The organism is Streptomyces sp. ATexAB-D23 (assembly GCF_000373645.1).
Taxonomy (GTDB): Bacteria; Actinomycetota; Actinomycetes; order Streptomycetales; family Streptomycetaceae; genus Streptomyces; species Streptomyces castrisilvae.
The window spans coordinates 277,937-335,607 of sequence record NZ_KB892046.1; the positions used below are offsets into that span (position 1 = coordinate 277,937).

At 71.2% G+C, this 57,671-nt stretch carries 41 protein-coding genes and 2 pseudogenes (1 of these 43 cut by a window edge); 21 read left to right on the forward strand and 22 right to left on the reverse strand.

The genetic code is table 11. The annotated features are described in order from the left end of the window. Positions 1-1,639, reverse strand: partial view of an ABC transporter transmembrane domain-containing protein gene (locus B082_RS0129215; protein WP_018555346.1) — the 5' portion only. Its footprint begins 197 nt before the window's first position; 1,639 of the gene's 1,836 nt are visible here — the first part of the coding sequence; the start codon lies at positions 1,637-1,639; the stop codon falls past the left edge of the window. A 301-nt stretch (positions 1,640-1,940) separates the two neighbouring features. Here B082_RS0129215 and B082_RS0129220 point away from each other — a divergent pair, with 301 nt between their 5' ends. Beyond that, positions 1,941-2,660 carry a L,D-transpeptidase family protein gene (locus B082_RS0129220; RefSeq protein WP_018555347.1) on the forward strand — a complete coding sequence of 240 codons (720 nt, stop codon included), beginning with the start codon at positions 1,941-1,943 and terminating at the stop codon, positions 2,658-2,660. A 19-nt stretch (positions 2,661-2,679) separates the two neighbouring features. Here B082_RS0129220 and B082_RS0129225 read toward each other — a convergent pair whose 3' ends face one another. Next, positions 2,680-5,679, reverse strand: coding sequence for an FAD-binding and (Fe-S)-binding domain-containing protein (locus B082_RS0129225; RefSeq protein WP_018555348.1), 3,000 nt, complete (start codon positions 5,677-5,679; stop codon positions 2,680-2,682). A gap of 48 nt (positions 5,680-5,727) precedes the next feature. Continuing rightward, complete coding sequence (locus tag B082_RS0129230; protein ID WP_018555349.1) at positions 5,728-6,171, reverse strand: MarR family winged helix-turn-helix transcriptional regulator; 444 nt, start codon at positions 6,169-6,171, stop codon at positions 5,728-5,730. Positions 6,172-6,375: 204 nt separating this feature from the next. Here B082_RS0129230 and B082_RS0129235 point away from each other — a divergent pair, with 204 nt between their 5' ends. After that, the gene (locus tag B082_RS0129235; RefSeq protein WP_018555350.1) at positions 6,376-8,184 is read left to right on the forward strand and encodes an ABC transporter ATP-binding protein; all 1,809 of its coding nucleotides are present in this window, start codon (positions 6,376-6,378) and stop codon (positions 8,182-8,184) included. Between the two features lie 95 nt (positions 8,185-8,279). Beyond that, the gene (gene mltG, locus B082_RS0129240) at positions 8,280-9,128 is read left to right on the forward strand and encodes an endolytic transglycosylase MltG (RefSeq protein ID WP_018555351.1); all 849 of its coding nucleotides are present in this window, start codon (positions 8,280-8,282) and stop codon (positions 9,126-9,128) included. A 16-nt stretch (positions 9,129-9,144) separates the two neighbouring features. Here mltG and B082_RS0129245 read toward each other — a convergent pair whose 3' ends face one another. After that, positions 9,145-10,272 (reverse strand): NAD(P)-binding domain-containing protein, encoded by a 1,128-nt coding sequence (locus tag B082_RS0129245; RefSeq protein ID WP_018555352.1) that lies wholly within the window; start codon positions 10,270-10,272, stop codon positions 9,145-9,147. A 135-nt stretch (positions 10,273-10,407) separates the two neighbouring features. Here B082_RS0129245 and B082_RS0129250 point away from each other — a divergent pair, with 135 nt between their 5' ends. Continuing rightward, positions 10,408-10,830 (forward strand): secondary thiamine-phosphate synthase enzyme YjbQ, encoded by a 423-nt coding sequence (locus B082_RS0129250; protein ID WP_018555353.1) that lies wholly within the window; start codon positions 10,408-10,410, stop codon positions 10,828-10,830. A 250-nt stretch (positions 10,831-11,080) separates the two neighbouring features. On the opposite strand, the gene B082_RS0129255 is transcribed toward B082_RS0129250, so the two are convergent. The 4 genes and pseudogenes from B082_RS0129255 to B082_RS40125 form a co-directional block, all read right to left on the reverse strand. Continuing rightward, on the reverse strand, positions 11,081-11,992 hold the full coding sequence (locus tag B082_RS0129255) for a sterol desaturase family protein (RefSeq protein ID WP_018555354.1): 912 nt from the start codon (positions 11,990-11,992) through the stop codon (positions 11,081-11,083). An 81-nt stretch (positions 11,993-12,073) separates the two neighbouring features. Then, positions 12,074-12,871 (reverse strand): AraC family transcriptional regulator, encoded by a 798-nt coding sequence (locus B082_RS40115; protein WP_234018255.1) that lies wholly within the window; start codon positions 12,869-12,871, stop codon positions 12,074-12,076. Positions 12,872-13,042: 171 nt separating this feature from the next. Further along, a pseudogene (locus B082_RS40120) lies at positions 13,043-13,231 on the reverse strand (ISAzo13 family transposase); the annotation flags it as partial. 117 nt (positions 13,232-13,348) lie between these two features. Next, a pseudogene (locus B082_RS40125) lies at positions 13,349-13,600 on the reverse strand (nitroreductase family protein); the annotation flags it as partial. Between the two features lie 221 nt (positions 13,601-13,821). Between B082_RS40125 and B082_RS0129265 the strand changes: the two are divergent. The 8 genes from B082_RS0129265 (at position 13,822) to B082_RS36940 (ending at position 23,754) form a co-directional block, all read left to right on the forward strand. Continuing rightward, positions 13,822-14,610 carry a class I SAM-dependent methyltransferase gene (locus B082_RS0129265; RefSeq protein WP_018555356.1) on the forward strand — a complete coding sequence of 263 codons (789 nt, stop codon included), beginning with the start codon at positions 13,822-13,824 and terminating at the stop codon, positions 14,608-14,610. A 283-nt stretch (positions 14,611-14,893) separates the two neighbouring features. Continuing rightward, positions 14,894-15,916: a LacI family DNA-binding transcriptional regulator gene (locus B082_RS0129270; protein WP_018555357.1), complete on the forward strand. Its 1,023-nt coding sequence runs from the start codon at positions 14,894-14,896 to the stop codon at positions 15,914-15,916. Positions 15,917-16,150: 234 nt separating this feature from the next. Then, a complete protein-coding gene (locus tag B082_RS0129275) occupies positions 16,151-17,395 on the forward strand; it encodes an extracellular solute-binding protein (protein WP_018555358.1) in 1,245 nt (414 codons plus the stop codon). Between the two features lie 61 nt (positions 17,396-17,456). Beyond that, a complete protein-coding gene (locus tag B082_RS0129280) occupies positions 17,457-18,341 on the forward strand; it encodes a carbohydrate ABC transporter permease (protein ID WP_018555359.1) in 885 nt (294 codons plus the stop codon). Positions 18,342-18,352: 11 nt separating this feature from the next. Beyond that, positions 18,353-19,237 (forward strand): carbohydrate ABC transporter permease, encoded by an 885-nt coding sequence (locus tag B082_RS0129285; protein WP_018555360.1) that lies wholly within the window; start codon positions 18,353-18,355, stop codon positions 19,235-19,237. 89 nt (positions 19,238-19,326) lie between these two features. Then, positions 19,327-21,474, forward strand: a complete 2,148-nt coding sequence (locus B082_RS0129290; RefSeq protein WP_018555361.1) for a right-handed parallel beta-helix repeat-containing protein — start codon at positions 19,327-19,329, stop codon at positions 21,472-21,474. A 137-nt stretch (positions 21,475-21,611) separates the two neighbouring features. Then, positions 21,612-23,225, forward strand: a complete 1,614-nt coding sequence (locus tag B082_RS0129295; protein WP_018555362.1) for a glycoside hydrolase family 13 protein — start codon at positions 21,612-21,614, stop codon at positions 23,223-23,225. A 118-nt stretch (positions 23,226-23,343) separates the two neighbouring features. Next, positions 23,344-23,754 carry an FKBP-type peptidyl-prolyl cis-trans isomerase gene (locus tag B082_RS36940; protein WP_018555363.1) on the forward strand — a complete coding sequence of 137 codons (411 nt, stop codon included), beginning with the start codon at positions 23,344-23,346 and terminating at the stop codon, positions 23,752-23,754. A 130-nt stretch (positions 23,755-23,884) separates the two neighbouring features. On the opposite strand, the gene B082_RS0129305 is transcribed toward B082_RS36940, so the two are convergent. From B082_RS0129305 to B082_RS0129325, 5 genes are all read right to left on the reverse strand, one after another. After that, the gene (locus B082_RS0129305; protein ID WP_018555364.1) at positions 23,885-24,715 is read right to left on the reverse strand and encodes an ABC transporter ATP-binding protein; all 831 of its coding nucleotides are present in this window, start codon (positions 24,713-24,715) and stop codon (positions 23,885-23,887) included. Further along, positions 24,712-25,791, reverse strand: coding sequence for a FecCD family ABC transporter permease (locus B082_RS0129310; protein ID WP_018555365.1), 1,080 nt, complete (start codon positions 25,789-25,791; stop codon positions 24,712-24,714). The genes B082_RS0129305 and B082_RS0129310 overlap by 4 nt, the downstream gene beginning before the upstream one ends. Next, positions 25,788-26,795, reverse strand: a complete 1,008-nt coding sequence (locus B082_RS0129315) for a FecCD family ABC transporter permease (RefSeq protein ID WP_018555366.1) — start codon at positions 26,793-26,795, stop codon at positions 25,788-25,790. Before B082_RS0129315 ends, B082_RS0129310 begins: the two co-directional genes overlap by 4 nt. 55 nt (positions 26,796-26,850) lie before the next feature. Next, positions 26,851-27,894, reverse strand: coding sequence for an ABC transporter substrate-binding protein (locus tag B082_RS0129320; RefSeq protein ID WP_018555367.1), 1,044 nt, complete (start codon positions 27,892-27,894; stop codon positions 26,851-26,853). 186 nt (positions 27,895-28,080) lie between these two features. After that, positions 28,081-29,361 (reverse strand): phthiocerol/phthiodiolone dimycocerosyl transferase family protein, encoded by a 1,281-nt coding sequence (locus B082_RS0129325; protein ID WP_199783866.1) that lies wholly within the window; start codon positions 29,359-29,361, stop codon positions 28,081-28,083. 467 nt (positions 29,362-29,828) lie between these two features. On the opposite strand from B082_RS0129325, the gene B082_RS0129330 reads away from it, so the two are divergent. Continuing rightward, on the forward strand, positions 29,829-30,662 hold the full coding sequence (locus B082_RS0129330) for a PIG-L family deacetylase (RefSeq protein ID WP_018555369.1): 834 nt from the start codon (positions 29,829-29,831) through the stop codon (positions 30,660-30,662). An 86-nt stretch (positions 30,663-30,748) separates the two neighbouring features. Here B082_RS0129330 and B082_RS0129335 read toward each other — a convergent pair whose 3' ends face one another. The 5 genes from B082_RS0129335 to B082_RS0129355 all read right to left on the reverse strand — a co-directional run bounded on the left by B082_RS0129335 (position 30,749) and on the right by B082_RS0129355 (position 37,653). Continuing rightward, the gene (locus tag B082_RS0129335) at positions 30,749-31,864 is read right to left on the reverse strand and encodes a hypothetical protein (protein WP_018555370.1); all 1,116 of its coding nucleotides are present in this window, start codon (positions 31,862-31,864) and stop codon (positions 30,749-30,751) included. 13 nt (positions 31,865-31,877) lie between these two features. Next, the gene (locus tag B082_RS0129340; RefSeq protein WP_018555371.1) at positions 31,878-33,011 is read right to left on the reverse strand and encodes an SPFH domain-containing protein; all 1,134 of its coding nucleotides are present in this window, start codon (positions 33,009-33,011) and stop codon (positions 31,878-31,880) included. Between the two features lie 127 nt (positions 33,012-33,138). Further along, entirely contained in the window at positions 33,139-35,661 is a 2,523-nt protein-coding gene (locus tag B082_RS0129345; protein ID WP_018555372.1) for an ATP-dependent Clp protease ATP-binding subunit, read from the reverse strand. A 269-nt stretch (positions 35,662-35,930) separates the two neighbouring features. Beyond that, entirely contained in the window at positions 35,931-36,590 is a 660-nt protein-coding gene (locus B082_RS0129350; protein WP_018555373.1) for an HAD family hydrolase, read from the reverse strand. A gap of 76 nt (positions 36,591-36,666) precedes the next feature. Beyond that, positions 36,667-37,653 carry a polysaccharide deacetylase family protein gene (locus tag B082_RS0129355; protein WP_018555374.1) on the reverse strand — a complete coding sequence of 329 codons (987 nt, stop codon included), beginning with the start codon at positions 37,651-37,653 and terminating at the stop codon, positions 36,667-36,669. Positions 37,654-38,047: 394 nt separating this feature from the next. Here B082_RS0129355 and B082_RS0129360 point away from each other — a divergent pair, with 394 nt between their 5' ends. The 6 genes from B082_RS0129360 (at position 38,048) to B082_RS0129390 (ending at position 47,251) form a co-directional block, all read left to right on the forward strand. Then, on the forward strand, positions 38,048-39,220 hold the full coding sequence (locus B082_RS0129360) for a cellulose-binding domain-containing protein (protein WP_018555375.1): 1,173 nt from the start codon (positions 38,048-38,050) through the stop codon (positions 39,218-39,220). Positions 39,221-39,586: 366 nt separating this feature from the next. After that, positions 39,587-40,366, forward strand: a complete 780-nt coding sequence (locus tag B082_RS0129370) for an HAD family hydrolase (RefSeq protein ID WP_018555377.1) — start codon at positions 39,587-39,589, stop codon at positions 40,364-40,366. Further along, positions 40,363-42,753 (forward strand): glycoside hydrolase family 65 protein, encoded by a 2,391-nt coding sequence (locus B082_RS0129375; RefSeq protein ID WP_018555378.1) that lies wholly within the window; start codon positions 40,363-40,365, stop codon positions 42,751-42,753. Before B082_RS0129370 ends, B082_RS0129375 begins: the two co-directional genes overlap by 4 nt. A 129-nt stretch (positions 42,754-42,882) precedes the next feature. After that, the gene (locus B082_RS0129380; protein WP_018555379.1) at positions 42,883-44,106 is read left to right on the forward strand and encodes a chitinase; all 1,224 of its coding nucleotides are present in this window, start codon (positions 42,883-42,885) and stop codon (positions 44,104-44,106) included. A gap of 173 nt (positions 44,107-44,279) precedes the next feature. Then, positions 44,280-46,526, forward strand: a complete 2,247-nt coding sequence (locus tag B082_RS0129385) for a serine/threonine-protein kinase (protein WP_026250317.1) — start codon at positions 44,280-44,282, stop codon at positions 46,524-46,526. A gap of 59 nt (positions 46,527-46,585) precedes the next feature. Continuing rightward, positions 46,586-47,251: a response regulator transcription factor gene (locus tag B082_RS0129390; protein ID WP_018555381.1), complete on the forward strand. Its 666-nt coding sequence runs from the start codon at positions 46,586-46,588 to the stop codon at positions 47,249-47,251. Positions 47,252-47,267: 16 nt separating this feature from the next. Here the strand turns inward: B082_RS0129390 and B082_RS0129395 are convergent, their stop codons facing one another. Genes B082_RS0129395 through B082_RS0129405 form a run of 3 tightly spaced genes read right to left on the reverse strand, consistent with a single transcriptional unit; the run spans position 47,268 to position 50,660 of the window. Continuing rightward, a complete protein-coding gene (locus tag B082_RS0129395) occupies positions 47,268-48,491 on the reverse strand; it encodes a sensor histidine kinase (RefSeq protein ID WP_018555382.1) in 1,224 nt (407 codons plus the stop codon). A gap of 41 nt (positions 48,492-48,532) precedes the next feature. Then, positions 48,533-49,900 carry an FtsX-like permease family protein gene (locus B082_RS0129400; protein ID WP_026250318.1) on the reverse strand — a complete coding sequence of 456 codons (1,368 nt, stop codon included), beginning with the start codon at positions 49,898-49,900 and terminating at the stop codon, positions 48,533-48,535. Positions 49,901-49,907: 7 nt separating this feature from the next. Beyond that, positions 49,908-50,660: an ABC transporter ATP-binding protein gene (locus B082_RS0129405; protein WP_018555384.1), complete on the reverse strand. Its 753-nt coding sequence runs from the start codon at positions 50,658-50,660 to the stop codon at positions 49,908-49,910. A 137-nt stretch (positions 50,661-50,797) separates the two neighbouring features. On the opposite strand from B082_RS0129405, the gene B082_RS0129410 reads away from it, so the two are divergent. Both B082_RS0129410 and katG read left to right on the forward strand, forming a co-directional pair. Next, the gene (locus B082_RS0129410) at positions 50,798-51,415 is read left to right on the forward strand and encodes a class I SAM-dependent methyltransferase (RefSeq protein WP_018555385.1); all 618 of its coding nucleotides are present in this window, start codon (positions 50,798-50,800) and stop codon (positions 51,413-51,415) included. Positions 51,416-51,914: 499 nt separating this feature from the next. Next, positions 51,915-54,143 carry a catalase/peroxidase HPI gene (gene katG / locus B082_RS0129420; RefSeq protein ID WP_018555387.1) on the forward strand — a complete coding sequence of 743 codons (2,229 nt, stop codon included), beginning with the start codon at positions 51,915-51,917 and terminating at the stop codon, positions 54,141-54,143. Between the two features lie 59 nt (positions 54,144-54,202). Here katG and B082_RS0129425 read toward each other — a convergent pair whose 3' ends face one another. Beyond that, entirely contained in the window at positions 54,203-57,484 is a 3,282-nt protein-coding gene (locus B082_RS0129425; RefSeq protein WP_018555388.1) for a GH92 family glycosyl hydrolase, read from the reverse strand. Positions 57,485-57,671: the final 187 nt, after the last annotated feature.

Sequence of the window (57,671 nt, forward strand, 5' to 3'; positions counted from 1 at the left end):
GCGGCGACGAGGAGAAGGCGACGGTCGTACGGTCCGTGCGCAGCGCCTTCACGCCCGCGGCGACCCGCGCCTCGGTGTGTGAGTCGACGGCGGACGTGGGCTCGTCGAGGACGAGGGTGTCCGGGTCGGTGATCAACGACCGGGCCAGCGCGAGCCGCTGACGCTGTCCGCCGGAGAGCGACCGGCCGCGTTCGGTGATCCGGGTGTCCAGCGGCTCGCCGTCCGAGCCGGGGGACGCCTGCGCCAGGGCGGCCAGGACGTCGTCGCACTGGGCGGCCGACAGGGCGGCCCGAGCCGCGACCCTGCCGGACGACGGCACGTCCAGCAGCTCACGCAGGGTGCCCGAGAGCAGCACCGGATCCTTGTCCTGGACCAGGACGGCGGCCCGCGCCGCGTCCAGGTCCAGCTCGTCCAGGGGTACGCCGCCCAGCAGGACGGACGGCGGCCCGGAGGCTGCCGTGTCCTCGCCCGACTCTTCCCGCTCCTCGGGCTGGGCGTGCCCGCCGAGCCGCTCCGCCAGCCGGCCCGCCTCGTCGGGATCGCCGCAGACCACGGCGGTGAACAGCCCCTGGGGCGCGAGCAGCCCGGTGACCGGGTCGTACAGGTCGCCCGTCGGGACGGTGGTGGCCGTGGCCGCACGAGCGGTCCGGCTCAGCGACAGCACCCGCACCGCCCGCTGCGCCGAGGGCCGGGAGAAGGAGTACGCCATGGCGATCTCCTCGAAGTGACGCAGCGGGAACAGGGTCAGGGTCGCCGCGCTGTACACCGTGACCAGCTGGCCGACCTCGACCTTGCCGTCCCTCGCCAGCGAGGCCCCGTAGACGACCAGGGCGAGCAGCAGCACGCCCGGCAGCAGGACCTGGACCGCTGAGATGAGCGACCACATCCGGGCGTTGTGCACCGCGGCCTTGCGGACTTCCTGGGAAGCGCGCCGGTAGCGGTCCAGGAACAGGTCCTCGCCGCCGATGCCCCGCAGCACGCGCAGCCCGGCCACGGTGTCCGAGGCCAGCTCGGTGGCCTTGCCCGCCTTTTCGCGCTGGACGTCGGCACGGCGGGTGGCGCGGGGCAGCAACGGCAGCACGGACAGGGCCAGGAAGGGCATGGCGATCGCCACGAGAATGCCCAGGGAGGGCAGGTAGAGGAGGAGTCCGACGCTGACGACGACCAGCACCGTCGCGGCGGCCAGGAAGCGGGAGAGGGACTCGACGAACCACCCGATCTTCTCCACGTCACCGGTGGAGACCGCCACCACCTCGCCCGCGGCGACCCTGCGGGTCAGCGCCGAACCCAGCTCGGCGGTCTTGCGGGACAGCAGCTGCTGGACCCGGGCCGCGGCGGTGATCCAGTTGGTGACGGCGCTGCGGTGGAGCATCGTGTCGCTCACCGAGGTCAGCACGCCGAGAAGCGCGGTCAGGCCGCCCGCCAGCGCGAGCCGTCCGCCCGACCGGTCGATGACCGCCTGGACGGCCAGTCCGACGCTGAGCGGGTAGCCCGCGATGGAGCACTGGTGCAGGAGGCCCCAGAGCAGGGACTTGAGCTGCCCACGGATCTGATTGCGGCCCAGCCAGTACAGAAAGCGAGGGCCCGAGCGGACATCGGGATCGCCGGGATCCAGGTACGGAAGATCGCGAATGTGCATGACGTCCCAAAGGAATCGAAAGAGGCCGGGACCCGCGAGGGGCCCCGGGACGCATCGGGTGAAACACCGGGCCGCCCGCGGGGATTCGCAGGCGGGGAACCAAACCGTGCAAGCCTCGCGTATCACCGGGGGCGCGGCAAACGCTTTTATCGGGTCCCGGCCGGGGACGGGACCGGCTGTGCGGGCCCGGCCGCGGACGGGTAAAGATTCGGCACGCTTTCGCCGGGTCCCCCTCGGGCGGGCGAAGGCGCACGTCACCAGGTGCGAGCATGGGCAGATGCATATAGCCGGTGCGGTACGAGTGGTGGTCTCGGCGGCCGCCTGTGGTGTCCTGCTCACGACCCTGACGTCCTGCGGCGACAGCCAGGACACGAAGAAGAGCGGCGCCGGGCGGTCGGCCGCCGCCGAGAAGGGCAAGCAGAAGGAGCAGACCACCGGCCTGAAGCGCATCCCCGATGTGGGGAGCCGGCTCCAGTCGCAGATCCCGGCCGAGTCCCGCCAGGTCGTCGCCGTCTACGGCGCGGGCAAGGACTCCGCCGACTCCACCGTCATGCTCTACACCAAGTCCGGCTCCACCTGGGACAAGGTCGCCGGCTGGAAGGCGCACAACGGCAAGAAGGGCTGGGCGGCCAACCACCACGAGGACGACAAGCGCAGCCCGGTCGGCGTCTTCACCCTCAGCGACGCGGGCGGTGTGCTGGCCGATCCCGGCGCCCTCCTCCCGTACACGCAGTCGGCGTCCATCCAGGCCCCGCACTACTGGGCGAAGTCCCACTGGCACGACTTCGACTACGTCATCGCCATCGATTACAACCGGGTCAAGGGCACCCCGCCCAACGACCCGACGCGCCCGCAGGGCCAGTCGAAGGGCGGCAGCATCTGGCTGCACATGGACCACGGCAGCGGGACTTCGGCGTGTGTGAGTGTGTCGAAGCCGGCCATGGAGAAGCTGCTGCGCACCTTGGACCCGAAGCAGCACCCGGTCGTGGTGATGGGCGACCGGGCGAGCCTGAGCGCCTGACAGGGCGCCGCCGTACGCTTCAGCCGGAGCCGGAGCCGGAGCCGGAGCCGGAGCCGGAGCCGGAGCCGGAGCCGGAGCCGGAGCCGGAGCCGGAGCCTGGGCGCGTCGCCCATTCGAGCTCCATGAGTGCCGAGTGGTACGAACGGCCCGTCGCCCGGTCCATTCCGATCTCGCACATCCGGTTGGCCGAGAGATACGCGTCGTACTCCCGGGGCCGGACCTCAGCGCTCTCCTTCGCCGTGGCGGACGCCGTCAGCTCCTCGTGCAGCATCCCCCGGTCGCCCGCGAAGCCGCAGCACGCGGCATCGTCGGGGATCACGGCCTCGTGCGCGCAGGCCTCCGCGACCGCGCGCAACCGGTCCACATCGTCCAGGTGCTCCATGGAGCAGGTCGGGTGCAGCACGGCGGAACCGGTCCGGCGCAGCACCGTCAGCTCCGGCAGGAGCTCGTCCGCCGCCCAGACCAGGGAGTCGACCACCGTCAGCTCGCGGTGCAACTTCCGGTTGTCCTCGGTGAGGTACGGGACCACCTCGTGGGCGATGCCCAGCGTGCAGGAGGAGGCGTCGACCACCAGGGGCAGCTTTCCACCCGCCGTCCAGCCCCAGGCGGCCTCCACGATCCGGTTGGCCATGACGGCGTTGCCCGCGTTGTACCCCTTGGAGTGCCAGATGGTCGCGCAGCAGGTCCCATGGACATCGTCCGGGATCCAGACCGGCTTGCCCGCACGGGCCGAAACAGCGACCACGGCCTGCGGCAGCGAAGGGCCCTGATACCCGTCCGGGCTGCCGAAGATACGGTTGACGCAGGCCGGGTAGTAGACCGCGCTCGCCCCCGCCCTGGACGTGCGCGGCAGCTTTCGGGATGCCGCCCCGGGGATTTCCGGCAGCCACTCGGGGACGAGATCCGGGTTTACCGCGCGGCGGGCGAGACGCGTGACGCCCTGAAGCAGCCGGTCGTCGATCCGGCTCGCCGCGGCCACGGCCAGCCGCGCCGCCGTCTCCGCGGCGCGGAAATGCTTCGCGGCGAGGGCGGCGATCCGCTCCTCGCGCCGGGAGTGACGCTGATGACGGAAGTCCTTCATCATGGCGCCGGTGTCGATCCCGACCGGACAGGCGAGCTTGCAGGTCGAGTCACCGGCACAGGTGTCCACGGCGTCGTACCCGTAGGCGTCCACCAGACCCGTCTCCACGGGCGAGCCGCCGGACTGGCGCATCATCTCCCGCCGCAGCACGATGCGTTGACGCGGCGAGGTGGTCAGGTCGTGGCTGGGGCAGGTCGGTTCGCAGAAGCCGCACTCGATGCAGGGGTCGGCGATCGGCTCGACCTTGGGAATCGTCTTCAGACCGCGCAGGTGCGCCTTCGGATCACGGTCGAGGACGATCCGCGGGGCCAGGATGCCGTCCGGGTCGATGACCTGCTTCGTACGCCACATCAGCTCGGTCGCCCGCGGGCCCCACTCCAGTTCGAGGAAGGGGGCGATATTGCGTCCCGTGGCGTGCTCCGCCTTGAGCGATCCGTCGAACTGCTCCACCGTCAGCCGGCAGAAATCGGCCATGAACGCGGCGTAGCGGTCGACGTCCGCCGGCCGCGCCGCGTCGAAGGCGAGCAGGAAATGGAGGTTTCCGTGCGCGGCGTGGCCCGCGACGGCGGCGTCGAAGCCGTGCTCGGCCTGGAGCGCGAGCAGTGCCTCGCAGGCGTCGGCCAGCCGGGAGGGCGGGACGGCGAAGTCCTCCGTGATCAGCGTCGTGCCCGCGGGGCGGGAGCCGCCGACCGCGGTGACGAAGGCCTTGCGGGCCTTCCAGTAGCCGGAGATGGTCCGGGCATCCCGGGTGAACTCATTGGTCACGGAGGTGACCGGACGGACCAGGTCGAGCCGGCGTACGACCTCGGCCGCCGCCCGCTCGTACGCCTCCTGGCCCTCGTCGTCCGGGGCCCGGAACTCCACCAGCAGCGCGGCGGTCTCCTTCGGCAGCCCGGCCCAGTCGGCGGGCACCCCCTGCACGCTGACGGAGGCCCGCAGGGTGTTCCCGTCCATCACCTCGACGGCGATGGCGCCCGCCTCGTTGAACAGCGGGACGGCGGCGGCCGCGGCGGTCAGCGAGGGGAAGAACAGCAGCCCCGTCGAGATCCGGCGGTCCAGCGGCAGCGTGTCGAAGACGACCTCGGAGATGAATCCGAACGTCCCCTCGGACCCGACCATCAGCCCGCGCAGGATCTCCACCGGGGTCGAGCCGTCGAGGAACGCGTCGAGCCGGTAGCCGTTGGTGTTCTTGATCTCGTACTTGGCCCGGATGCGGGCCGTGAGCGCCGCATCGGCCTCGATCTCCGCCTTCAGCGCCAGCAGCCCCTCGCACAGCCGCGGCTCGGCACGGGCCAGATCCTCGTCGGCCGCCGGGTCGCCGGTGTCCACGACCGTCCCGCTGGGCAGCACGCAGGTGAGCGAGGAGACGGTGCGGTACGAATTACGGGTGGTGCCGGCGGTCATCCCGGAGGCGTTGTTGGCGACGACTCCGCCGATCGTGCAGGCGATGGCGCTGGCCGGGTCGGGCCCGAGCAGCCGGCCGTACCGGGCGAGAGCCGCGTTGGCCCGCACCACCGTCGTCCCCGGGCGGATACGGGCACGGGCGCCGTCGTCCAGGACCTCGATGCCCGCCCAGTTCCGCCGGACGTCGACGAGGATGTCCTCACCCTGCGCCTGGCCGTTGAGGCTGGTCCCCGCGGCGCGGAAGACGACGTTGCGGCCCTTGCCGTGGGCGTACGACAGGATCGCGGAGATGTCGTCGATGTCCTCGGGGACGACGACCACCTGCGGCACGAAACGGTACGGGCTGGCGTCGGAGGCGTACTTCACCAGGTCGGAGATCTTCCAGAGCACCTTGTGCGCGCCGAGCAGGGCGGTCAGCTCGCCGCGGAGCGGCTCCGGCGTGCCCTGTGCCTGGCCGTCGGGGACACGGTCGTGGGACGGCGGGCGTGCCGCCGTGGGGCGCAGGGTGCCGGGATTCGGCTCCAGCAGCGGCATGGTGAGGTCTCCTCGGTGGTTCGGTGGTTCGGGGCTGCGTCCCGTGGGTCAGCAGCGGCGCTCCGGCATTCCGTTGACGAGAGCGGTCAGCAGTCCGCCGAGCACCTCGCGCTGATCGGCGGTCAATGGAGCCAGGATCTCTTCTGCGGCTGCCCGGCGCGCGTCGCGCAGCGAACGGAGTGTGGCGATGCCCTCGTCCGTGATCTCGATCCGGACCACTCTGCGACTGTCCGGATCAGGGATACGCCGCACCCGGCCGCCGGCCTCCAGGGCGTCCACCAACGTGGTGACGGCGCGCGGGACGACATCGAGGCGCTGCGCGAGATCCGCCATCCGGGGCGGACCGTCGTAGTGCGCCACAGTGCGCAGCAGCCGGAACTGCGCGGGCGTGATATCGATCGGCTCCAGCTGGCGGCTCTGAATGCGCTGGAGCCTGCGCGTCAGCCGCAGCAGCTGTTCGGCGAGAAGGCCGTCGGGGTCGGAAGAATCCATGGGAGGGAGACTATCAGGACTCTGCTCATTGTGAGTAGAGGTAACAATGGACTATGCTCTCATTCGGCTCGACCGTCGGGGTCGCGATTTCCGCGCCCGGACGGCCCTGCCCCCGCTTTGCCCCCACGCACCGCGGACGCGCGTGACCGTCACGGACGGCCGTGCCCCGCTCTCCCCGTAGCCACACGCCCGACGAAGGAGCCCATGAAACCCGACGAACCCACGTGGACACCCCCGCCCAGGGATGCCGCCCGGCCGCCCGCCGAGCTGCGCCGCATCCTCCGCCTTTTCCGGCCGTACCGCGGCCGCCTCGCCGTGGTCGGACTGCTCGTCGGCGCCTCGTCGCTGGTCTCGGTCGCCTCGCCGTTCCTGCTGCGCGAGATCCTGGACACCGCCATCCCGCAGGGGCGGACCGGGCTGCTCTCGCTGCTCGCCCTCGGCATGATCCTGACCGCCGTGATGAACAGCGTCTTCGGCGTGCTGCAGACCCTCATCTCGACCACGGTCGGCCAGCGCGTGATGCACGACCTGCGCACCGCCGTCTACGCCCAGTTGCAGCGGATGCCGCTCGCCTTCTTCACCAGGACCCGTACGGGTGAGGTCCAGTCCCGGATCGCCAACGACATCGGGGGCATGCAGGCGACCGTCACCTCGACGGCCACCTCACTGGTCTCCAACCTCACCGCTGTCATCGCCACCGTCGTCGCCATGCTGGCGCTCGACTGGCGGCTCACCGTCGTCTCGCTCCTCCTGCTGCCGGTCTTCGTCTGGATCAGCCGCCGGGTGGGCCGCGAGCGCAAGAAGATCACCACCCAGCGCCAGAAGCAGATGGCCACCATGGCGGCCACCGTCACCGAGTCGCTCTCCGTCAGCGGCATCCTGCTCGGCCGCACGATGGGCCGCTCCGACTCACTCACCCGGGACTTCACCGAGGAGTCCGAACGGCTGGTCGCCCTCGAAGTGCGCTCCAGCATGGCCGGACGCTGGCGGATGTCGACGATCGGCATCGTCATGGCAGCCATGCCGGCCGTCATCTACTGGGCCGCGGGCATCGCCCTCCAGTCCGGCGGTCCCGCCGTCTCCATCGGCACGCTCGTCGCCTTCGTCTCGCTCCAGCAGGGCCTGTTCCGTCCGGCCGTGAGCCTGCTCTCCACCGGGGTGCAGATGCAGACGTCGCTCGCGCTCTTCCAGCGGATCTTCGAGTACCTCGACCTCACCGTGGACATCACGGAGCCGGAGAATCCGGTGCGCCTGGAGAAGATCCGGGGCGAGGTCCGCTTCGAGGACGTCGACTTCAGTTACGACGAGACCAGCGGCCCGACCCTCAGCGGCGTCGACATCACGGTGCCCGCGGGTGCCGGCCTCGCCGTCGTCGGCGCCACCGGTTCCGGCAAGTCCACCCTCAGCTACCTCGTGCCCCGGCTCTACGACGTGACCGGAGGCCGGGTGACGCTCGACGGGATCGATGTCCGTGAGCTGGACTTCGACACCCTCGCCCGCGCGGTCGGCGTGGTCTCCCAGGAGACGTATCTCTTCCACGCCTCGGTCGCCGAGAACCTGCGCTTCGCGAAGCCGGACGCGACGGACAAGGAGATCGAGGCGGCGGCCCGCGCGGCCCAGATCCACGACCACATCGCCTCACTGCCCGACGGATACGACACCCTCGTCGGTGAACGCGGCTACCGCTTCTCGGGAGGTGAGAAGCAGCGCCTGGCCATCGCGCGCACGATCCTGCGCGACCCCCCGGTGCTGATCCTCGACGAAGCGACGAGCGCGCTGGACACCCGTACCGAAGGCGCCGTGCAGGAGGCGATCGACGCGCTCTCCGCCGGACGCACCACCATCACCATCGCTCACCGGCTCTCCACCGTCCGCGACGCCGACCAGATCGTCGTCCTGGACGCCGGCCACGCGGCGGAGCGCGGCACCCACGAGGAACTGCTCCAGCAGGACGGGCGGTACGCCGCCCTGGTCCGCAGAGACACGGAGCCGGCCCCGGTGGCAGCGGGCTGACCGGCGGCGGCCGGTCCCGGCCCGTGCTGTGCCGGGGCATGCCGTCGAGAAGCGGGGTCCCCGCTACGGGGACCGGCGGGGGATAGCGTGCCCGCATGGCGCACGAGACCCCGGACAACCGGCCTCACCGCAGACTTCGTCCGACCCGGCGCGGCCGTCTGGTGCTGCTCATCGGCGCCGTGCTCGTGCTCGCGGTGGCCGCCGCCGTGCTCGTCCCCCTGCTGACGAGGGAACCTCGTACCGAACAGCCCCGCACGCTGGTCATCCCCGAGGGACGGCGGGCCACGCAGGTCTACGCGGCCGTCGACAAGGCCCTCGGCCGGCCCGCCGGCACCACCGCGAAGACCGTGGCGACGGCGGACCTCCCGCTCCCCGCCGAAGCGAAGGGCAACCCCGAGGGCTACCTCTTCCCGGCGACATACCCCGTCACCTCCGCGACGACCCCGAAGAGCCTGCTGCGCTACATGGTCGACACGGCGGTCGAGCGCTTCGGCGCGGACCACATCACGGCCGGAGCACGGCGCAACGACGTCACCGTCTACCAGACGGTGACCATCGCCTCCATCGTCCAGGCCGAGGCGGACACCGAGGCGGACATGGGCAAGGTGGCCCGGGTCATCCACAACCGGCTCGACCGTGGAATGCCGCTCCAGATGGACTCCACCCTCAACTACGCGATGAACCGCAGCACGCTGGACACCACCACGGGCGACACCAAGATCGACAGCCCCTACAACAGCTACGATCACAAGGGCCTGCCGCCGACCCCCATCGGCAACCCGGGGGAGCAGGCGATGACATCGGCGATCGGCCCGACCCCCGGCCCCTGGCTGTACTTCGTGACGGTGGCCCCCGGCGACACCCGTTTCACCGACGACTACGCGGAGCAGCAGCGCAACGTGGCGGAGTTCAACCGCAACCGCAGGAGTGAGGGGGAGGGCTGACGGGGAACGCCGGGATTCACGCGGCCGACGCGACCTCGGCCCCGGCCCCGACCCCGTCCGCCGCTCCCGCGCCCTCCTGTTCCCGTTCCCTCTCCCGCCGGAGCAGGTCCCCGATGGCCCGGACGGCGGCTCGTCCGGCGCGGTTGGCGCCGATGGTGCTGGCGGACGGCCCGTACCCGACGAGGTGGACGCGCTCGTCCCGCACGGCTCGCGTGCCCTCGACCCGGATACCGCCCCCGCGCTCCCGCAGCCGCAGCGGGGCGAGATGGTCGACGGCGGCGCGGAAGCCGGTCGCCCAGAGGATGACATCGGCCTCGACAGCGCGGCCACCGTCCCAGGCGACGCCGTCCGGCGTGATCCGGTCGAACATCGGCAGCCGGTCGAGCACTCCGGACTCACGGGCGTGCCGGACGGCGTCGGTGACGGGCAGCCCGGTGACGCTCACCACGCTCTGCGGTGGCAGCCCGCGCCGCACCCGTTCCTCCACCATCGCCACGGCGGCCCGTCCCTGCTCCGCGCCGAACGGCCCGTCCCGGAACACCGGCGGCCGACGCGTCACCCAGTACGTCTGGGCCGCCACCTCGGCGATCTCCATCAGATGCTGCGTACCGGAGGCTCCGCCGCCCACGACGACGACTCGCTGCCCGGCGAACTCGGCGGGCCCCGGGTAGCCGGCCGTATGCAGTTGCCGGCCCCGGAACGTCTCCTGCCCGGGGTAGCGAGGCCAGAACGGACGGTCCCATGTGCCCGTGGCGTTGATCAGGGACCGCGTCGCGTACGTGCCTTCGGAGGTCTCCACGAGCAGCCGCCCGCCCTCCCCCTCACGTACGGCGCTCACCTCGACCGGCCGGTGCACCCGCAGCCCGAACGTGCGCTCGTACCGCGCGAAATACTCGCCGATCACCTCGGACGAGGGCCGCTCGTCGTCCGCGCCGGTCAGCTCCATCCCCGGCAGCGAGTGCATGCCGTGCACCTTGCCGTAGGTGAGCGACGGCCACCGGAACTGCCACGCACCGCCCGGAGCCGGGGCATGGTCGAGGACCACGAAGTCACGGTCCGGCTCCAGTCCGCCGCGTCGCAGGTGATAGGCACCGGACAGCCCCGCCTGCCCGGCGCCGATCACTACGACGTCCACCGAGCGCATCCCGAAATCGTTCACGCTTCTACCAACTCCGGAAGCCCGCCGGAACTTCCCACGACGGGCCGGCCACGGCCGCGAAGCACCGACGCGCACACGCGATCGGCGGCATCGGGCCCGGAGAGCGGCAGGATGGGCGCCATGTCCTCTCCCTTCACCACCACCGTCCTGCACCTCACCACGGGCTCGACGGAGACCGTCACCGACCTGACATCGGACTGCGAGCAGTTCCTCACTCGCGCGGCCGCCGGCCGCGACGGCCTCCTCAACATCTTCGTCCCGCACGCCACCGCCGGAATCGCCATCCTGGAGACCGGAGCGGGCAGCGACGACGACCTCCTGGCGGCCCTGCACACGCTGCTCCCCGCCGACGACCGCTGGCAGCACCGCCACGGCACCCCGGGCCACGGCCGGGACCACGTGGTCCCGGCCCTGATCCCCCCACACGCGACGCTGCCGGTGATCGCGGGACGCCTGGAGCTGGGAACCTGGCAGTCGGTGTGCCTGGTGGATACAAACATCAGCAATGCCGACAGGCAGGTGCGGTTGTCGTTCCTCGGGTAGCTCCGGGGCGGTCACGACCGTAGGGGTGATTTCCGGCTGTACCAAGTGAGAGCCCGCCCCTGCTCTGACCATGGTTGCGCGAGTGACCCTGTGTGGAGGGCGCTGTGGAACCCGGCGGTACCGGTGCACGTGGCCGTCCGGTTCGCCGGGGACCGGGTTGGAAAGCTTCTCCCGGAGGCAGGGCCCGGTTTCCACTCGCGATCAGAACTCCGCCGGCCGGCGGCGAACGCGGCGAGTCGCTGCGAACCCGTCACGCTGGTGCTTGCCGCTCCACGAGGTCGGCCTCAGGCTGGGACGGCTCGGAGTTGCAGGCGCCCGAGGGGCGAAAGGGTTCGGCAAGCTGGTCCAGGTAGGCGATGGGGTAGTTCGGTTTGGCAGCCATGCCGAGTTGGTCCGATGAGAATCGGCGGGTGGGGTCATAAGAGAAGGTGCCGAGCAGGTGGTCCCAGATGAGGGTGAACAGGCCGAAGTTGACATCGCCGATCCCGGCCCATTTGAGGTGGTGGAACCGATGGCCTTCGTTCAGGGCCAGTACCTGCTTGAGCGCTCCGATGCGGTAGTCGGCGTTGGAGTGCTGCAGAAGCAGCTGCACGGCCACGGCCAGGGCGAGCGCGGAGGCCACATCGACGGGCATACCGATCAACAGCAGTGGGGCGACTCCGGCACTCATCTCCAGGGTTTGATGCAGGGGGTGTTTCATCAGCCCGTTGAGGCCGTAGAAGCGTTTGACGGAGTGGTGGACCGCGTGGAAGCGCCACAGCGCGCCGATCTTGTGGCTGGCGAAGTGAACCAGGGTGATCCCCAGATCGGCGATGAGCACGGCGGCCGCCACCTGTACGGCGAATGGCCAGGAGCGGGGCCACAGGTCGCCCACCGTGACCAGCGCAGCAAGCAGCGGGATGGCTGCCACACTGATGAGTAGCAGGCCCTCGTTGACGAAAGCGTGCGCGACGTCGCGGCGCCCGTCCCCGGACAGCGGGGAGTTCCAGGCGTCCTCATAGGGCAGCAGGCGTTCGGCGGCGAACGAGCAGCCGACGGCCAGGAGCAGCAGGCCGAGCAGCCAGGCCTTGGAGGCACCGGCGGCGGCCAGGGCGATACCGGCGCCGTTGACGCCGAGGAGCATGAACGGCACGTAGCCATAGCGGATCAAGGTGCGATACATGCCGTCCAGGCTGACGGAGACGGGGGCCGACAGGCTTGGACGGATCCGCTGAACTTGCCGGGGTGCGCTGCCCGGTTGCGCTCAGGGTCTGTTGCAGGGCAGGGCGGCGAGCAGCTGCGACGGGGCCAGGCCGAACATCTCCCGGGTGACGCGGGTCAGGTGGGAGCTATCGACGAAGCCTGCGCCGTGCGCGGCCTGAGTGAGGCTGGCACCGTCCGCCGCCAGCTCGATGGCGCGGCGCAGCCGGGCCCAGCGCAGGTAGGCGGGGAACGGCAAGGCGAGCTCGGTGGTGAACAGGTGCCCCAAGCGGCTGGCCGAGATCCCGGCCGTGCCGGCCAGGCCGGTGAGCCGGACCGGTCCGTGCAGCAGCTGTGGCAGCGCCTGCACAGCGTGTTGCAGCGCTGGGTGCCCACCCCGGGAGGGTGTGCTCCAGCCACGCACCAGCGTGGCCGGGTCTCGCGCCGGATCGCCGGTCGGGTCGGTCGCGCGGAGGCCGGCGGGTGGGAGCAGGGCGCGGGCGGCAGCCTCCCACTGCTCGACGCGGTCGTGGTGCGGGCCGGTCAGGTGGGCGGTCAGGCGGCGGCCGGCGCTGCTGGAGGGGTCGAGGTAGAGCATGGTGGCTCGCGCGCTCGGGCCGGCGTGCAGGGCGTGCCGGACCCGGGTCGGGATGATCGCGGCCTGGACCGGGCGGCGGACTTGGTGGGGGTCGGTCAGCTCCACCACGCCGTCGGTGACGATGAGGACCTGCACGGCGGCGTGGGCGTGCGAATCGGTGGTGCCGGCCGCGCCGGTGAATGCCAGCCAACCGGGTTGCAGCAGGGTCGTGCCGTGCCATCCGCCCGCCGTGGCCATCCGATCGGGGTCATCAGGCCGGGTCATCGCTGTCCCGGGGCATTCGGGGTGCCGTGGTACGGAACGGAAAATCAACGGTGTCCCTGTCCTGCGCTGATCCGGGCATTCCAGTTTCTCTCTGGTCTTCTCCGCGCTCTGTGCGACATCACCAAGCGCATCGTCGTCACCACCGGCAAGAATAAGGGCCGTAGAGAACCAACATGCTGTTTTGATCTTCGGGGCCCTGCTGTTGGCGAGGAACGCGGTGATGTCAGCGGGTGACCGGAACCTGGCCGTCGAGGGTGGAATGGTGCAGCCGTGCTCGGTCGGGAGAGGCCGGACTTGGTGAACGGCCCCGGTGACAGTGGTGGTGTTGACTCCGAAGAGCTGGGCGAAGTGGTCGCGGGTGCGGGGACGGTAGGCACAACTGCGGCCCCAAGGGACTCCGCGAGCGGCTTGCTTGAGTGGCCCGTGCAGGGCGCTGCCCAGTCGATCGGACACGGCTGCCGGCATCCGAGCATGGGGTTCAGCCGGGTACATCGGATACTGCCGCTCGCCTCCCGGTTCTCCCGCCAGTGCCCTGGCCGTAGCGCGGCTCCTCAGCTCGGCCAGGGGCTCGCCGGTCACGGCATACTGCTGCCACGGCTGGAGGTGGTTTCCACTGGACGGGGCCCGCGTCGCCGCGGCCAGCACGCGTTCGAGTGTGTCCTCGGGTGCCGGCGCATCGCTGAACGCCCGTACAGCCCGGCGGCTGTCCACGGCCTCATACACATCCACGTCTGCTCTTCCTCCCGTTCGACGGAGAGCCGCCTCTCCACCGTCCTCAGCACACACACGAGGCAACAGGCGATCCGGATCGTTCTTCCGTCTTCCGTCTTCCGTTTTCCGTCTGGCGGTCGTCCTGTCGACCGGGGTGCCGGGGCGACCGGCCTCCGCGTGTTCCTGCGGCTCCAACGTCCAGCAGGAACCGAACAGATGGAGCACACGTCTCTCGCACCATGACTTCTGACGAGCCACAGGGGCATGCGACCTCCGCCGGGCTCAGCTCGCAGTCCGCCGTGTCCGTGGAGCTGCCGACGGTCAACGACTACAACAGCTTCGCCGAGACGTACTCGGCCGATAACGAAACCAACCTGCTCAACGGCCACTACGAGCGGCCCGCGATGCTGGCCCTCGCCGGAGACGTGGCCGGCCGGCGGATTCTGGACGCCGGCTGCGGCTCCGGGCCCCTGTCCGCGGCGCTGCGCGACCGTGGCGCCATCGTGAGCGGGTTCGACGCGAGCGCCGGGATGCTGGAGCTGGCCCGAAGGCGGCTCGGCGACGGTGCGGACCTGCGGGTGGCCGACCTGGGCAGCCCGCTTCCCTACCCCGACGACACATTCGACGATGTGGTCGCGTCCCTGGTGCTGCACTACCTGGAGGACTGGGGGCCGGCACTGGCCGAACTGCGACGCGTACTCAAGCCAGGCGGTCGCCTGATCGCCTCCGTCGACCATCCCTTCGCCATCAACCTCATGCACCGCCAGGCCGGCCGCGAGGCCGAGTACGACTATTTCAGCACCACCAACTGGACCGAAGAGTGGACCATGGGCGGCCGGACCGCCCTGATGAGCTTCTGGCACAGGCCGCTGCACGCGATGATCGAGGCCTTCACCTCGGCAGGCTTCCGGATAACGGTCATCAGCGAGCCAGAGCCTGATTCAGCTGCCCGCGAGCTGTTCCCCGAAGCTGTCGCGGCCAAACCGCGCTTCCTGTGCTTCCTGTTCTTCGTCCTGCACGCCGGCTGAGGCGGGTACCAAAGTGCTTCAGGAGCCCAGCAGCGGCCGTGTGGCAGCCGCTCGCCGGGCGCCGTGGCCCGCATCCGGTGTGCTCGACGTCGTCGCATCGGATGCGGCGGCAGCACTGTACGCGCGGCTGGGCTGCGAGTTGATGGCCACGGTTCAGCAGCGGCCGGGGCGCGTCTGCGGCGAGGCCATAGCCGCGCAGGGTGCGATGACGGCGAGGCGACAGCGTCATCGTAAGTTTGCGTTGGCTTGATAATTTTTTGCGGGCTCGTTGTATCGTGCTCTCATGACAACGAAGTTGATCCAGGTGGCAGAGTTCGCCGGCGTGAGCCAGTTGACGGTCCGACGCGTGCTGAACAGCAGCCCGAGTGTGGCCCCGGCGACGCGGGAGCGGGTTCTGCGGGCGTTGGACGTCCTGGGGCTGCAGCGTCCGGCGGCTGCGGCGAACGAGCGTTCGCCCCTGGTGGGCCTCGTGGTCCCGGACCTTCAGAACCCGGTGTTTCCGTCCTTCGTGGAGGCCCTGGCGGGGCGCCTGAACAAGCGTGGATATGTGCCAGTTCTTTGCACACGCACAGCAGATGGTGTGTCCGAGGCCAACTATGTCGAGATGCTGCTGGCGCAGAACATCGGCGGGATCGTGTTTGTCGGTTCCAGCTACACGGACGTCGGCGCGGAGCAGGGTGCGGCGCTGAAGGAGCGGCAGGTGCCGATGGTGCTGGTCAATGTCGCCGATGAGAATCCGGATCTGGTGCAGATCTCGGCCGATGACACACAAGCCGTTCAACAGGCAATGCTGCACCTGGAAGGCATGGGGCATGAGCGCATCGGGCTCGTGATCGGTCCCGGCGGCCATGTGCCGTCCGTCCGCAAGCTGCGCGGGTTCGCGCAGTTCTGGCAGGCCAGGGGAGTGGACCGGAAGCGGTGGCTGCCCTGGGTCGGGCACACGCTGTTCTCGCTGGAGGCGGGTGCCCGTGCCATCTCCGACCTCCTGGGCCAGGGGGTGACCGCAGTGGTTTGCGGAAGTGACACGCTTGCGCTGGGGGTTGTGCGGGGTGCTCGCCGGGAGGGGCTGCGGGTCCCGGAGGATCTGTCGGTGGTGGGTTTCGACGACTCCGCCTTCATGAGCGCGGTCGATCCGCCGCTGACCACGTGCCGGCAGCCGGTCGCCGCGATGGCCGAAGCTGCCGTCGGGGCTCTCACGGAGCAGATCCAGAACCGCCGGACCGCGCCCGGTCTGACCCTGTTCCAGGCGGAGCTGATCGTCCGGTCGTCCACCGCGAGACCGAGTGATGCCAGGTCACGGGCGTAATTATCAATGTTTTGCAACTTGTCATTGACTTTTTACATGAGCGACTTCTACCTTCTGCGTATCCGCTGGCGCTTCGGTTGACCGGGTCGCGAGCGCAGCGCATCCAAGGAAGGCAGAACTGTCATGGGCGGAACGCGGAGTCGCCGCAGACTCATCGGCGTGGGCATAGCCTGCGTCCTCACCGGAGGGCTTGCCGCTTGCGGTGGCTCGACGTCCTCGGGCGGCAAGGACGGAGTGGTCACCATCTCGGTGAACGGCATGCCGCCCAAGACCCAGCCGGTGGACCGCAAGTACTTCGAGGACGACGTCAAGGCCTTCGAGAAGGAACACCCGAAGATCAAGATCGATGCCCGCGAGGGGCAGATGGACCCCAAGACCTTCTCCGCGAAGCTCGCCGGGGGTCAGCTGGAGGACGTCTACTACGTCTACTTCACCGACCCCGCGGGTCTCATCCAGCGGCGCCAGGGCGCGGCGATCACCGACTACGTCAAGAACACGCCGCGCGTCAAGGACATCAAGCCCGAGTACCTGAAGGTGTTCACCGGGCCCGACGGGAAGCTGTACGGGCTGCCGAACGGGCAGTACTCGCTCGGTCTGATCTACAACCGCGCCCTGTTCAAGAAGGCCGGCCTCGACCCGGACAAGCCGCCCACCACATGGGAAGGGGTCCGTGCGGCCGCCAAGAAGATCACCGCGCTGGGCGACGGGACCGTCGGATACGCCGACTACAGCAAGAACAACCAGGGCGGCTGGCACTTCACGTCGTGGGTCTACTCGATGGGGGGTGACATCGCCACCCAGAAGGACGGGAAGTGGAAGGCGGCCTTCGACAGCAAGGCCGGCCGCGACGCGCTCCAGACGCTGCACGACATGCGCTGGACCGACAACTCCATGGGGACACGGCAACTGCTGCAGATCGATGACGTCCAGAAGATGATGGGTTCGGGCAAGCTCGGTATGTACATGGCGGGGCCGGACAACATCCCCACGATCGTCAAGCAGTTCGAGCGCGAGTACAGCGAGTACGGCGTGGCCGCCATGCCCGGCAAGGCCACCCTCGGCGGCGGCAACGGCTTCATGTTCAACCCCAAGGCGTCCCCCGAGAAGATAGAGGCCGGCATCGAGTGGGTCCTGTGGAAGTACCTCAACCCGGACCGCACGGAGTTCGAGGACGAGCGGGCCTCCGGAAATGATGTGCCCATCGGGCTGCCCCTGGACCGCCTCTTCAACGGCGCGGCCGAAACCGAGCAGGACCGCGCACACGAGAAGTACGCCAACGTGCCGCAGGAGAACTACGAGCCGTTCGTCGAGCGGAACGCACTGCTGGACCAGAAGGTCGAACCGCCGAACGCGCAGCAGATCTACACCGTCCTCGACGGAGTCATGCAGGCGGTCCTGACCAAGAAGGACGCCGATCTCGACCAGCTTCTCGTGGACGCGTCCAAGAAGGTCGACACCATCCTCGCGACGGTCCGTTGACATGGCGGCTCCGACCCTCACCCGGGAACCGAAGTCCCCTCCGACGCCGCGGAAGACCGGCATGAACAACCCGAGCAGGCGTCGGCGCCGCCTCAGCGAGCACCTCGTTGCCTACGGTTTCCTCGGTGCGGGCGTACTCTGCTTCGCACTCTTCTCCTGGTACCCGATCGTCCGCGGCTGGCTGCTCGGCTTCCAGGAAGTGACGTTCTCCCAGCCCGCCACCTGGGTGGGCTGGGACAACTACCGCCGGCTCTTCGACGACCCGCTCTTCGTGACGGCGTGGAAGAACACCGGGTACTTCACCCTCCTCGCCCTCGTCTTCGGGTTCGCCGCCCCCTTCCTCACCGCGGTCGTCCTCAACGAGTTCCGCCACGCGCGTTCCTACCTGCGCATGACCGTCTACCTCCCGGTCATGCTGCCGCCCATCGTCACCATGCTGCTCTGGCGCTGGTTCTACGACCCGGGCCCAGGACTCTTCAACAACGTTCTGGAGACCTTCCACCTGCCGGCCCAGCAGTGGCTCGAGTCGGAGAACATTTCGATGATCTCCCTCGTGCTGGTCTCCACCTGGGCCAACATGGGAACCACGACCCTCATCTACCTCGCGGCACTCGGCTCGATCCCCGGTGAGGTGTACGAGGCGGCCGAGCTCGACGGCGCCTCCATCCGCCAGCGGCTGTGGCACGTGACGATCCCGCAGATGCGGTTCATCCTCATGATCACCCTGCTGCTCCAGGTCATCGGCACCATGCAGGTCTTCATCGAACCGTACGTACTCACCGGCGGCGGACCCGACGACGCCACGGTGACGGTCCTGCTGCTGCTCTACCGCTACGCGTTCGTCTACAACGACTTCGGCATGGCCAGCGCCATGAGCACCGTGCTCTTCATCGTCCTCGGACTCTTCGCGGCGGTCTACCTCCGGCTGACCCGCGGCAAGGGCTGAAAGGAACGACCATGCCCGAATCCCGCGAACGCACTCTCATCGCCCCCGCCGAGATGAACCGGCGCACCGGCCGCTTCCTCTACTGGTTCGTGCTGTGCTCGACCGTCATCGGTTTCACCCTCGCTTTCGTCTTCCCCCTGTACTGGATGGCCGGCGGAGCGCTCAAGTCCTCCTCCGAACTGGCCGACCCGAACCCCACCCTCGTCCCGCACAGCTGGCACCCGGAGTCCTACTCCGAGGCATGGGCGAACGTGGGCCTGAGTGAATACTTCCTCAACACCCTGCTCCTGGCCGCCGGCGCCTGGCTCACCCAGCTGCTCGTCGACGTGGCCGCGGCCTACGCCCTGTCCAAGCTGCGCCCGGCCCTCGGCAACATCGTCCTGGGCATGATGCTGGCCACCCTCATGCTGCCGGTCTCCGCCCTGCTGGTACCGACGTACCTGACCGTCACCGACGTGCCGCTGTTCGGCGTCAACCTGATCAATACGCCCTGGGCGATCTGGCTGCCGGCCTGCGCGAACGCGTTCAACATCTTCATCCTGAAACGCTTCTTCGACCAGATTCCCACCGAACTCCTCGACTCCGCACGCATGGACGGCGCCGGACCGCTGCGCGTCCTGGTGTCCGTCGTCCTGCCGCTGTCCCGGCCGGTACTGGCAGTGGTGTCGATCTTCGCCGTCGTCGGGGTGTGGAAGGACTTCCTCTGGCCGCTGCTGGTGCTCCCGGACCCGGCACGCCAGCCCATCACCGTCGCACTCAACCGGCTCGCCGAGTTCATGCCCGCCAACCAGCTCCTGGCCGGCATGGTCATGGCCTCGATCCCGCTGCTGGTGATCTTCCTGATCTTCCAGCGGCACATCATCGCGGGCCTCACCGCGGGCAGCCTCAAGGGCTGATCCGCCACCGCCGGGTCCGCACCCCTCCACGCCCGACAACAACCCCCACGGACCAGGCCCCCCATACCTTCCTGGAAGGACACACCGCCGTGCCCGAATTCCGCACCGCAAGGTTCCTCAAGCCCACCGCCGCCATATCCGCTGCCATGCTGCTGGCCCTGACGGGCGCCGTCTCCTACAGCCTGGCGACCCCGCCACCCGCCTACGCGGCCACCTCCACGCTGGAGGCGGAGTCCGCCACCCTGTCCGGTGGCGCCGTCGCCGAGCAGGAGCACGCCGGGTACACCGGCAGTGGCTACGTCGGCGGGCTGACCGACGGCAACAAGGGCCGCGCGGCCATCGCCGCCGGGCTCCGGTCCGCGTACGCCGGAGCCGGGACCGTGACCGTCCGCTACGCCAACGGCACCGGTTCGGCCAAGACGCTGACCCTGACCGCGGGCGGGACGTCCCAGCAGATCTCCCTGCCGGCGACCAGCGACTGGGGGAGCTGGTCCACCATCGATGTGCCGGTCACCTTCACCCAGGGAACCAACACCCTGACCCTGGCCTTCACCGACAACGACAGCGGCAACGTCAACATCGACCACCTCAAGGGGACCACCCCCGAGGCCCCCACCGACCCCGGCGGTCCGGGCGAACCGGACCCGGGCGGCGTCGGCGCCTCCCTGCCGTTCACCACGTACGAGGCCGAAGCCGGCACCACCAACGGCTCGACCAGCGGCCCCGACCGCACCTACCTCACCGTCGCCTCCGAAGCCTCCGGCCGCAAGGCCGTCGAGCTGGCCCGGACCGGCGACTACGTCGAGATCGAACTCACCGAGCCCGCCGACGCCATCAACCTGCGCTACTCCCTGCCCGACAGCAGCGACGGCAAGGGCATCGACGCCACCCTCAGCGTCTACGCCGACGGCGAGGCCCTGCCCGACCTCCAGCTGACCTCCCGCTACGCCTGGGTGTACGGCGCCTACCCCTACACCAACAGCCCCGGCGAGGGGCAGGCCCACCGCTTCTTCGACGAAACCCGCACCCACTTCGGCCGCACCCTGCCGGCGGGTACCGTCCTGCGCCTGCAGAAGGACGCCACGGACACGGCCGCCTCCTACACCATCGACCTCCTGGAGGCGGAGCGGACCGAGGCGCCCGCCGCCCTGCCCAGCGGCTACGTGTCCGCCGAGGACCTCGGCGTCACGCCGGGCAGCCAGGACGTCACGGCCGCCCTCAACAGCGCGCTGCAACAGGCGAAGAGCCAGGACAAGGGCCTCTTCCTGCCCGCCGGAACCTACGTCATCTCCGACCACGTCAACCTCACCGGGGTGAAGCTGCGCGGCGCAGGCGTGTGGCACACCGTTCTCCGCGGCACCGGGCTCAAGGGCGGACTGTTCGGCCAGGGCGGCACCAGCACGATCGAAGACCTCATGATCGACGGCAGGAACACCGTCCGCGACGACGCCGGCGGGCAGGCCGCCATCGAGGGCGACTTCGGCACCGGCTCAACCATCAAGAACGTGTGGATCCAGCACACCAAGGTCGGCCTGTGGATCTCCGGACCCACCACCGGCCTCCGCGCCACCGACCTGCGCATCCGCAACACCTACGCCGACGGTGTGAACCTGCACGGTGCGGTGAAGGACACGGTCGTCGCCAACAGCAGCATCCGAGGCACCGGCGACGACGCCCTGGCCATGTGGTCGGACGGAGCGGCGGTGACCAACAGCGCGTTCCGCAACAACACCGTGCAGTTGCCCATGCTCGCCAATGGCGCCGCCGTCTACGGAGGAAGCGGCAACAGTGTCGAGAACAACCTCATCTCCGACACCGTCGTCGCGGCAGCCGGTATCGCCGTCTCCACCCGCTTCGGCGAACCCTTCAGCGGCACCACCACCGTCTCCGGCAACCACCTGCGCCGCACCGGCAGCATGGAGGTGAACTGGAACTCCCAGCTCGGCGCCCTGTGGATCTACGCCGACGTCCACGACATCACCCAGCCCGTCGTCCTGACGGACAACACCGTCGAGGACTCCACCTACAGCGGACTGCTCGTCACCTGGCAGAAGCAGGTCTCCGACCTGCGCGTGGACGGACTCACCATCAACAGGGCCGGCGCGAACGGCATCGAGGGCAACGCCGCGGGCAACGGAACCTTCGCCAACACCAAGATCAGCGGAACCGCCGGCGCCCCTCTCAACATGACCGGCGGCTTCACGATCCAGCGCGGAAGCGGCAACTCCGGCTGGTAACCCCTGACCGACCGCGGGCCCGGCACGCCTCCCCGACCGGCCGGGCCCGCGGCCACCACGATTCGAGAGCCGCGGGCCCGGCCCGGTCCGACGACCGGGCCCGCGCACTGTTCGCACCACCCACGAAGGCAGGCATCATGACCCCGCGCACCACCGAATGGTGGCGTCACGCAGCCATCTACCAGGTCTACCCGCGCAGTTTCGCCGACGGCAACGGCGACGGCACAGGCGACCTGGCCGGCGTGCGCTCCCGGCTGGGCTACCTCCAGCGCCTGGGCGTCGAGGCCATCTGGTTCTCCCCCTGGTACCTGACCCCCATGGCGGACGCCGGCTACGACGTCACCGACTTCCGCCGCATCGACCCCCGCTTCGGCACCCTCGCCGAAGCCGAGAAGCTCATCGGCGAAGCCCACGAGCTGGGCATCCGCATCATCGTCGACATCGTCCCCAACCACGTCTCGAACGAGCACGCCTGGTTCGAGGCGGCCCTCCAGTCCCCACCCGGCTCACCGGAACGCGACCTGTTCTGGTTCCGCGAGGGACGGGGCGAGCACGGCGAACTGCCGCCCAACGAGTGGCAGTCCATCTTCGGCGGCCCTGCCTGGACCCGTCTTCCCGACGGCCAGTGGTACCTGCACCTCTTCGCTCCCGAACAGCCCGACCTCAACTGGCGCAGCCCTCTCGTACGCGCCGAGTACGAGGATGTCCTGCGCTTCTGGTTCGACCGCGGCGTCGACGGCATCCGAGTCGACTCGGCCGCCATGTGCAGCAAGGACCCCGCGCTGCCCGACTACGACCACAGCGTCTTCCCCCACCCCCATCCCTACGTCGACCTCGACGAGAACCACGACATCTACCGCGGCTGGCGCGCCGTGGCCGACTCCTACACCGAGCCCCGCGCACTGATCGGAGAGGTCTGGCTCGCCGACCCCGTCCGGTTCGCCCACTACCTGCGCCCCGACGAACTGCACACCGCGTTCAATTTCGACTTCCTCGGGTGCCGCTGGGACGCGGATGCCCTGCGCGCGTGCATCGACCAGACCCTCGCGGCCCACGCGGATGTGGGCGCCCCCAGCACCTGGGTGCTGTCCAACCACGACGTCACCCGGCACGTCACCCGCTACGGCCGCCCCGACACCAGCACCGCCGGCGGCATCCGCCAGTACAACCCGGTCGTCGACGAGGACCTCGGCCGCCACCGTGCCCGCGCTGCGGCTCTGCTCACCATGGCCCTCCCCGGAGCCGTCTACATCTACCAGGGCGACGAACTCGGCCTCCCGGAAGCCGAGGGCATCCCCGCGGACCGGCGCGACGACCCGATCTACCACCGCACGAACGGCGAGGACCCCGGCCGCGACGGCTGCCGCGTCCCGCTGCCGTGGAGCGGCGGCCAGGAGCCCTACGGATTCAGCCCCGATACGACGGCCGGCCCCTGGCTGCCCCAGCCGGCCTCGTGGGCACAGCTCAGTGTCGCCGCTCAGGAGAACGACCCCGACTCCATGCTGAACCTCTACCGAAAGGCCCTCGCCCTGCGCGCGGCGGAACCCGCCCTCGGTGACGGACCGGTGAACTGGCTCGACTTCCCGCCGGGAGTCCTCGCCTTCACCCGCGGCGACGACTTCGCGTGCGTCGTCAACCTGTCCGCGACCCCGGCCGAACTCCCCGAGCATGTCCGGGTACTCATCACCTCTCACCCCCTCAGCGACGGACTCCTGCCGCCCGACAGCAGCGCCTGGCTCCGCACCGCCTGACCGTGCGGCGGACGGTGGGCTGTCCCGCACGGCCGGTAGCGTGATCACCTGCCGCATGGAACGTCCATGTGTCCGGCCGGCCGCACGAGGGCTTCCGGTGGCGAGCGAGAGGGCCGCGATGAGCGAACCGACCAAGCCCGTAGTCGTGGTTCCGCAGGGCGCCGCGCCCACGGAGCCGGTGATCCGGGACCTCGTGGTCGGGGACGGTCCCGAGGCGCAGCCGGGCAGGGTGGTCCAGATCCACTACGTGGGGGTCACGTTCGCGTCCGGGAGGGAGTTCGACTCCTCCTGGGAGGGCGACCGGCCGTTCAAGTTCGCCGTGGGCGGCGGCAAGGCCATCAAGGGCCTCGACCGGGGCGTGAGGGGAATGAAGGCCGGGGGCCGGCGCGAGATCATCGTGCCCCCGCGTCTCGGCTACGGCAAGCAGTCACCCACCGCCTCGATCCCGCCGGGCTCGACCCTGGTCTTCGTCGTGGACCTGCTCACAGTGGTGGGCGGGCCCGGCGGAGCGGGGCCCGGCCGGGCCTGAACCCGGCGCGGTCGCCGGCTGCCTCCTCGTCGCCCTCCCACGAGCGTGCTCCTGGCGCGGTCCGCCGCTTCCGCGCACATCAGGAAGCCCACGGTACGGCCGGCGTTCGCGTCCCGGCGGGGGCTTCGCTTCAGCGGGCGTGCGTCTTCTCCGCCGGGGCGGGCTGCCAGCTGTAGCCGGGGACGACGAGACGGCCACCGGTGATGGGGTCCGGGATGATGACGGACGACAGCCCGAAGACCTCCTGGACCATGTCGGTGGTGACGACCTCGTCGGGCGCCCCCTCGGCGACGATGCGGCCGTCCTTCATGGCGACCAGGTGGTCGGCGTAGCGGATGGCCTGGTTGAGGTCGTGGAGGACGGCGACGACCGTGCGTCCGCGTTCGAGGTTGAGACGGCGCACGAGGTCCAGGACTTCCACCTGGTGGGCGACGTCCAGGTACGTCGTGGGCTCGTCGAGCAGCAGCAGCTCGGTGTCCTGCGCCAGGGCCATGGCGATCCACACGCGCTGGCGCTGACCGCCGGACAGCTCGTCCACCGGCCGGTCGGCGAGGCCGGCCGTGTTCGTACGCTCCAGAGCATCCGCCACGGCGTGCTCGTCGGCTTCCGACCACTGCTGCCACCACTTCTGGTGCGGCTGGCGGCCGCGTGCGACGAGGTCGGCGACGGTGATGCCGTCGGGCGGCGTGGGGGACTGCGGCAGGACACCGATGGTCCGGGCGATCTGCTTGGCGGGGAAGCCGGTCAGTTCGCAACCGTCCAGCAGCACGGCGCCGCGCCGCGGCTTGAGGAGGCGGCCGAGCGCCCGCAGGAGGGTGGACTTGCCGCAGGCGTTGGGCCCGACGACGATGGTGACCTTGCCATCGGGTATCTCCAGGTCCAGGCCCTCGACGACGGTGCGGTCCTCGTAGGCCAGGGTCAGATCGTGCGCCGAGAGGCGGCTGGCGGACGGGCGGCTCATGACGCGGTGCCTCCGGAACGGCTGCGGGTACGGACGATGAGCCACATCAGGTACGGGGCACCCACCACGGCGGTGAGGACGCCGGTCGGCAGCTCGATCGGGGAGAACAGACGGCGGGCCAGCAGGTCCGCGACCACGACGATCAGCGCGCCCGCCAGCGCCGAGGACAGCAGCGGGGTCTGAGCGGTGCGGGTGAGCCGGCGCGCGATCTGCGGGGCGAGCAGTGCGACGAAGTCGACCGGTCCCACGGCGCCGGTGGCCACCGAGGCCAGGACCACGCCGAGCGCGGTCAGCCCGAGCCGGGACCGGCCCAGACGTACACCGAGCGAGGTCGCGGTGTCGTCGTCGAAGGACGCGCTGCGCTGTGCCCGCGCTGCCCATACGGCCGCCGGCACACCGACCAGGAGTACGAGGACGAGCGGTCCCGCCTCCTCGTAGCCACGGCTGTTGAGCGAGCCGGTCAGCCAGACCTTGGCCTGCTGGGCCACCAGATAGTCGCCCTTGGTCAGCAGCAGCTGGGTCAGCGAACCGAGCGCGACCGACACACCGATGCCGACCAGCACGAAGCGTGAGGAGTGCAGCCCGCCGCGCCACGCGAACACGTACACGAACAGGGCCGCTGCCATGCCACCGGCGACGGAGACGTAGGGCAGCGCGTCGGCGGCGACGGCGTTGAAGCTGAGCGCGGCCACCGTGGCCGCCCCCGCCCCGTGTGTGACGCCGATGACGTCGGGGCTGGCCAGCGGGTTGCGGGCGACGGTCTGCACGAGCGCCCCCGCGACGCCGAACGCGGCCCCCGCGAGCAGCCCCACGACCAGCCGGGGCAGCCGCAGCGTGCCCACCACGAGTTCGTCGGGACTGGGGCGGCCGAACAGGACGCGGACGACCTCCGCCGGTGCGACGAACGATTCACCCACGCACAGGTACGCCACGACCGCGCAAGCGAGCAGCACCGTCAGGGTCACGGCGACGAGGACGGTCCGGCGGTGAACGAGGAAGCTCACGCGTCCGCGCCGCAGCACCGCGTGCCCGGCGGGGCGCAGGCGGGTGGTGGCGACGGCTTCGGAGTGGCTCACGCGGCCACCACCGATCGGCGCCGGACCAGCGCGATCAGGAACGGTACGCCGATCAGGGCGGTCATGACGGCCACCGGTACCTCCGAGGGCGGAAAGAGGATCCGGCCGAGCACGTCGGAGCCGAGGATCATCACCGGGCCCAGCATGGCCGCCAGGGGCAGAACCCAGCGGTGGGCCGTGCCCACCAGCGCGCGGGCGATGTGCGGGACGGCCAGGCCGGTGAACGCGATCGGGCCGACCGAGGCCACCGCGGCGCCGGTGAGCACAGTCGCTCCGAGCGCCCCCAGCGCCCGCAGCAGCGCCACGTTGTTGCCGAGGTTCCGGGCGGCGTCGTCACCCAGCGCGAGGGCGTCCAGGCCCCGTGCCATCGCGGCGACCAGGACGATGCCGGCCAGGATGAACGGCCATACCTGGCCGATCACTTCGCCGTCACGCCCGCTGATCGAGCCGACCTGCCAGAAGCGGAACTCGTCGAGAGCGCGCGCGTTGGTGGTGGCGATCCCCGACACGAGCGAGGCGAGGAACGCGTTCATCGCCGCACCCGCGAGCGCGAGTTTGATCGGCGACGCCCCGCCCCGCCCGCCGCTGGCGACCGCGTACACACCGACCCCGGCCAGGGCCGCGCCGGCGAACGCGAACCACACGTAACCGCCCAGCGAGTGCACACCGAAGAACGCGATGGCGGCCACCACGCCCACCGACGCGCCCTGGCTGACGCCGAGGATGCCCGGCTCCGCGATGGGGTTGCGGGTGATGCCCTGCATGACCGTCCCCGCGAGGGCGAGCGCGGCGCCCGCGAGGACACCGATGACCGTCCGGGGCACCCGCAGGGCCCGGACCACCTGGGCATCGTCGCTGCCGCCGCTGTGGAACAGGGCCTGGAGCGCGTCGCCGGGCGCGATCTGGCGGCTGCCCACGGTGAGGCTCAGAAGGACGGCGGCCAGCAGCATCACCGCACCGGCCAGCAGCCAGCCCGCCCGCCGGCGGGGGTCAGGGACTGGCATGCGCCGTACTCACTCTCTGTTCCACTCTTCCCGGTCCTCAAGCGATGCTCTGCCGTCAGTCCGTCAGGCGCTTCTGGAGGTCGTCGAGCACCTCGTCGGCGGCGGTGACGCCGAGACCCAGGTACCAGGTCTCGTCCGGCACGTCATAGGCGTGCCCGTCCTTGACCGCCTTCAGGTTCTTCCACAGGGGATTGGCCTGCGCCTTGCTCTTGTCGGTGGCCTTCGCCTCGCCGTAGACGCCCGTGAAGATGTAGTCGGCGTCGGCCTGGTCGATGTTCTCGGCGCTGACCTCGGCGGCCAGGTCCGCGATGTCCTGGTTCTTGGGGCGCGGGATGCCGACGTCCTTGAGGATCGTGCCGATGAACGAGGCGTTGGCGTAGAGCCGGATCACACCGTCGGGCAGATAGCGGACCATCGACACGGTCGGCTTGTCGGCCCCCAGCTTGTCCCCGAGGGCCTCGGCCTTCTTCTTGTACGAGGCGAGGTTCGCCTCGGCCTGCGCCGTCCTGTCCAGTGCCGCGGCGTTGAGGAGGTAGTTCTCCTTCCAGGTGAAGCCGGGGCGGATGGAGAAGACGGTGGGCGCGATCTTGGACAGCTCGTCGTAGGAGTTGGCGGCGCGCAGCTGGCTGCCCAGGATCAGGTCGGGCTTGAGCGCGGCGATGGCCTCCAGGTTGAGGCTGTTGATGGTGCCGATGTTCTTCGGCGAGCCCGCGTCCTTCTTGAGGTACGACGGGAGTTCCGGTGAACCCTCGGTCGGGGCGAGGCCGACCGGCTTCACACCGAGCGAGACGACGTTGTCGAGCTCACCGACGTCCAGCACGACCACACGCTCGGGCCGCGCCTTGATCTCGGTGCTGCCCATGGCGTGCTTGACCGTGCGGGGCCACTGACCCGGCTCGGCGTCCGTGCCGAGCGCCGCGGTCTTCGCCGCCGCGTCACCGAAGTCCTTGCCGCCCTTGGCGACCGACTTCGAGTCCTTCGTCCCCGACCCCTGGGCGGATGAGCCGCTCCCCGAGGAATCGGCGCCGCACGCGGCCAGTGACAGTGCGGCGGCGACGGCGAGAGCGACTGCGGCTGTACCGCGGCGCCGATGTGACATGAGAGTGACCCCTAGCTGTGATTTACCTTTGAAGATTTAGGCGAGGCTTACCTTAAGCGAACGCTGTACACGGCACGCAAGCGGGTGCGAAGCGGACTCGGGCCGACCGCGGCCCTGCTGTGCGGCAGGCCGGCAGTCGGCCCGGCGCGTCTTCCTGGAGGCGGCGGCCCTGTGCGGGAGCGGCCGTCACCGGGCCACTTCCTCCAGGGCGGCGGACACCCGGTCCGCGAGCGTGTGGATCTGCGCGTCCGTGTACCAGGCCCTGCTGTAGGTCAGGTCGACGGCCAGGCGGCCCTGGTAGCGGCCGACGACCGCGAAGAGCATGGGCACGTGACCGAGTGGGGCGAGGCGTACGTCGGTGATGCTCAGCCCGTCCGGTAGCTCCGGCTCGGTGATGATTCCCACGTTGGTGATGACCAGGCTGGGCGGGTGCTGGTCGAGCATGTAGGGGAAGGCGGCCAGCTCCATCGCCGCCGCCCCGCTGTCCAGATCGGCCTGTAGTCGGGCGGCCAGATCGTGTCCGACATCGACCGGGTCGGCGCGCTCGTCCACGTCCAGCCGGATGGAGGTGGTGGTCGCCGCCGACTGCAGGACCTCGGGAGACAGCGGCGGGGAGAGCCTGCGGCGCATGTCCACGGCTGTGGTGCACAGCAGCCGTGCCGGGCCGTCCGGCACGGGAAGCACGGAGCGCAGACTCGTCAGCAAGACGCCCGACACCAGGGAGTTGAGGGTGAGCGAGGCGTCCCGGGCCCGTTGGACCAGCCGCTCACAGCGCTCGGGGGCGGCTTCGACGGGCACGATGCCGAAGCTCAGGTCGGGGCCCGGGCCGCCGTCGACAGAGGCGAGGGCCGGCAGCAGCGCCGGTGCGGCCTCGGCGTCCATGCGGGCGCGTTCGGCGACGAACTCGTGCAGTTGCCCGGGGGTGAAGAGGGCCCCGAGCACGTCGTCCAGTGCAGGCGGGAGCGCGGGCTCGACTCGCTCGGCGGGGAGCGGCCGGCCCGTGGACGACAGCCCGGTGTAGGCGGCCCAGAGGCTCCTGTGCACCGCCAGATAGCTCATCGCGTCGGCGAACGCCCGCGGCAACGTCATCACCAACCGGTGCCCGCCGCGCCGAGGCAGCATCGTCAGCCGTAGCAGCGGTTCGCGGTCCCATGCCGGTGGGGTGCTCACCTCCTCGTCGAAATCCGAAGCCCGCCCGAGTCCGGCGCCCGAGGCCGTCGTATCGATCCGGACGAACGGCGCGCTCCCGTCCTGGGAGAGGATCCTGCCATCGAGCAGGGGGTAGCACTCCCGCAGCCGGTACAGCGCCTGAGCCAGAAGGACCTCGTCCGCTTCGCCCTCGACGTCGCAGTGCAGTACGAGCTGGACTCCCGCTGCGGCGATGGCAGCCTCGTGCGGTGCGAGGGGGCGCTCCATCAGGAGGTTCTCAGCGCCACCGGCAGCAAGTGCGGCTGATTGCTCGTTCACCGGGACACCACATTTCCCGGACCGTGTCCGACATCGAGGAGCAGCACTCCCTCGCAGCGCGACGCGCTGCCTCCACCGGTGGCATCCTGCACGGTTACGGTCATGGGACACGTCCTTCCGAGGTCCTGAGCCGGGCGCCCTCAGCCTGGGGGGAATCCTCCGGAAGCACCGTTGAACACCGCCTGAGGCACACGATCTGGTGATCGCTTTCGAGCCATGGCCGCCGGGTGCCGCGACTGAGTGCCGCGACATCGAGGACGGATTCCTGGCCGCTGCGGGAGACGAATCGGCCGTGGCGGGAACAGGGGGTCCGGGCGGGGCGGTTGCATGGACCGAGGGCCGGCGCCGCACGGGCGGGGAGCACGGAGACCGCGAGGTCGTCCGCCCGCCGGGCATCCGGACCCCACGATCGCGCGGCGCCCGCCGCGCACTCGGACTTTGACGTATTTCCGCAGGAGGACTGTGTCATGAATGACCGGCCGTTGACGCTCATGGCAGTGCACGCCCACCCCGACGACGAGGCGACCGGAACGGGAGGGATCCTCGCGCGGTACGCGGCGGAAGGAATCCGCACGGTTCTTGTGACATGTACCGACGGCGGTTGCGGTGACGGGCCGGGGGGCGTCAAGCCCGGCGAGCCCGGTCACGACCCGGCCGCCGTCGCCCGGATGCGGCGCGAGGAACTGGCGGCGAGCTGTGAAGTCCTGAAGGTCAGCGATCTGGAGATGCTGGACTACGCGGACTCGGGGATGGCCGGCTGGCCCGGCAACGACGCCCCCGGCTCCTTCTGGCAGACCCCCGTGGCGGAAGGCGCCGCCCGGCTCGCGGAGCTCATGCGCCACTACCGGCCCGATGTGGTCGTCACCTACGACGAGAACGGTTTCTACGGTCACCCCGACCACATCCAGGCCAACCGCATCACGACGGCGGCGCTGGAGATGACCGACCTGACGCCGAAGGTGTACTGGACGACGGCACCGCGCTCGATGATGCAGCGCTTCGGGGAGACCATGCGCGAGTTCGGCGCGGACGTGCCCGAGCCGGATCCCGCCGAGGCGGCCGCGATGGCCGAGATCGGGCTCCCCGACGACGAGATCACCACATGGGTGGACACCTCGGAGTTCAGCGGCCGGAAGTTCGACGCGCTGGCCGCGCACGCGAGTCAGGGGGAGAACATCTTCTTCCTCAAGATGGGCAAGGAGAGGTTCGGCGCGTTGATGGGCGTGGAGGCGTTCGTACGCGTCAAGGACACCACCGGAGCGGCCGTACCCGAGAACGACCTCTTCGCCGGACTGCGCTGACCGCCCGGCAGGATGCGACAGCCCCCGCCGGAACGATCCGGCGGGGCAGCGCGTCGCCGGTCGAGGCCGGCCAGGACACCGCGCCTCTACTTGCGCATCACCAGGAGGACGATCAGCGCGGCGATGACCAGCCCGCTCACCACCGCCGCGGCGATCTTGGCCTTGCTGTACGGGCGTTCGCCGATGACCTCGGCGGTGCGGGCGTTCACCATGACCTGCCAGCTGGTGCCCGCGTACAGATAGGTCAGGAACCACACGGGCAGCAGCATGAGCTTGAACGTGAGCGCGGAGTACTCCGTGTCCAGCGAGGTGACCCGTTGCTCGTCACCGCCGATGTCCGACCGGCAGTCGGACTTGATGACGGTGGCCATCCGCTCCTTGGCCGTCACCAGCCCGGCCTCGGGCTCCACGTCGTACCGTACGGTCCGGAAGCCCGCCAGGTACTCCGGCTGGAACGGCTTCGCCTCCTCCAGCGGCCAGGGCGTGAGCTTGTCCAGCTGCTCGTGGCCGACGTGGCTGGTCCCGGCGACGAGGACGTCGTCGAAGGCGCGGCTCACCATTCCGGAGACGTTGGACCAGCGGGTGCGGCGCACCTGGCGGGTCTTGGTGACGCTCTTGCCGTCCTCCGTGGTGGTGTACGTCTCGGTGACGTAGTAGTGGGTACCACGCTGGCCCCGGTAGCTGGTGACCGTCTGCGCGTCGTACGTCCAGTGCGGCAGATAGCTGCCCTTGAACGTCTCCGCCTCGCTGACCTTCTTCAGCCGCGAGGGCGCGAACCAGCGGGACGACGTCCATGAGCGCAGCGCGTCCCGGGCCGCGTCCCGGTCCAGGCCGAAGGGGACCACGGCCTCCGGCTGTACCCGCTCCGCGGCCTCCGGGTCCGCGACCAGCGCCGTGGCACAGAACTGGCAGTTCACGGAGAGGTCGTCGCTCTCGGTGTGGGCGCCGCAGCCCGGACAGAGATAGGTCCGTATGCCGCCCGCGACGGGGCTCCGCGGCTTGGCGGGCAGCGCGGCCAGCTCGTCGAAACTGTGCTCGCGGACCTCGCGCGCCGCCGTGGCCACCGCCTGCTCGTGACCGCAGTACGGACAGCGCATGGCGTCGGAGCCCGGTGCGAACTCCACCGTGGCGCCGCACGCCTGGCAGGGGTAGGAACGGGAACCCGTGCCGGCGGCCCCGGCGTCCTGCTCTTCGGTGTTCAACGTCGTCCCTCCCTCAGGCCTGTGGCGGAAGCGGCGGAGGAACGGCCGCGAAGAGCCCGCCCACGTCGGGTATCTGTTCGGCGGGCAGCCAGCCGGACATGCCGTCCTTCCAGATCAGCGTCGCCCTGGTCAGGGTGCCCGCGCTCACCAGACCGGACAGCGCCGCACGGTCGTAGGGCCCCTGCTGGGTGCCGTTGACACCGATGAACCACTGCTCCTGCACGGGCAGCGGCGGCGGGCCCGCCGCCGGGGCGGGAGCAGGGGCGGGCGCGGGAGCCGCGGGCTGCGGCTGCGGGGTGAGAGCGGCGGCCATCCGCTGGCCCGCGGCCATCCCGAGCCCCAGGCCCATGCCCTCGCCGACACCGTTGCCCGGCGTGCCCGCGGCGGTGGAGAGCGCGTCGGCCGCCCGGAACTGGGTGTACTGGTCGAGATTGCCCGCGATCCCCATCCGGGAACGGGTGTCGATGGCCTCCTCGACCTCCGGAGGCAGCGAGATGTTCTCGATGATGAACTTGGGGACGGCGATACCGACCGGCTTCAGCTCCTCGGAGAGCACCCCCGCGAGCCTGGTGCCGATGGCCTCCTGCTGGGTGGCCAGATCCAGCATCGGCACACCCGCCGTCGCGAGTGCGCTGCCCAGCTTGCCGACGATCAACTGGCGCAGATACTGCTGCACCTCCTCGGTGCGGAACTGCGGGTCCGTACCCGCCAGTTCGCGCAGCAGCGCCGCCGGGTCGACCACCTGCGCCGCGTAGGCGCCGAAGGCCCGCAGCCGCACCATGCCGAACTCGGGGTCGCGGACGATGACGGGGTTCTGCGTACCCCACTTCATGTCCGTGAACTGGCGGGTGGTGACGAAGTACACCTCTGCCTTGAACGGCGAGTCGAAGCCGTACTTCCAGCCCTTCAGCGTGGACAGCAGCGGCATGTTCTGCGTCTGGAGGGTGTACGTGCCCGGCTGGAAGACGTCCGCTATCCGGCCCTCGTTGACGAAGACCGCGGTCTGCGACTCCCGTACGACGAGCTTGGCGCCCATCTTGATCTCGTTGTCGTGACGCGGGAACCGCCACACGATGGTGTCCCGGCTGTCGTCGGTCCACTCGATGATGTCGATGAATTCCCCGCGGATGCTGTCGAACAGCCCCATGGAACCTCCCCCGTTCGTTGCTGCGCCCCACTCGCGATTCGTCAGGGAACGATAGCAACCAGCAACGACAGGGCCTCCCCGGCCGCACGCCGGCTTCGGTGGCGTGCGGGCGGGGTCTTTCCCCGGATCAGGCCGGGGGAGCCGCCGGGTCCGGCTCCGTGGCGGCCTCACCCTTGCGGACCGTGCAGTGGAGCGAGTCGTTCACCACGTCGGCGACGATCGTGTCGCCGGGCTCGGCGTCGCCGCCGAGCAGCAGGGACGCGACCCGGTTGTCCAGTTCCGTCTGGATCGTGCGGCGCAGCGGCCGGGCACCGAAGGCCGGCTGGTAGCCGTGGGCGACGACGAGCTTCTTCGCCGCCTCGGTGACCTCCAGCGTCATGCCCTGTGCGTGGACGCGGTGCTTGCTGCGGTCCAGGAGGTGGTCGACGATCTCCGACAGGTCCTCCTCGGTGAGGCTGTGGAAGACGATGATGTCGTCGATGCGGTTGAGGAACTCCGGCAGGAAACGTCCCCGCAGCTCGTCCATCAGCTGGTCCTTGAGCTCGGCCGCGTCGCCCTCGTGGTCGAGGATGCGGTGGGCGCCGATGTTGGACGTCATGATGACGACGCAGTGCCGGAAGTCGACCGTGCGGCCCTGCCCGTCCGTGAGGCGCCCGTCGTCCAGGATCTGGAGCAGGGTGTTGAAGACGTCCGGGTGTGCCTTCTCGATCTCGTCGAACAGCACCACGCTGTACGGCTGCCGGCGGACCTTCTCGGTGAGCTGGCCGGCCTCCTCGTAACCGACGTACCCGGGAGGCGCCCCGACGAGCCGGGCGACGGTGTGTTTCTCCTGGAACTCGCTCATGTCGAACCGGATCATCCGGTCCTCGTCGCCGAAGAGCAGAGCGGCGAGCGTCTTGGCGAGTTCGGTCTTGCCGACGCCGGTGGGTCCGAGGAAGAGGAAGGAGCCCACGGGGCGGTCCGGGTCGCCCATGCCGGCCCGGTTGCGGCGCACGGCCTCGGACACCGCCGTGACCGCCTCGTTCTGGCCGACGATCCTGGAGTGCATCTCCTCCTCCAGCCGGAGGAGCTTCTCCTTCTCGCTGGCGGTCAGCTGGGAGACGGGAATGCCGGTACGGCGGGACACGATGTCCGCGATGTCGGCGGCCGTGACGGAGACGACGCCCTCGCGCCGCTCCTCGACGCCCGCGAGCTCGCCCTCGGCCTGTGCGATCTGCCGCTTGAGGTCGGAGGCCTTCTCGAACTCCTCGCCCGCGACGGCCTCGTCCTTCTCCCGTCGCAGCTTCGCGAGCCGGTCCTCCCGGCTGATCACCTCGGTGGAGCGGCCGGCGCTGCGCAGCCGCACCCGGGCTCCGGCCTGGTCCATCAGGTCGATCGCCTTGTCGGGGAGGAAGCGGTCGCTGACGTAGCGGTCGGAGAGCTCCGCCGCCGCCGTGAGGGCGCCGTCGGCGAAGCGGACCTGGTGGTGCGCCTCGTACGCGTCCCGCAGCCCTTCGAGGATCTGCACGGTCTCCTCGACGGTCGGCTCCGGGATCAGGACCGGCTGGAAGCGGCGTTCGAGGGCGGCATCCTTCTCGATGTGCTTGCGGTACTCGTCGATGGTGGTCGCGCCGACCACGTGCAGTTCGCCACGGGCGAGGGCGGGCTTGAGCATGTTGCCGGCGTCCATCGAGCCCTCGCCGGTCGCGCCGGCACCGACGACCGTGTGCAGCTCGTCGATGAACAGGATGATGTCGCCCTGAGCCTTCTGGACGTCCTCGATGACCTTCTTCAGGCGCTCCTCGAACTGACCCCGGTACTGCGCACCGGCCACCAGCCCGGACAGGTCGAGGGAGACGACCCGCTTGTCCTTGAGGGTGTCGGGAACCTCGCCCGCCACGATGCGCTGCGCGAGGCCCTCCACGATCGCGGTCTTGCCGACGCCGGGCTCACCGATGAGGACCGGGTTGTTCTTGGAACGCCGGGAGAGGATCTCGATGGTCTGCTCGATCTCCTCGGCCCGCCCGACCACGGGGTCGAGCTTCCCCGCCTTCGCCTCCTCGGTGAGGTCCCGGCCGAACTCGTCGAGGGTGGTGGCCGGTTCCTTCGGGGCCGGAGCGGCTCCCTCCGGGCCGAAGGCCCCCTGGTCGGCGGCGCCGCGCAGCTTCGAGACGTCCAGGTCCTCGGCGCGCAGGAAGCGGGAGGCCCCGGAGTCGGGGTCGCCCAGGAGGGCGCCGAGGATGTGCTCGGGGCCGATGTAGGACACACCGGCGGCCTGCGAGCGGGCGTGGGCGAGAGCGAGGGTGCGCTTGGCGGCCGGGGTGAGGCCGGGCTCCGAGGACGGCTCGGCGGACTGTGCGGGCAGCACCTCGGCGATCCGGTCCGCGAGGGTGTCGGGGTCCACGCCGCCCTGGGCGAGGATCCGGCGGGAGGGCTCGACCCGGGTGGCGGCCCACAGCAGGTGCTCGGTGTCGAGGTCGGACGTCCCGTCCTCGGCCGCCTTGCGGGTGGCCAGGCCGAGCAGCTCGTGCGAGGACTCCGTGAGCAGCCTTCCGATGGGCACGCGCTGCACGGCCGGGGGTGAGGAGGCCGGTGACATGCCGAAGAACCGGTTCAGCATCTCGCTGAACGGATCGGAGGAACCGAGAGGTGAACCGAACGCCATCGACATGCCGAAGCTCCTGGTCAGAGGCTGAGGGGTTTCACCGCGGAAACCCGGGGTCCGTTGCTCCGAGAAACGGGCGGTGGGCCGGGGTGCCCGCGAAGGGCCGCGGCGCGGCGTGAAACCACCGGCTCCACTTACATGGCTATATATCCGTTTTCATCGGATCCACGGAACGAGCTTCGCATGACCACGCACAGCGCACGACCGGTGGATGTCACCGGGACGCTCCCTCGGCCCGGTGACATCCGGGGCCCCGGACGACGGGGTGGGTGCGTTCAGCGGGCGGCGGCGGCCAGCAGCTCCGGCAGGTCGCGCATGTCGTTGAACACGACCGTGCCGGGCCCCTCCAGCCGTGCGGCCGGAGTGAGGCCGCCGCAGTACCCGAAGGCGCGCATGCCCGCGGACCGGGCCGCCGCGACCCCGTACGCGCTGTCCTCGATCACCGCGCACCGCTCCGGGCGCACCCCCATGGAGCGTGCGGCGTGCTCGAAGAGGTCGGGGGCGGGCTTGCCCCGTCTGACGTCGTTCGCGCTGAAGATCCGGTCCGCGAAGTGGTGCCTCAGGCCGGTGATCTCCAGGCTTCGCCGGATGCCGGTGTGGCTGCTGTTCGACGCGACGCAGGTGCCGGTGGTGAGGCCGTCCAGGACCTCGCCGATGCCGTCGACGGCGGCCAGCTCGGCCTCGAACGCCGCGTCGTACAGATGCTCGTACTGGTTCTGCCAGCCCTTCTCCAGGCTCCGCCCGAGCCGTTCCTCGATGGCGGCCGTGTACACCTCGACGGATGAGCCGACGAACCGCTCGATGATCTCGGCCTCGGTGAACGAACACCCCAGATCGGCCATGATCAGCGCGTCCACCTTGACGCACAGTTTCTCGCTGTCCACCAGTACGCCGTCACAGTCGAAGATCACCAGGTCTATCGGGTTCAGCGTCATGTGCAGCAGCGTAGAGGGGGCCGGTGTGCGCCTCGCACACCGGCCCGGGGCGTTGCGGAACCGGCGTTCCGGGTGGTCAGGGCGTCGCGCACGACACCGTCGGCCAGGTCCAGTTGCCGTTGGTCCGGATCGTCACCCCCCAGGTGTTTCCGTTGCCGTTGGGCTTCGCGGTGAGGACCTGGGCGCTGGGGTAGGCGGCGCTGATGTTCCAGGTGGTGAGGACCTTCTCGGGGGCGGGGAGCCGCATGGTGACGGTCCAGTCGGCGGAGCCGGTGACGGACACGTCGAGGTTGTAGCGGTCGCCCCACTGCTGTCCGGCGGACAGGGTCGCCGTGCAGCTGCCGGTGTTCCCGCCGCCTCCGCCGCTGCTGCCGTCGGGTGCGACGGCCCGCCCGGTCTGCGGGGAGATCATGCCCGAGCACAGGCCGCGGGAGGCGAGTGACTGGGCGATCCGGGGGATCGCGGCGAGCGTGTTGTCCGGCCACTCGTGCATCAGGATGACCTGGCCGTCGGAGAGCCGGCCCACGGCCTGCACGATCGCGTCGGTGCTCGCGCCGTTCCAGTCCTGCGAGTCGACGTCCCAGATCACTTCCGTGAGTCCGTACGCGGCTTCGACGGCCTTGAGGGTGGAGTCGGTCTCCCCGTACGGCGGGCGGAACAGCTTCGGTGTCCCGCCGCCCGCGCCGGCGATGGCCTGCTGGGTCCGGGAGATCTCCGAGTCCATCTGCGCCCGGCTCTGCTGGATGAGGTGGGGGTGGGTGTAGCTGTGGTTGCCGACCCACATGCCGGCGTTGATCTCCGCCTGCACCTGGCCCGGGTACGAGGCCGCGAACTGGCCCTCGTTGAACATGGTGGCCCGTAAGCCGTTCTGCCTCAGGGCGTTGAGCAGGGCGGGGGTGTGGTCGTTGGAGGGGCCGTCGTCGAAGGTGAGGCCCACATAGCCGGTGCAGGCGGCGGCCTGCGCGGGGGCGGTGGCCGTGGCGGTCAGGCCCATCGAACTCGTGGTGGCGAGAGCGAGGCCCACTGCCAGGGCGGCCGGGCGGCGACGGAGACGGAAGCGCATCGGGGGTCCTCCTGGTGACGGGGTGCCGGGTCCGGCCGCGCCGGTAGGGCGGCCGGCCGGGCGGTGGCCGGGGGAGCGGTGCCGAGTTTTCGGTCGGCCTCGGTGGCTGTCAATAGTTTCGGCATGTATTTCGAAATCTTCGATCGGGATGCGTCGCTCGCCGTAGGGCTGCATTCCAGTTCAGGTGGTACTTGTGACTCCTCTGACCGGTGGGTGGGTGATGGGCCGGTGAATTCCCGCCTGATGGTGGGGTGGTGACGGTCCGAAACTTTCGAAGCTGGTCGCCCTGTTCCGGCCCTCTTATTGACAGTGCGCCGTCAAGGCGATGTGATGAATGGGAGCGCTCCCATTCATCACATCGCCCCCCCGGTTTCCGACCTTCGAGGAGACGCACATGCCGATCACCTCCCCGCGTTTACCGCGCAGACCCTGGACAGCGGCCGGTGCCGCCCTCGCGCTGGCCCTGTCCCTCTTCGCCGCGGTGCCCGCCAGTGGCTCGGACCTGGCGTCCGGATGCCGGGCCGACTACACCGTCAACGAGTGGACCGGCGGCTACACCGCCGAGGTGCGCCTCACCAACACCGGTCCCGACCTCGACAGCTGGCGTCTGACCTGGACGTACGACGACGACCGGCAGGTCACGTCGGCCTGGGGCGCCACCGTCACCCAGGACGGCCACGCGGTGACCGCCGTCAACGCCGCCTGGAACGGGGCTCTGGCCAGTGGCGGCACCGTCGACTTCGGCGTGCAGGGGACCGGGCGGACCGCCGGGCCGGTGCCCACCGACTTCGCGCTCAACGGCGTGTCCTGCGGCGGTGACGGCACCTCGCCGCCCACCACCCCGCCCACCACCCCGCCGCCCACCGCCCCGCCCTCCGCGGAGTGCGGGGATGCCGCCGTCTGCGAGGACTTCGAGAACCAGACGGGTCCGGCCCCCGCGGGCGACTGGCAGTTCACCGCGCCCGACTGCCAGGGCACGGGCACGGCCGCCGTCGACACGCAGATCGCGCACAGCGGCACCCGGTCGCTGCGGCTCGACGGGCAGGCCGGCTACTGCAACCACGCCTTCGTGGCCTCCACCGCGGACCTGTCGTCGGTCGGCCCCGTGCTGTACGTCCGCATGTGGGTGCGGCACACCACCCCGCTCCCGGCCGCGCACGTCACCTTCGTATCGATGCCCGACAGCTCCCAGGACGGCAAGGCGCTGCGGATCGGCGGGCAGAACGGCGCCCTCCAGTGGAACCGGGAGACCGACGACGCCACGCTCCCGGCGCAGAGCCCGGTCGGAGTGGGGCTGAGCAGGCCCCTGCCGACGGACAGCTGGCAGTGCCTGCGGTTCGCGGTCGACACCTCGGCGCCGGGACTCGACACCTGGCTCGACGACGAGCAGGTGCCGGGACTGCACGCCGACGGAGTGCCGACGCAGGACATCGACGCCCAGTGGCTCTCCCGGACCACGCCGCCGCGTCCCACCGCGCTGCGGCTGGGCTGGGAGAGCTACGGAACCGGCGACGACACCCTCTGGTTCGACGACGTGGTCGTCGGCTCGACACCGGTTGGCTGCTGACGGCCGGGGGTGCCCGCGAGGACCCGGCGCGCTCGCCCCCGGTTGCGGTGCCACGGGTACACGCCACGCTGGAAGAGCCGTGACCACCTCGCTCGACGCGAGGCGGTCGCGGCCGAGGCCGAGGTGGAAAGGCACCCGAGCGCCGTACAGGAAGTGGGTGGGCAGCATGAAGGCTGCCGTCTTCGCGGGACCGGGCAGCGGTGCCCGGCGGGACGCGGGTGACCTGATCGTGCGGGGCGATCTCGTCACCCTCCGAGAAACGGGGCCGCACGGTCCCGGCCGGACCATCGGCACACAGGCCCCCATGCACGCGCCCGGCGGGCCGCGGCCGGCGGGCGCGCGGGTCCCCGGCCCTCCGGTCGCAGCATGAACGGGCTCCGCGACCGGTCCGGGCCGCCGCGCGCGGTCGTCCTCGACACCGACGGGGTGCTCCTCGACTCGGCCGTCGTCCACGCCGCCGCGTGGAAGACCGCGTTCGACGCCTGCCTCGCCGGGCCGGCGTCGGAGGGACCGGGGGCGGCCTGGACCCCCTTCGACACGGACGCCGAATACCGCCGCTTCGTCGACGGCAAGTCCCGGTACGACGGGGCCGAGGCGTTCCTGGCCTCCCGGGACATCCACCTCCCACCCGGGCACCCCGACGACCCGCCCGGCTGCGACACCGTCTGGGCCGTTGCCGCCCGCAAGGAAGCGGAGTTCCGCAACGCCCTGGCCGACGGCGCCGTCGTCGCGTTCCCGGACGCCGAGGAGGCACTGGCCGCCCTGCGCACGCGCGGCGTCCCCTGCGTCGCCGTCTCGGCGTCCCGGCACGCCCGGACGCTGCTCGCGTACACCGGACTCGACCAGTTCCTGGCAGCCGTCGTGGACGGCGAGGACGCCGCCCGGCTCGCGCTTCCCGGAAAGCCGGACCCGGCGCTCTTCCTGCACGCCGCCGACCACCTCGGCACCCTCCCCGGTGACACCGCGGTGGTGGAGGACGCGCTCGCCGGAGTGCGGGCGGCCCATCGCGGAGGCTTCGGATGCGTGACCGGTGTGGACCGCAGCCCGGACGGGAACGGCTCACAGGCCCTGCGGCAGGAGGGCGCCGACCTGGTGGTCCCCGACCTCATGGCGATGGTGCGGCACATCTGGGGAGAGGCGCGATGACCGCCGGATGGACGTGGGGCTACAGGCGGTACGAGCCGGAGCGCGAGCGGCTGGTCGAGTCGCTCTGCACGCTCGGCAACGGCAGGTTCGCCACCCGGGGCTCCGCCCCGGAGTGCCCGGCCGACCCCGTCCACTACCCGGGTACGTACCTGGCCGGCTGCTTCGACCGGCGGACCTCGGCCGTCGCCGGCCGGAGCGTCGAGAACGAGGACATGGTCAACCTGCCCAACTGGACGCTCCTGCGCTACCGCTGCCTCCCCGACGACGGGCCGCCCGGCGACTGGCTGACGCCCGACTCCGAGGACCTGCGGCACTACGGCGCAGGGCTCGACCTGCGGGCCGGAACGCTCACCCGGCAGCTGTACTTCCGGGACGCGCAGGGGCGCGGGCTGCGCGTCGGACACACGCGGATCGTGCACATGGGGGACCCGCACCTCGCGGCCCAGCGCAGCACGTTCCGCGCCTACGGATGGAGCGGCGCCGTCGAGGTGGAGTCCGTCCTGGACGGCGCGGTCAGCAACGCCGGAGTGGAGCGGTACCGGGACCTGGAGAGGAACCACCTCACGGACCACGCGAGCGGATACGAGCCCGACGGGACCGCCTGGCTCTCCTGCCGCACGTACGATCCCGGTATCCGTCTCGCGCTGGCCGTCCGTACCGTCACCGCCCCCGAGGTGCCCGCCGCCCGGACCGCGGCGCCGACCCGCACCGTCCAGACCTACCGCCTCCCCGTCGTCCCGCGCCGCTCGGTGTCCGTGGTGAAGACGATGGCCCTGCACACCTCGATGGACCGGCCCGACGGCGATCCGCGGGCGGAGGCCTGCGACGCGCTCACCCGGACACCGGACTTCCCCCGACTGCTCGCCACGCACGAGGCGTCCTGGCGGCGCCTGTGGGAGCAGGGCGAACTGGACGTCCCCGGCGAGGAGGGGCGCATCCTGCGCCTGCACCTCTTCCACCTCCTGCAGACGCTTTCGCCGCACACCGCGGAGCTCGATGCCGGGGTCCCGGCGCGCGGCCTGCACGGTGAGGCCTACCGGGGGCACATCTTCTGGGACGAGCTGTTCGTCCTGCCGCACCTGAACCTGCACTTCCCCGAAGTGGCGCGGGCCCTGCTCATGTACCGCCACCGCCGCCTCCCGGCCGCCCGCGCGGCGGCCCGCGAGGCCGGGGGCCAAGGGGCCATGTACCCGTGGCAGAGCGCGAGTTCGGGCCGGGAGGAGACACAGGAACTGCACCTCAACCCCCGCTCGGGGCGCTGGCTCCCGGACAACTCACGGCTCCAGCGCCACGTCGGCTCGGCCATCGCCTACAACGTGTGGCGGTACGCGCAGACCACCGGGGACCGAGGGTTCCTGCACGCGGAGGGGGCCGAGATCCTCCTGGAGGTCGCCCGCTTCTGGGCCGGGGCCGCCGCCTTCGACCCGGGACTGCGGCGCTACCGGATTCGCGGGGTCGTCGGCCCCGACGAGTACCACGACGCCTATCCCGACGCGGCGGAACCGGGCATCGACGACAACGCGTACACGAACGTGACCGCCGCCTGGGTCCTCGCCCGGGGCCTCGACCTCCTGGACGAGCTGCCGCCCGCGCGGAAGGCGGAACTGCGCGAGGACCTGTCGCTGGACGACGAGGAACTGGGGCGCTGGGAGGAGGTGTCCCGCCGTCTCCACATCCCCTACCACCAGGGGGTGATCAGCCAGTTCGACGGCTGGGGCGACCTGGCGGAACTCGACTGGGAGGGGTATCGGGAGCGTTACGGCGACATCCGCAGGCTCGACCGGATCCTGGAGGCGGAAGGCGACACCGTCAACCGCTACCAGGCCTCCAAGCAGGCCGACACGCTGATGCTCGGCTACCTCTTCCGGCCCAGGGAACTGCGCGAGCTGTTCGCCCGGCTCGGCTGTCCCCTGGACGACGAGACCTGGCGCGCCACCGTCGCGTACCACCTGCGCCGCACCAGCCACGGATCGACGCTCAGCAGCCTCGTCCACGGCTGGGTGGAGGCCCGGGGGAAGGGCGCCGACGCCTGGCGTTTCTGCGAGGAGGCGCTGCTCGGCGATGTGGCCGACCTCCAGGGCGGTACGACGGGCGAGGGCATCCACCTCGGGGCGATGGCGGGCACGGTCGACCTGGTGGAGCGGGGGATCACCGGTCTGGAGGCGGTGCCGGAAGGGCTGCACGTGGAGCCGGTGGCCCTGGCGCAGATCCCCCGGTTCTCCTTCACGGTCTGCTTCCGCGGCCACCGGGGCGTGCGCGTGCGCATGCTCCCCGGGCGCCTGGCCATCCAGGTGCCGGACTCGCCGGGGGGTCCGCTTCCCGTCGTCCTGCCGGACGGGCGCCGGTTCGCCGTCCGGCCGGGCGAGGAGCGCTGGTTCCGGCTCTGAGCGGCCGTGTCCGGGGCCGGCGGGCCGGCCGGGCAACGTTCAAGAGAATGCAATGGTCTAGGCCAACGCATTGACGTGAATGCGTCACCCTTCGATTCTTGGCGGCACCTTCTCCCGTCAGGAGTCTCCATGAAGCGTTTTCGCGCTCTGCTCTGCGGTGCGGCCACCGCCGCCCTGGCCACCGCGGGACTCGCCGCCTTCGCCGCGCAGCAGGCTTCCGGCGCGCCCGCCGGCGCCACCGCGCTCAGCGACCGCTGGTACGCCGCGGCGCCCTATCTGATGCCGCACGACAACAACCCGCCGGACGCGGGCGCCATCATGGACGCCACCGGTCTGAAGGCGTTCCAGCTCGCCTTCATCCTCGCGCCCGACGGCGGAGGGTGCAGCCCGACCTGGGACGGTACGTCGCCGGTCTCGTCGGACACCGCCGTGGGGTCCGTCATCAGCGCGATCCGCGCCAAGGGCGGCGACGTCTCGGTCTCCATCGGCGGATACGGGGGCACCAAGCTCGGCCAGACCTGCTCCGACGCCGCCTCCACCGCCGCCGCCTACCAGCAGGTCATCACCAAGTACCAGCTGAAGGCCATCGACTTCGACCTGGAGGAGCCGGAGTACGAGAACACGGCCGCCATCGCCCGTGAGATCGGCGCGGCCAAGATCCTCCAGCAGAACAACCCCGGCCTCTACGTCTCGGTCACCACGGCCGGGACCGCCGACGGCACCGGCTGGTTCGGCAAGCAGATGCTCAACGAGGCCAAGGCGCAGGGCTTCACGCCGAACAACTTCTCGATCATGCCGTTCGACGGCGGGTTCAACGGGGCGGCCGCGCAGACGAGCGCCCTGACGAACTTCAACACCGTCCTCCAGTCCACCTTCGGCTGGGACGCGGCGACCGCGTACGCGCACGAGGGCTTCTCCGGGATGAACGGCCGCAGCGACACCGGTGAGTACTTCACCCAGGCCGACTTCCAGACCGTGCTGGACTTCGCCACCAGCCACCACATGGACCGCTTCACCTTCTGGTCGCTCAACCGCGACCGGCAGTGCACCCCGCCGGACAACAACGGCAAGACCTCCGGCACGTGCAGCAGCGTGGCCCAGTCGGACTGGGACTTCGCGAAGTTCTCGGTGAAGTTCGCCGGCGTCACCCCGCCGACCACCACTCCGCCGACCACCCCGCCCCCGACCGGCGGCGACTGCGCCGCGGGCGCGTGGAACAGCGGCGCCGTCTACACGGGCGGCGACACCGTCTCGTACGGCGGCCACACCTGGAAGGCCAAGTGGTGGACGCAGAACGAGACGCCCGGCAGTACGGGTGAATGGGGGGTCTGGGAAGACCTCGGCGCCTGCTGAAGGGCGCCCCGGAGGGCCCGGCCGGCGCGGGAGGGCGCGCCGGCCCGCCCCGTCGCCGGATGGGGATGTCACCCGCTTTGCTCGGCCGGACCGACCTGCGACTAGTTTGGGTCCAGGACATGTACGCAGGCCCGGGGCGGCAGAGGTGCCCGGGGGACGAGAGGTCGGGAAGAGTGTCGCTGCGCGCAGGCGATCCGGCGGAGATCGGTGGTTATCCGCTTGAGGCGCGCCTCGGCTCGGGAGGCATGGGCACCGTCTTTCTGGCCCGTACGAGTTCGGGGCGGCCCGTCGCGATCAAGCTGATCCACCAGCAGTTCGCGAGTGACAGCGAATTCCGCATCCGCTTCCGTCAGGAGGTCGCGGCGGCGAGAAGGGTGAGCGGGGCGTTCACCGCCGCCGTGGTCGACGCTGCCCCCGAGGCCGACCATCCATGGATGGCGACGGCGTACATCGAGGGGCCGACGCTCGCACAGCGCATCGCCGACGACGGCCCGCTGCGCGGTGCCGGGCTGCGGAGCCTCGCCATCGGTCTCGCGGAGGCGCTGCGCGACATCCACCGGGTGGGCGTCGTCCACCGCGACCTGAAGCCGTCGAACGTCGTGCTCTCCGCCGAGGGGCCGCGCGTCATCGACTTCGGCATCTCGCGCGCCGCCGACCAGCAGACGCTCACGATGACCGGACGCGTCATCGGCACCCCGCCCTTCATGTCGCCCGAGCAGTTGCAGGCGCCCAGGGGTGTGGGGCCGCGCTCCGACGTCTTCTCGCTGGCGACGCTGCTGGTGTACGCGGCGACGGGACGCGGACCCTTCGACGCGGACAGCCCCTACCTGACCGCCTATCAGGTCGTCCACGAGGAACCGTCGCTGGACGCCGTACCGGCCGCTCTGCGGACGGTCGTCGAACCGTGTCTGGGCAAGGAGCCCGAGGGCCGCCCCTCGGCGGACGAACTCCTCGAACTGCTGCGGGACCTGCCGTCCGAGCTGGGCGAGAGCGTGGCGGACGGGCCCGGGGCGGCGGCCGGCCGTACCCGCGACGTCCTCACCGAGCACCACCTCGCGACACGGGACACCCCCGCGCCGAAGGCGCCGGACACGGACGTCTCCGGCGCCGGAAACTCCCGCACCGCCATCGGCCGGCGGCTGCGCGGCCGGTGGCGGCCCGTGCTCGCGGCCGCCGTCGCCGTGGCGGCGATCGGCGGGGGAGTCACCGCGTTGCAGGCGGGCGGTATCGGCGGCAGTGACACCGAGGACCACGGCAACACGACGACCGCGGCGCCGGGGGCCGCGCTGCCGGACGGCTTCGCGCCCTGGCACAAGACCGTGCTGGGCGGGCGCAAGGACATTCCCGACGAGCTGCGGTGCGTCGCACGGGGCGACGGGGTGTTCTGCGGGGGCGGGGGCGTCGTCGCGGCCCGGATCAGCGCCGTGGACGGCTCCCGCGCGTGGACGGCTCTGAGCCCCGGCATCCCCGTCCAGGGCATGCACCTGGTGGGCGCCACCGACGACACGGTCCTCGGCTACCGGTTCGCCGCCGAGGACGCCCCGCAGGACCCGGACACCGAGGTGGTGGCCATCGACGCGGACAGCGGCCGGGAGCTGTGGTCCGCCCCGGCCGGCGGCCAGTCGACCGCTGTCACGGGCCGGACCGAGGACGCCGTGCTGATGGGCGACGCCGTCGTGACGGTCGACGCGACCGACACCGCCTTCGAGGCCCGGGACGCGCACAGCGGCGAGATCGCCTGGACGCAGCCGTTCCCCGCCGGTGAGCGGTGCGCTCCCGTCCCGATGGGCGCCGAGCTCCTCGCGATGTGCGCGACGGACGCGGAGCTGTCCGCCTTGTCCGTACGCCACCCCACTCTCTACCCGGTCGACCGCACCTCGGGGACCTGGGGCGAGGCCATCGAGGTCGACGGGCCCGCCGTGCCGATGGGCGACGCGGACGGCAGGCTCGTCCTCCTCCAGGAACACTGGGAGGGGGCGGCGATGACCGGGTACGACGGGGTGGTGCGCGTCGACCCGGCGTCGGGGAAGGCCGCCTACACCCGCCTGTCCACGACGTACGGGGGAACGCCCGGTATGGCGGGCGGCACCGTGTACGTGAGCGGGCAGACCGGTCTCGTCACGGCGCTCGACCCCGCGACCGGCCGGAAGAAGTGGTCCCGGCAGACGAGCGTGGAGGGCGCGTCGGGCCCCGCAGCGGGAGACGGGGCGCTGTACTTCAGCTCCGCCAGCGGCCGGGTCGTGGCGCTGTCGCCGGCCGACGGCACATCGCTGTGGACGACCGACCCGCAGGCCGACGGGCTGACCGGCGAGCAGGGCGCGAGCCCGCGCGTGGCCGTCGCGGGGGGCGCGCTGATCGTGGCGGCGGCCGGCAACACCGTCTTCGCGTTCGACGCGCGGAACCCGCCGAAGCCGGGCTGACGCAGGGGCGGGCGGGTACGGGACCGCGGGTGCCTGCCCCGATACCCGATAATGGGGGCGTGATCAACAGGCGACTGCGCGTGGTGCTGGCCGAGGACTCCGTCGTCCTGCGCGACGGCATGGTCGAGCTGCTCGGAGCCCGCGGCTGCGAGGTGGCGGCCACCGCCGGGACGGCGCCCGAACTGCTCGCGGCGGTGGCCGAACACCGGCCCGATGTGGCCGTGGTGGACATCCGGATGCCGCCCACCCACACCGACGAGGGCATCCGCGCTGCCGTCGAGATCCGTGAGCGTACGCCCGCGACCGGCATCCTGGTCTTCTCCCAGCACATCGAGACCGCCCTCGCCGCCCGGCTGCTGGCCGGCGGCGCGGCGGGCATCGGATATCTCCTGAAGGAACGCGTCGCCCGGACCTCCGACCTCGTGGACGCCCTGCACCGGGTCGCCGCCGGGGGCACGGCCCTCGACCCGGAGGTCGTCACCGGACTGATGCGGGGCGGGCGGCGCGATCGGGTGGACGCCCTGACAGCGCGCGAACGCGAGGTGCTGGAGCTGATGGCGCAAGGGCACTCCAACCGCTCCATCGCCACCCGGCTCGTGGTGTCGGAACGGGCGGTGGAGAAACACGTCGCCGCCGTCTTCACCAAGTTCGGGCTGCGGGCGACGGCCACCGACAACCGCCGGGTGAAGGCGGTCCTGGCCTACCTGGGGCTGGGCGCGGCCTGACCCGGCCCGGCCGCCGTCACACGTGCGTGGGCAGCTCGGCGGTGACCGCGGTCGGGCCGCCCGCCGGGCTGTCGATCCGCAACGCCCCGTCCACCGCCGCGAGCCGTTCGGCCAGCCCGGTCAGGCCGGTGCCCGCGCCGGGCGCCGCACCGCCCCGCCCGTCGTCGCGCACGGTCAGCCGGATACGGCCGTCGGACGCGAGCGCCGTGAGTTCGGCCGAGCGGGCACCGCTGTGCTTGGCGACATTGGTGAGCAACTCGGCGGCGCAGAAGTAGACGGCCTGTTCGATCACCTGGTCCGGGCGCTCCCGCAGCTCCAGGCGGACGGTGACCGGCACCGGCGAGGTGGCCGTGAGGGCGGGCAGTGCCTGACCGAGGCCGCCGTCCAGCGCCACGGGGTGGATGCCCCGGGTGAGCCGGCGCAGCTCGGTGATGGTCTCGTCGGTCTGGTCGCGGGCCCGGCCCAGCAGGGAGCGCAGCCGCCCCACATCCGGTCCGGCGGCGGGGGCGAGCGCGTCCTCGGTCAGGGAGAGCGTGATGGCCAGGGCGACCAGCCGGGCCTGGGTGCCGTCGTGCAGATCGCGCTCCAGGCGGCGGAGCCGGTCGCTGTTCCCCACGAGAAGGGTGGCACGGGCGCTCTCCAGCTCCCTCACCCGCCGCTGGGCGCGGGCCGGGCCGAGCAACGACCGGGCGAGCCACCGGTTCGCCCCGCTGAGCGCCCTCAGCGCACCGGGCATCGCGCACAGCAGCACCACGCCCAGCACGAACGCCCCGGTGTCCAGCCACACGGCGGGCCGCGCGTCCGGCTCCAGCAGACGGCCCCACAGCGGAAAGCCGGCCAGCCAGACGCAGGCCGGCGCGAGCAGCACGGCGACGACGAAGCCGGCCACCCCGAGCGGCAGCCGCAGCACCAGATACAGCAGCGTCCGCCAGGCCACCGGGTCGGTCAGCACCGCACGGCCCCGGGCGAGCACCCCCTTCGGCCGAGGCAGTCCGCCCGGCTGCTCGACCGACTCGCCGAGCAGCCACGCGGTCAGCCGTCTGTGCAGCGTGCCGATACCCCGCGCACCCATCAGCGCGGCGGCCACGAACGGCAGGCCGAGCACCGTGAGCGAGAGCAGTACGCCCGCGTACAGCACGGCCAGCGCGTAGACACCGCCGATCAGGGCGAGCGGCAGCCCGGCGGCGGCGAAGACCCACTCGCCGCCCCGGACACGGAAGTACCGGCGCCGCTCAGCCATCCACATCTCCGGGCGCCCCGGCCGCCGGGCCACGGCCGTGCTCAGTCACGGGCACCGCCTGCCTGCTCCGCCGCAGGACCGCGCACCGCCCGCAGCCCTGTGCCCAGGATCACCGGGGCGGTCAGCGCCGCCGCGCCGGCGACGAGCCACCCGGCGCCACCCGGGACGGACGGCACCGCCGACCCGGTCACCGCGATGCTGAAGGCCGCCGACGCGGCGCCCGCGACCGCCGTGCCGAGCAGGACACCCACCGCGGCCGTCAGTACCGCTTCCACCGTCAGCATGCGCATCAGCTGCGACCAGGTGGCACCCACCAGCCGCAGCAGGGCGAACTCGCGGCGCCGCTCGGCGGTCACGGCGACCAGGGTGTTGACCGTGGACACCGCCGCGAAACACAGCAGCAGGGCGAGCTCGGCCTGCCGGAGCCAGACATCCGTGTCCGATGTGACGCTGCCGGTGGCCGCGCCCGTGGCGTGCTCGGCGGTGGTTGTCATGATCGTCATGGTGCCCGACAGACCCACGAGCAGCGCGACCGGCACCACGGCCGACGAAAGACGCCGCGCGTATCCGCGCAGGTTCGCGTCGGCCGGCCAGCCCGTACGGGGTGCCAGGGCCCGCACCGGCAGACCCAGCACGGCCGCCAGGACACGTGCCGCGAGCGGCCCCACCAGGGCGACCCCGATCAGCAGCACCAGCGAACCCAGCAGCGCCGCCTGCCCCGCCTTGTCCAGCTCACCGGCCGGCCGGGTCGCCGCCAGCCGCAGCAGGAACCCGCCGCCCACCAGCGCGCCCGCTCCGGCGAGCAGCCGCGGCACACCCGTCCGCCCCTGCTCCGTCGACCCGGCGGTGAGCGCGGCGGCCGGCGCGAGCCGGGTGACACGCCGCGCCGCGACGGCCGAGGCCACCAGCGCGACGACGAACGCGGCGGCCGACGCGACCAGCATCGGCACCGGTGTCCACGGGACCCCGACGCCCGGCGCCGCCATCCCCCGCCCTTGCAGCTCGGCGAGGAGGAGACGGGCCGCGACCGCGCCCCCGGCCCAGCCCGGCACCGTCACCAGCACGGTGACCGCGACGACCTGACAACGGACCAGCCGCCGCGCCTGCCGGGGCGTCGCCGCGACCGTACGCAGCAGCGCCAGCTCACGGTGCTGCTGACGCAGCGCGAAGCCCAGCGCGTTGACCACCACGAAGAACGCGACGAGCACCGCGATCTCCCCGAAGGCACCGGCGATCACCATCAGGCCGGGCCCCTCGACCGCGTCCCGGGCGGCCTCCGGCGTCGCGAGACCGGTGGCGAACAGCGAACCGAACAGCGTCACCGTGGCGATGGCGAGAAGGAGCGCGACCGCCAGACCGGCGAAGGCCGCCGGCTGCCGCCGGATCCGGCCGAGAGCGAGCAGGACGATCACGGGCTCAGCCGCCCAGACGGCTCAGGCGCTCGCCGACCTGAGCGGCGGTCGGCCGGAGCAGCTCGTCCACCAGCAGACCGTCGGCCAGCAGCAGCACCCGGTCCGCGTACGCGGCGGCCACCGGATCGTGGGTCACCATCACACAGGTCTGCCCCTCCTGGTCCACCCCGGCGCGCAGCAGGTCCAGGATCTCGCGCCCCGTGGACCGGTCCAGCGCCCCGGTCGGCTCGTCCGCGAACAGCACCTCCGGGTGCGACACCAGCGCTCGGGCGATCGCCACCCGCTGCTGCTGCCCGCCGGACAGCTGCCCCGGCCGGTACCGCTCCCGCCCGGCGAGCCCCACCCGGGCCAGCGCGTCCCGGACCTGTTCCCGGCCGGGCCGCTCACCGGCCAGCCGGCCGGGCAGCTCGACGTTCTGCTCGACCGTCATCGCCGGCATGAGGTTGAACGCCTGGAACACGAACCCGACCCGGCCGCGCCGCAGTTGCGCCAGCCGCCGCTCCGGCAGCCGGGACACCTCCGTACCGCCCCACCGGACGGAGCCCCGCGTGGGCCGGTCCATCCCCGCCAGGCAGTGCAGCAACGTGGTCTTGCCGGAGCCCGAAGGACCCATCACCGCCGTGAACGTACCGGGGGAGAGCCCCACGGAGACTCCGCGCAGCGCCCGGACGGCGGCGGTGCCGCGCCCGTACTCGCGGTGCAGGTCCTGCGCCCGGACGGCGGTCCGGGGCCCGGTGTGTGTCGCTGTCTCAGCCATGTCCCCCATCCTGGGCCGACGGGGCGCCCGGATCGATCATGCCTGCCCCCGGATCGGCGGTACGGGAAACCGAACCACGGCCGGGGCCGTGAGCCCGGCCCGCTCCGGCCGGCCCCGCCCCGTCTACAGTGGGCCGCATGAACCGCTGGACCGAGCTGACCGGAGACACGTCGGGGGAGGACTACGCCGCCCGATTCGCGGCCCTGGCCCGCAGCGGCAAGGACATGCACGGGGAGGCGCGGTTCTGCTCGGCCCTCGTGCCCTCCGGAGCGCGCGTGCTGGACGCCGGATGCGGCACCGGGCGAGTCACGATCCGGCTCGCGGAGCTCGGGTACGACTGCGTCGGGGTGGACGTCGACCCGTCGATGCTGGCCGTCGCGCGGAAGCACGCACCGCACCTGCCCTGGTTCCGGGCCGACCTCGCCGCGTTCGACCCGGCGGCCCTCGGCATCGAGGCGGGCTTCGACCTCGTCGTCGCCGCGGGCAACGTCTTCGCGCTGCTCGCCCCCGGCACCGAGGCCACCGTCGTCCGGCGCCTGTCGGCGGCCCTGCGCCCCGGCGGCCTGCTGGTCGCCGGCTTCGGCCTGGACAAGGCCCACCTGCCCGTGGAGCCCGCGCTCACGCTCGCGGAGTACGACGACTGCTGCGCCGCCTCCGGTCTCGCCCCGGTCGACCGCTTCGCGACCTGGGACGCCGCCCCTTACGACGGCGGCGGCTACGCCGTCAGCGTCCACCGCCGGCCGGACACGACCTAGCCGGACAACGGCTCCAGCGTCGCGCACAGCGCGAACGGGAAGGCGGGCTCCGCGCGTCGGACGTCACCGCAGCCGCCGGACCCGGTCCTGACGACCGGTTCCGCGGGCTCCGCGCGTCGGACGTCAGCGCAGCCGCCGGACCCGGTCCTGACGACCGGTTCCAACCCGACTCCTGCGCCCGGTGGAACCAGCGGTCGCCCCGCCGGGCAGAGCAGACGGACTCCGCCCGTCCGGAGCAGGCCGGCCCCCGGACGTACTGATTTCCCGCACCTGTTCCCGCGCGGCGATGCACGGCGGTGGCCGGAGAGCCGTGGCGGCGCCGGAGGTGCGGACCCTGATCATTCCCAGTGTGCGTGTCGTATTGACTTGGATTAGGTCCATCGTAGGATCGGTTCCGGTCGATGCCAGGGCAGGACAACACCAGGGCCGAGACGGGTCCGGCCGCTTCACCCTCCGCAGTCCCGGAGAGCCGTGATCCGCCCCGCCCGGAAGGAAATCCATGACTGAGAACCACGACGCGATCGTCACCGACCCCAAGTCGGAGGAGGCCGGCGGCTGCCCCGTCGCCCACGGTCGCGCGCCGCACCCGACCCAGGGCGGCGGAAACCGCCAGTGGTGGCCGGAGCGGCTCAACGTGCGGATCCTTGCCAAGAACCCCGCCGTGGCCAACCCGCTCGGCGAGGACTTCGACTACGCCGAGGCCTTCAACGCCCTTGACCTGCCCGCCGTCAAGCGGGACATCGCCGAGGTGCTGACGACCTCGCAGGACTGGTGGCCCGCCGACTTCGGCAACTACGGCCCCTTCATGGTCCGCATGGCCTGGCACAGCGCCGGCACCTACCGCATCAGCGACGGCCGCGGCGGCGCCGGCTCCGGCCAGCAGCGCTTCGCCCCGCTCAACAGCTGGCCGGACAACGCGAGTCTGGACAAGGCCCGGCGCCTGCTGTGGCCGGTGAAGAAGAAGTACGGCAAGAACATCTCCTGGGCCGACCTCCTCGTCCTCACCGGCAACGTCGCCCTGGAGACCATGGGCTTCAAGACCTTCGGCTTCGGCGGCGGACGTGCCGACGTGTGGGAGCCCGACGAGGACGTGTACTGGGGCCCGGAGACCACCTGGCTCGGCGACGAGCGGTACACCGGCGACCGGGAACTGGAGAACCCCCTCGGCGCCGTGCAGATGGGCCTCATCTACGTCAACCCCGAGGGCCCCAACGGCAACCCGGACCCGATCGCCGCGGCCCGCGACATCCGCGAGACGTTCCGCCGGATGGCGATGAACGACGAGGAGACCGTCGCATTGATCGCCGGCGGCCACACCTTCGGCAAGACGCACGGCGCCGGACCCGCCGACCACGTGGGCCCCGACCCCGAGGCCGCCCCCATGGAACGCCAGGGCCTCGGCTGGGAGAGCACCTACGGCACGGGCAAGGGCGGCGACGCCATCACCAGCGGCCTCGAAGGCATCTGGACGGACACCCCGACGACCTGGGACAACAGCTTCTTCAACATCCTGTTCGGGTACGAGTGGGAGCTGTTCAAGAGCCCCGCGGGCGCCCACCAGTGGCGTCCCAAGGACGGTGGCGGCGCCGGCACCGTGCCCGACGCGCACGACCCGTCCAGGAGCCACGCCCCGACCATGCTGACCACCGACCTCTCGCTCCGGTTCGACCCGGCGTACGAGCAGATCTCGCGGCGCTTCCACGAGAACCCCGAGGAGTTCGCCGACGCCTTCGCCCGCGCCTGGTACAAGCTGACCCACCGCGACATGGGCCCGGTCGTCCGCTACCTCGGCCCCGAGGTCCCCGCGGAGACCCTGGTCTGGCAGGACCCGCTGCCGGCCCGCGCCCACGAGCTGATCGACGCCGCGGACATCGCCGCGCTCAAGGAGAAGGTCCTCGCCACGGACCTGTCGGTGTCCGAACTGGTCTCCACCGCGTGGGCCTCCGCCTCGTCCTTCCGGGGCAGCGACAAGCGCGGCGGCGCCAACGGCGCACGCATCCGCCTCGAACCGCAGAACGGCTGGGAGGTCAACGACCCGGACCGCCTCGCGGGCGTCCTGCGCACCCTTCAGTCCGTCCAGGAGTCCTTCAACTCCGCGCAGCAGGGCGGCAAGCAGGTCTCCCTCGCCGACCTGATCGTCCTCGCGGGCGCCGCCGGGGTCGAGAAGGCGGCCGAGGCGGCCGGCACCGACATCGAGGTCCCGTTCACCCCGGGCCGGGTCGACGCCACGCAGGAGCAGACCGACGTGGAGTCCTTCGTCGAGCTGGAGCCGGCCGCCGACGGCTTCCGCAACTACCTCGGCAAGGGCAACCGGCTGCCCGCCGAGTACCTGCTGCTCGACCGGGCGAACCTGCTGAACCTGAGCGCGCCGGAGATGACGGTCCTCGTCGGCGGTCTGCGCGTGCTCGGCGCCAACCACCAGCAGACCTCGCACGGCGTGCTCACCGACGCCCCGGGGACCCTCACCAACGACTTCTTCGTCAACCTGCTCGACATGGGGACGACCTGGACGTCGACCGCCGACGACCGGAGCGCCTTCGAGGGCCGCGACGCCGCAGGTGCGGTCCGCTGGACCGGCACCCGCGCCGACCTGGTCTTCGGGTCGAACTCCGAACTGCGCGCGGTCGCCGAGGTCTACGCGAGCGACGACGCGAAGGAGAAGTTCGTGCGCGACTTCGTCGCCGCCTGGGACAAGGTCATGAACCTGGACCGGTTCGACCTGGTCTGAGTACACCGTGAGGGCCGGCCCCACGCGTGGGGCCGGCCCTCACCGCTGCACGGGTCCGGTCAGGCGGTGGCCACCGCGAACACGTGGATGATCCCGCCCTCCGTCTCGCCCGGCAGCGTCACGCTCGCCAGCTGCTTACCGGCCTGGAGGGCGATCGGCGCGGTCGCGAAGAGCTCGGTGCCCACCGGGTCCTTCCCGCCGCCCTGCACATCGCGGTACTCGGTGTGCACCGCGACCGTGTTGCCGAACGACGGCTGCTGCGTGCCGCCGCCCAGGGTCCAGTCGCTGAAGCCGATCTCCGCCTGCTGCGTGGTGCCGTCGGTGTACGTCAGCGTCACCGTCCCCGATGCCTCGCCCTCGGCGGCGCTCCCGAGGAAGGCGAGCTTCGTGTCGCCCCGCGCGGCGGGGACGTTCAGCACCTGCGGGTCCGAGCCGGCCACCTCGATGTTGTCCGGGTCACCGGCACGCACCTGCGGCCAGACGAAGTCGAAACCGCCCGACGAGACCGTGCCGCCCGGCTCCGCACCCGCCGCCGCGAGCGCCTTCGCCGAGTAACTCCAGCCCTCGCCGTCGAAGTCGGCCTGCGGGTTCCCGTCGTCCGCCGAGATCCCGGTGCTGTTGCGGTTCCACAGCAGGCCGTCGCGCTCGGCGACCGTCACCGCCGCCGATGTCTTCGGCAGCTCCTCACCCGTCGAGGACTCCAGGGTCACCGGGACCGTGTAGTAGCCCTCGGCGGTGTCCGCCCCGGCCGACACGGTGAGTTTCGCCTGCGCCGCGCCGCGTGCGGGCACCGTGAAGTCGCCCTCGGACGGGGTGACGGTGATCCCGGCGGGCGGATCGGCCGTCCAGTGCACGGTGGTCGCCTTCGTCTCCAGGCTCTGCACCTTGACGACCGTCCGCGCGCCTTCGGAGCCCGGCTCGGTCTTCAGCTGGTCGGGGGAGGCGCCCGTGAAGTACTTCAGCCCGCCGCCGGGGAAGGACGGCGGGGCGTCGGCCGGCGCGCTGCCCCAGGTGGTGTCGGCCGTCGTGCCGAGGGTGAAGTCGAGGTGGCCGCCCCGGGTGACGAGCGAGTCCGAAACCCACGGCTTCGTGGACGTACGGCCGTCGACCTTCAGACCGTGGATGTACGTGTGGCCGGCCGAGGCCGCGGGCGCGTCGACCGTGATCGTCCTGCCGTGCCCGGTGTGCACCACCGCGTGCGGGAACAGCGGGGCGGTGAGCGTCAGATCGGCGCGGCTCGGGTTCTGCGGGTACATGCCCAGAGCGGAGAAGACGTACCAGGACGACATGGTGCCCGCGTCGTCGTTGCCCGGGATGCCGCCGGGGCCGTCGGTCCACAGCTGGTCCAGCTCCGCGCGGACCGTCTCCTGTGTCTTGTACGGAGCGCCGAAGTAGTTGTACAGGTAGGGCGCGTTGATGTCCGGCTCGTTCGTCGGGTCGTAGCGAGTGGGCTCCTTCGCCGAGAAGTCGAACGTGCCGTCCGGGCCGCGGAAGAACGCGTCGAGCCGCTCGGTCGCGCGCTCGTTGCCGCCCATGGCGCCCGCGAGACCGGCCACGTCCGAGTAGACCATCCAGGTGTACCGGGCGCTGGTGCCCTCGACGAACCCGCTGCCGGTGCCCGGCGTGAAGGTGCCCGCCCAGCTGCCGTCGGACTTCCGGTCGCGTATGTAGCCGCCGTCCTCGGTGGCGTTGGCGTCGAAGACGTTGGTCCAGTTGCCCGACCGGTCCAGGAACCTCTTCGCGTCCGCCGTCCGTCCCAGCCGCCGGGAGAGCTCCGCGAGGCCGAAGTCGGCCGCCGCGTCCTCCAGCGTCTCGGCCGCACCGCCCCAGCAGTGGCAGTTGTCCGCCGGTACATAGCCCAGCTCCAGGTACTTGTCGAGGGCGGGCCGCTGGCCCACGCACTCGACGTTGCAGCCCGCGCTGTCCGAGTCGTTCGCGGTCGGCACCGTCGCCGCCTTCACCAGGGACTTCAGCGCGCCCCTGACGTCGAAGTCACGGCCGCCGAACGCGTAGATCCCGGCGAGCGCCGCGTCCGACGGGTCGCCGGACATCACGCTCGTCCTGCCGTTCTCCAGCAGCCAGCGGTCCCACTCGCCGTCGCGCTGGTTCGCGTAGTTGAAGAGGGACTGGGCGTAGTCGCTGCCCGCCTTCGGGTTGAGCAGGGCCATGAGCTGCACCTGCGCCCGGTACTGGTCCCAGCCGGAGAAGGTGCCGTACTGCGCCTTCTGCCCCTTGGCGAGCCGGTGCGGTTTCCGGTCGGCGCCGAGATAGCGGCCGTCCACGTCGCTGGTGAGGGTCGGCTCCAGCATGGAGTGGTAGAGCGCGGTGTAGAACGTGGTGCGCCGGGCCTCGGTGCCTCCGCCGATCTCGATCGACTTCAGCGCCTTGTTCCAGTTGGCGGCGGCCTGCCGCTTCACGGAGTCGAAGCTCCGGCCGGGCCCGTTCTCCGCGCGGAGGTTGGCCTCGGCGTTCTTCTGGCTCACGTAGGAGACGGCGACCCTGGCGCGCGCCAGGGTGGTCCCGTCCGCGAACGTGACGTACGCGCCTGAGCCCTTGCCCTCCACGGCGTTGCCGGACGCGCTGTAGCCCGTACCGCCGGAGGCGGAGGTGGAACCGGGGGAGAGCGTGCCGTCCTTCCAGGTGCCGACCTTCGCGAAGGGCTTGTCGAAGTGGGCGGTGAAGTACAGCGTGTAGAGGTCCTTGCGGTTGTTCGCGCTCTGCGGCCCGCAGAAGTTGCCCGCCGTGACCGAACCCGTCACGGTCCGCTCGGCCCGGTTGATGTGCACGGTGGCGCCGGTGCTCCCGGTCTCCGAGTTGGAGGTGCGGAAGAGCATGCTGGCGGGCTTGCCGGCGGGGAAGCCGAACTGCCCCGATCCGGTGCGGGCGGTGGTGGTGAGCGCCGCCGACGCGCCACTGGCCAGGCCGACCTTGTAGTAGCCGGCGGACGCAGTCTCGTCGTCGTGCGAGAAGTCGCTCGCGTACTTCGCGTCGGTGGTGTCCGAGGTGGGGGAGGAGTCCACATCGCCCACGTACGGCATGACCGGGATGTCGCCGTTGGCGCCGGAGCAGCCGACGCCGTTGAGATGGGTGAGGCTGAAGCCGCGGATCTTCTTCGCGTCGTACTGATAGCCGCCGGGCGCGGGCGTCGAGACCTGCTTGCCCCGTGAGTTCTGGGGACTCCACGCCAGCATGCCGAACGGCTGGACCGCGCCCGGGTAGGTGTTGCCGGCGTTCGACGAGCCGATGAGGGGGTCGACGTACGACACCGGGTTTCTGACGGTGTCCCCGCCGGGCGAGGCGGACGCGGGGGCGGCCGCGGCCGCCAGACCCATCACGGCCATGGCGGCGGCGGTGACGGATCCGACGGCCCGGATTCCGGGATGCGTTCGACGGTTGTGCGTCTGTGGCACCGTTCCTGCCCTTCGTATGTGACGGACGGTCAACGCGGCGGGGAACGGGCGTCGTGGCCGCAGCGGAACGGCGCCGCCCCGACAACGTTGTCAACGACGTGAGGATGCTCCTCCTGTG

Excerpts from the sequence above, each read along its gene's own strand:
- B082_RS0129225 (WP_018555348.1), bottom strand. The coding sequence starts at position 5,679 with ATGCCGCTGCTGGAGCCGAATCCCGGCACCCTGCGCCCCACGGCGGCA.
- B082_RS0129230 (WP_018555349.1), bottom strand. The coding sequence starts at position 6,171 with ATGGATTCTTCCGACCCCGACGGCCTTCTCGCCGAACAGCTGCTGCGG.
- B082_RS0129235 (WP_018555350.1), top strand. The coding sequence starts at position 6,376 with ATGAAACCCGACGAACCCACGTGGACACCCCCGCCCAGGGATGCCGCC.
- mltG (WP_018555351.1), top strand. The coding sequence starts at position 8,280 with ATGGCGCACGAGACCCCGGACAACCGGCCTCACCGCAGACTTCGTCCG.
- B082_RS0129245 (WP_018555352.1), bottom strand. The coding sequence starts at position 10,272 with ATGCGCTCGGTGGACGTCGTAGTGATCGGCGCCGGGCAGGCGGGGCTG.
- B082_RS0129250 (WP_018555353.1), top strand. The coding sequence starts at position 10,408 with ATGTCCTCTCCCTTCACCACCACCGTCCTGCACCTCACCACGGGCTCG.
- B082_RS0129255 (WP_018555354.1), bottom strand. The coding sequence starts at position 11,992 with ATGTATCGCACCTTGATCCGCTATGGCTACGTGCCGTTCATGCTCCTC.
- B082_RS40115 (WP_234018255.1), bottom strand. The coding sequence starts at position 12,871 with ATGACCCGGCCTGATGACCCCGATCGGATGGCCACGGCGGGCGGATGG.
- B082_RS0129265 (WP_018555356.1), top strand. The coding sequence starts at position 13,822 with ATGACTTCTGACGAGCCACAGGGGCATGCGACCTCCGCCGGGCTCAGC.
- B082_RS0129270 (WP_018555357.1), top strand. The coding sequence starts at position 14,894 with ATGACAACGAAGTTGATCCAGGTGGCAGAGTTCGCCGGCGTGAGCCAG.
- B082_RS0129280 (WP_018555359.1), top strand. The coding sequence starts at position 17,457 with ATGAACAACCCGAGCAGGCGTCGGCGCCGCCTCAGCGAGCACCTCGTT.
- B082_RS0129285 (WP_018555360.1), top strand. The coding sequence starts at position 18,353 with ATGCCCGAATCCCGCGAACGCACTCTCATCGCCCCCGCCGAGATGAAC.
- B082_RS0129295 (WP_018555362.1), top strand. The coding sequence starts at position 21,612 with ATGACCCCGCGCACCACCGAATGGTGGCGTCACGCAGCCATCTACCAG.
- B082_RS36940 (WP_018555363.1), top strand. The coding sequence starts at position 23,344 with ATGAGCGAACCGACCAAGCCCGTAGTCGTGGTTCCGCAGGGCGCCGCG.
- B082_RS0129305 (WP_018555364.1), bottom strand. The coding sequence starts at position 24,715 with ATGAGCCGCCCGTCCGCCAGCCGCCTCTCGGCGCACGATCTGACCCTG.
- B082_RS0129315 (WP_018555366.1), bottom strand. The coding sequence starts at position 26,795 with ATGCCAGTCCCTGACCCCCGCCGGCGGGCGGGCTGGCTGCTGGCCGGT.
- B082_RS0129320 (WP_018555367.1), bottom strand. The coding sequence starts at position 27,894 with ATGTCACATCGGCGCCGCGGTACAGCCGCAGTCGCTCTCGCCGTCGCC.
- B082_RS0129330 (WP_018555369.1), top strand. The coding sequence starts at position 29,829 with ATGAATGACCGGCCGTTGACGCTCATGGCAGTGCACGCCCACCCCGAC.
- B082_RS0129340 (WP_018555371.1), bottom strand. The coding sequence starts at position 33,011 with ATGGGGCTGTTCGACAGCATCCGCGGGGAATTCATCGACATCATCGAG.
- B082_RS0129345 (WP_018555372.1), bottom strand. The coding sequence starts at position 35,661 with ATGTCGATGGCGTTCGGTTCACCTCTCGGTTCCTCCGATCCGTTCAGC.
- B082_RS0129350 (WP_018555373.1), bottom strand. The coding sequence starts at position 36,590 with ATGACGCTGAACCCGATAGACCTGGTGATCTTCGACTGTGACGGCGTA.
- B082_RS0129355 (WP_018555374.1), bottom strand. The coding sequence starts at position 37,653 with ATGCGCTTCCGTCTCCGTCGCCGCCCGGCCGCCCTGGCAGTGGGCCTC.
- B082_RS0129360 (WP_018555375.1), top strand. The coding sequence starts at position 38,048 with ATGCCGATCACCTCCCCGCGTTTACCGCGCAGACCCTGGACAGCGGCC.
- B082_RS0129370 (WP_018555377.1), top strand. The coding sequence starts at position 39,587 with ATGAACGGGCTCCGCGACCGGTCCGGGCCGCCGCGCGCGGTCGTCCTC.
- B082_RS0129375 (WP_018555378.1), top strand. The coding sequence starts at position 40,363 with ATGACCGCCGGATGGACGTGGGGCTACAGGCGGTACGAGCCGGAGCGC.
- B082_RS0129380 (WP_018555379.1), top strand. The coding sequence starts at position 42,883 with ATGAAGCGTTTTCGCGCTCTGCTCTGCGGTGCGGCCACCGCCGCCCTG.
- B082_RS0129395 (WP_018555382.1), bottom strand. The coding sequence starts at position 48,491 with ATGGCTGAGCGGCGCCGGTACTTCCGTGTCCGGGGCGGCGAGTGGGTC.
- B082_RS0129405 (WP_018555384.1), bottom strand. The coding sequence starts at position 50,660 with ATGGCTGAGACAGCGACACACACCGGGCCCCGGACCGCCGTCCGGGCG.
- B082_RS0129410 (WP_018555385.1), top strand. The coding sequence starts at position 50,798 with ATGAACCGCTGGACCGAGCTGACCGGAGACACGTCGGGGGAGGACTAC.
- katG (WP_018555387.1), top strand. The coding sequence starts at position 51,915 with ATGACTGAGAACCACGACGCGATCGTCACCGACCCCAAGTCGGAGGAG.
- B082_RS0129425 (WP_018555388.1), bottom strand. The coding sequence starts at position 57,484 with ATGGCCGTGATGGGTCTGGCGGCCGCGGCCGCCCCCGCGTCCGCCTCG.